Origin of the sequence: Streptomyces sp. NBC_00457 (genome assembly GCF_036014015.1) — a bacterium.
GTDB lineage: Bacteria > Actinomycetota > Actinomycetes > Streptomycetales > Streptomycetaceae > Streptomyces.
In genome coordinates this window covers 5385542-5442258 of record NZ_CP107905.1, presented here as the reverse complement: position 1 = coordinate 5442258, position 56717 = coordinate 5385542, and the positions used below count along the sequence as shown (strand labels likewise).

Annotated in this window: 50 protein-coding genes and 1 pseudogene (2 of these 51 running past the window's edge); 26 read left to right on the top strand and 25 right to left on the bottom strand. The window is 70.6% G+C overall.

Annotation, left to right across the window (positions count from 1 at the left end):
- The 3 genes from OG828_RS24705 to OG828_RS24695 form a co-directional block, all read right to left on the bottom strand.
- On the bottom strand, positions 1–517 hold the 5' end (the start) of the coding sequence (locus OG828_RS24705; RefSeq protein ID WP_328360820.1) for a M18 family aminopeptidase. 782 nt of this gene lie to the left of the window's left edge; only the first 517 of its 1299 coding nucleotides appear in the window; it begins with the start codon at positions 515–517; the stop codon falls past the left edge of the window.
- Between the two features lie 95 nt (positions 518–612).
- Complete coding sequence (locus OG828_RS24700) at positions 613–2439, bottom strand: acyl-CoA dehydrogenase (protein ID WP_328360817.1); 1827 nt, start codon at positions 2437–2439, stop codon at positions 613–615.
- Positions 2440–2568: 129 nt separating this feature from the next.
- Positions 2569–3420 (bottom strand): intradiol ring-cleavage dioxygenase, encoded by an 852-nt coding sequence (locus OG828_RS24695; protein WP_328502361.1) that lies wholly within the window; start codon positions 3418–3420, stop codon positions 2569–2571.
- 202 nt (positions 3421–3622) lie between these two features.
- Here OG828_RS24695 and OG828_RS24690 point away from each other — a divergent pair, with 202 nt between their 5' ends.
- The 4 genes from OG828_RS24690 (at position 3623) to OG828_RS24675 (ending at position 8459) form a co-directional block, all read left to right on the top strand.
- The gene (locus OG828_RS24690; protein ID WP_210573262.1) at positions 3623–4096 is read left to right on the top strand and encodes an SseB family protein; all 474 of its coding nucleotides are present in this window, start codon (positions 3623–3625) and stop codon (positions 4094–4096) included.
- Between the two features lie 189 nt (positions 4097–4285).
- Positions 4286–6232 carry an Ig-like domain repeat protein gene (locus OG828_RS24685; protein WP_328502360.1) on the top strand — a complete coding sequence of 649 codons (1947 nt, stop codon included), beginning with the start codon at positions 4286–4288 and terminating at the stop codon, positions 6230–6232.
- A 115-nt stretch (positions 6233–6347) separates the two neighbouring features.
- Entirely contained in the window at positions 6348–7325 is a 978-nt protein-coding gene (locus OG828_RS24680) for a pirin family protein (protein ID WP_328502359.1), read from the top strand.
- 87 nt (positions 7326–7412) lie between these two features.
- Complete coding sequence (locus OG828_RS24675) at positions 7413–8459, top strand: AI-2E family transporter (RefSeq protein WP_328360795.1); 1047 nt, start codon at positions 7413–7415, stop codon at positions 8457–8459.
- 9 nt (positions 8460–8468) lie between these two features.
- Here OG828_RS24675 and OG828_RS24670 read toward each other — a convergent pair whose 3' ends face one another.
- A complete protein-coding gene (locus tag OG828_RS24670; RefSeq protein ID WP_328360792.1) occupies positions 8469–10583 on the bottom strand; it encodes a SpoIIE family protein phosphatase in 2115 nt (704 codons plus the stop codon).
- Positions 10584–10747: 164 nt separating this feature from the next.
- On the opposite strand from OG828_RS24670, the gene aspS reads away from it, so the two are divergent.
- Together aspS and OG828_RS24660 are read left to right on the top strand one after the other, a co-directional pair.
- A complete protein-coding gene (aspS, locus tag OG828_RS24665; protein ID WP_328502358.1) occupies positions 10748–12511 on the top strand; it encodes an aspartate--tRNA ligase in 1764 nt (587 codons plus the stop codon).
- Positions 12512–12639: 128 nt separating this feature from the next.
- The gene (locus OG828_RS24660; protein ID WP_328502357.1) at positions 12640–13578 is read left to right on the top strand and encodes an intradiol ring-cleavage dioxygenase; all 939 of its coding nucleotides are present in this window, start codon (positions 12640–12642) and stop codon (positions 13576–13578) included.
- Positions 13579–13646: 68 nt separating this feature from the next.
- Here OG828_RS24660 and OG828_RS24655 read toward each other — a convergent pair whose 3' ends face one another.
- The 4 genes from OG828_RS24655 to metG (OG828_RS24640) all read right to left on the bottom strand — a co-directional run bounded on the left by OG828_RS24655 (position 13647) and on the right by metG (OG828_RS24640) (position 17904).
- On the bottom strand, positions 13647–15080 hold the full coding sequence (locus OG828_RS24655) for an FG-GAP-like repeat-containing protein (RefSeq protein ID WP_328502356.1): 1434 nt from the start codon (positions 15078–15080) through the stop codon (positions 13647–13649).
- A 74-nt stretch (positions 15081–15154) separates the two neighbouring features.
- Positions 15155–15520 (bottom strand): PH domain-containing protein, encoded by a 366-nt coding sequence (locus tag OG828_RS24650; protein ID WP_328360780.1) that lies wholly within the window; start codon positions 15518–15520, stop codon positions 15155–15157.
- An 81-nt stretch (positions 15521–15601) separates the two neighbouring features.
- A complete protein-coding gene (locus OG828_RS24645) occupies positions 15602–16066 on the bottom strand; it encodes a hypothetical protein (RefSeq protein ID WP_210573239.1) in 465 nt (154 codons plus the stop codon).
- A 113-nt stretch (positions 16067–16179) separates the two neighbouring features.
- Positions 16180–17904 carry a methionine--tRNA ligase gene (gene metG, locus OG828_RS24640; RefSeq protein ID WP_328360772.1) on the bottom strand — a complete coding sequence of 575 codons (1725 nt, stop codon included), beginning with the start codon at positions 17902–17904 and terminating at the stop codon, positions 16180–16182.
- 139 nt (positions 17905–18043) lie between these two features.
- Between metG (OG828_RS24640) and OG828_RS24635 the strand changes: the two genes are divergently transcribed.
- Both OG828_RS24635 and OG828_RS24630 read left to right on the top strand, forming a co-directional pair.
- Positions 18044–18253 carry a type II toxin-antitoxin system VapB family antitoxin gene (locus tag OG828_RS24635; protein WP_210573236.1) on the top strand — a complete coding sequence of 70 codons (210 nt, stop codon included), beginning with the start codon at positions 18044–18046 and terminating at the stop codon, positions 18251–18253.
- The gene (locus tag OG828_RS24630; RefSeq protein WP_328502355.1) at positions 18250–18675 is read left to right on the top strand and encodes a PIN domain nuclease; all 426 of its coding nucleotides are present in this window, start codon (positions 18250–18252) and stop codon (positions 18673–18675) included. The genes OG828_RS24635 and OG828_RS24630 overlap by 4 nt, the downstream gene beginning before the upstream one ends.
- A gap of 39 nt (positions 18676–18714) precedes the next feature.
- Here OG828_RS24630 and metG (OG828_RS24625) read toward each other — a convergent pair whose 3' ends face one another.
- Both metG (OG828_RS24625) and OG828_RS24620 read right to left on the bottom strand, forming a co-directional pair.
- Entirely contained in the window at positions 18715–20322 is a 1608-nt protein-coding gene (gene metG, locus OG828_RS24625) for a methionine--tRNA ligase (RefSeq protein ID WP_328360764.1), read from the bottom strand.
- Between the two features lie 131 nt (positions 20323–20453).
- Complete coding sequence (locus OG828_RS24620) at positions 20454–22061, bottom strand: VWA domain-containing protein (RefSeq protein WP_328502354.1); 1608 nt, start codon at positions 22059–22061, stop codon at positions 20454–20456.
- Positions 22062–22332: 271 nt separating this feature from the next.
- Here OG828_RS24620 and OG828_RS24615 point away from each other — a divergent pair, with 271 nt between their 5' ends.
- A complete protein-coding gene (locus OG828_RS24615; RefSeq protein ID WP_328360759.1) occupies positions 22333–24402 on the top strand; it encodes a PhoX family protein in 2070 nt (689 codons plus the stop codon).
- An 83-nt stretch (positions 24403–24485) separates the two neighbouring features.
- Here OG828_RS24615 and OG828_RS24610 read toward each other — a convergent pair whose 3' ends face one another.
- The 3 genes from OG828_RS24610 to OG828_RS24600 all read right to left on the bottom strand — a co-directional run bounded on the left by OG828_RS24610 (position 24486) and on the right by OG828_RS24600 (position 27809).
- The gene (locus tag OG828_RS24610) at positions 24486–24704 is read right to left on the bottom strand and encodes a hypothetical protein (RefSeq protein WP_210573217.1); all 219 of its coding nucleotides are present in this window, start codon (positions 24702–24704) and stop codon (positions 24486–24488) included.
- Positions 24705–24844: 140 nt separating this feature from the next.
- Positions 24845–26782 (bottom strand): FUSC family protein, encoded by a 1938-nt coding sequence (locus OG828_RS24605; RefSeq protein WP_328502353.1) that lies wholly within the window; start codon positions 26780–26782, stop codon positions 24845–24847.
- 28 nt (positions 26783–26810) lie between these two features.
- On the bottom strand, positions 26811–27809 hold the full coding sequence (locus OG828_RS24600; RefSeq protein ID WP_328502352.1) for an endonuclease/exonuclease/phosphatase family protein: 999 nt from the start codon (positions 27807–27809) through the stop codon (positions 26811–26813).
- A 151-nt stretch (positions 27810–27960) separates the two neighbouring features.
- Between OG828_RS24600 and OG828_RS24595 the strand changes: the two genes are divergently transcribed.
- On the top strand, positions 27961–28158 hold the full coding sequence (locus OG828_RS24595; RefSeq protein WP_328360748.1) for a hypothetical protein: 198 nt from the start codon (positions 27961–27963) through the stop codon (positions 28156–28158).
- A gap of 13 nt (positions 28159–28171) precedes the next feature.
- Here the strand turns inward: OG828_RS24595 and OG828_RS24590 are convergent, their stop codons facing one another.
- Positions 28172–28963: an alpha/beta fold hydrolase gene (locus OG828_RS24590; protein WP_328502351.1), complete on the bottom strand. Its 792-nt coding sequence runs from the start codon at positions 28961–28963 to the stop codon at positions 28172–28174.
- A gap of 77 nt (positions 28964–29040) precedes the next feature.
- On the opposite strand from OG828_RS24590, the gene OG828_RS24585 reads away from it, so the two are divergent.
- Positions 29041–30363: an aminotransferase-like domain-containing protein gene (locus OG828_RS24585; RefSeq protein ID WP_328502350.1), complete on the top strand. Its 1323-nt coding sequence runs from the start codon at positions 29041–29043 to the stop codon at positions 30361–30363.
- On the opposite strand, the pseudogene OG828_RS24580 reads toward OG828_RS24585, so the two are convergent.
- A pseudogene (locus OG828_RS24580) lies at positions 30278–30655 on the bottom strand (hypothetical protein); the annotation flags it as partial. The gene OG828_RS24585 and the pseudogene OG828_RS24580 overlap by 86 nt on opposite strands.
- A gap of 197 nt (positions 30656–30852) precedes the next feature.
- Here OG828_RS24580 and OG828_RS24575 point away from each other — a divergent pair.
- Entirely contained in the window at positions 30853–31179 is a 327-nt protein-coding gene (locus OG828_RS24575) for an SH3 domain-containing protein (RefSeq protein WP_328360737.1), read from the top strand.
- Between the two features lie 73 nt (positions 31180–31252).
- Here OG828_RS24575 and OG828_RS24570 read toward each other — a convergent pair whose 3' ends face one another.
- The gene (locus tag OG828_RS24570) at positions 31253–31699 is read right to left on the bottom strand and encodes a hypothetical protein (RefSeq protein WP_328502348.1); all 447 of its coding nucleotides are present in this window, start codon (positions 31697–31699) and stop codon (positions 31253–31255) included.
- A 190-nt stretch (positions 31700–31889) separates the two neighbouring features.
- On the opposite strand from OG828_RS24570, the gene OG828_RS24565 reads away from it, so the two are divergent.
- The 5 genes from OG828_RS24565 (at position 31890) to OG828_RS24545 (ending at position 38717) form a co-directional block, all read left to right on the top strand.
- Entirely contained in the window at positions 31890–33200 is a 1311-nt protein-coding gene (locus tag OG828_RS24565) for a PP2C family protein-serine/threonine phosphatase (protein ID WP_443062430.1), read from the top strand.
- Between the two features lie 84 nt (positions 33201–33284).
- A complete protein-coding gene (locus OG828_RS24560) occupies positions 33285–34406 on the top strand; it encodes a hypothetical protein (protein WP_328360731.1) in 1122 nt (373 codons plus the stop codon).
- 84 nt (positions 34407–34490) lie between these two features.
- A complete protein-coding gene (locus tag OG828_RS24555) occupies positions 34491–34859 on the top strand; it encodes a hypothetical protein (RefSeq protein WP_328360728.1) in 369 nt (122 codons plus the stop codon).
- Between the two features lie 4 nt (positions 34860–34863).
- Entirely contained in the window at positions 34864–37365 is a 2502-nt protein-coding gene (locus OG828_RS24550) for a vWA domain-containing protein (RefSeq protein WP_328502347.1), read from the top strand.
- The gene (locus OG828_RS24545) at positions 37362–38717 is read left to right on the top strand and encodes an extracellular solute-binding protein (protein WP_328502346.1); all 1356 of its coding nucleotides are present in this window, start codon (positions 37362–37364) and stop codon (positions 38715–38717) included. The genes OG828_RS24550 and OG828_RS24545 overlap by 4 nt, the downstream gene beginning before the upstream one ends.
- Here the strand turns inward: OG828_RS24545 and OG828_RS24540 are convergent, their stop codons facing one another.
- A complete protein-coding gene (locus tag OG828_RS24540) occupies positions 38718–39962 on the bottom strand; it encodes an amidohydrolase (RefSeq protein WP_328502345.1) in 1245 nt (414 codons plus the stop codon).
- A gap of 273 nt (positions 39963–40235) precedes the next feature.
- Positions 40236–40529 carry a hypothetical protein gene (locus OG828_RS24535; RefSeq protein ID WP_328502344.1) on the bottom strand — a complete coding sequence of 98 codons (294 nt, stop codon included), beginning with the start codon at positions 40527–40529 and terminating at the stop codon, positions 40236–40238.
- A gap of 85 nt (positions 40530–40614) precedes the next feature.
- Between OG828_RS24535 and OG828_RS24530 the strand changes: the two genes are divergently transcribed.
- From OG828_RS24530 to OG828_RS24520, 3 genes are all read left to right on the top strand, one after another.
- On the top strand, positions 40615–41463 hold the full coding sequence (locus OG828_RS24530; protein WP_328502343.1) for a helix-turn-helix domain-containing protein: 849 nt from the start codon (positions 40615–40617) through the stop codon (positions 41461–41463).
- Positions 41423–41626, top strand: a complete 204-nt coding sequence (locus tag OG828_RS24525) for a DUF397 domain-containing protein (RefSeq protein WP_328360713.1) — start codon at positions 41423–41425, stop codon at positions 41624–41626. Before OG828_RS24530 ends, OG828_RS24525 begins: the two co-directional genes overlap by 41 nt.
- Before the next feature lie 122 nt (positions 41627–41748).
- The gene (locus OG828_RS24520) at positions 41749–42345 is read left to right on the top strand and encodes a Uma2 family endonuclease (protein WP_328360710.1); all 597 of its coding nucleotides are present in this window, start codon (positions 41749–41751) and stop codon (positions 42343–42345) included.
- Here OG828_RS24520 and OG828_RS24515 read toward each other — a convergent pair.
- Complete coding sequence (locus OG828_RS24515; RefSeq protein ID WP_328442653.1) at positions 42342–42533, bottom strand: hypothetical protein; 192 nt, start codon at positions 42531–42533, stop codon at positions 42342–42344. The two genes, OG828_RS24520 and OG828_RS24515, sit on opposite strands and share 4 nt — an antisense overlap.
- A 90-nt stretch (positions 42534–42623) precedes the next feature.
- Here OG828_RS24515 and OG828_RS24510 point away from each other — a divergent pair, with 90 nt between their 5' ends.
- The 4 genes from OG828_RS24510 to OG828_RS24495 all read left to right on the top strand — a co-directional run bounded on the left by OG828_RS24510 (position 42624) and on the right by OG828_RS24495 (position 46692).
- Complete coding sequence (locus OG828_RS24510) at positions 42624–43967, top strand: helix-turn-helix domain-containing protein (RefSeq protein WP_328360707.1); 1344 nt, start codon at positions 42624–42626, stop codon at positions 43965–43967.
- A gap of 71 nt (positions 43968–44038) precedes the next feature.
- Complete coding sequence (locus OG828_RS24505) at positions 44039–45049, top strand: permease (protein WP_328439595.1); 1011 nt, start codon at positions 44039–44041, stop codon at positions 45047–45049.
- Positions 45046–45792 (top strand): TIGR03943 family putative permease subunit, encoded by a 747-nt coding sequence (locus tag OG828_RS24500; protein WP_328504936.1) that lies wholly within the window; start codon positions 45046–45048, stop codon positions 45790–45792. The genes OG828_RS24505 and OG828_RS24500 overlap by 4 nt, the downstream gene beginning before the upstream one ends.
- A 111-nt stretch (positions 45793–45903) precedes the next feature.
- The gene (locus OG828_RS24495) at positions 45904–46692 is read left to right on the top strand and encodes a GAF and ANTAR domain-containing protein (RefSeq protein ID WP_328504935.1); all 789 of its coding nucleotides are present in this window, start codon (positions 45904–45906) and stop codon (positions 46690–46692) included.
- A 513-nt stretch (positions 46693–47205) separates the two neighbouring features.
- Here the strand turns inward: OG828_RS24495 and OG828_RS24490 are convergent.
- A complete protein-coding gene (locus OG828_RS24490) occupies positions 47206–47979 on the bottom strand; it encodes a hypothetical protein (RefSeq protein ID WP_328502342.1) in 774 nt (257 codons plus the stop codon).
- A gap of 278 nt (positions 47980–48257) precedes the next feature.
- On the opposite strand from OG828_RS24490, the gene OG828_RS24485 reads away from it, so the two are divergent.
- Entirely contained in the window at positions 48258–49217 is a 960-nt protein-coding gene (locus OG828_RS24485; RefSeq protein ID WP_328439593.1) for a nucleoside hydrolase, read from the top strand.
- Between the two features lie 71 nt (positions 49218–49288).
- Here the strand turns inward: OG828_RS24485 and OG828_RS24480 are convergent, their stop codons facing one another.
- Entirely contained in the window at positions 49289–50215 is a 927-nt protein-coding gene (locus tag OG828_RS24480; RefSeq protein ID WP_328502341.1) for an LPXTG cell wall anchor domain-containing protein, read from the bottom strand.
- 355 nt (positions 50216–50570) lie between these two features.
- Between OG828_RS24480 and OG828_RS24475 the strand changes: the two genes are divergently transcribed.
- On the top strand, positions 50571–52214 hold the full coding sequence (locus OG828_RS24475) for a glycoside hydrolase family 13 protein (RefSeq protein ID WP_328502340.1): 1644 nt from the start codon (positions 50571–50573) through the stop codon (positions 52212–52214).
- A 161-nt stretch (positions 52215–52375) separates the two neighbouring features.
- Here OG828_RS24475 and OG828_RS24470 read toward each other — a convergent pair whose 3' ends face one another.
- From OG828_RS24470 to OG828_RS24455, 4 genes are all read right to left on the bottom strand, one after another.
- Positions 52376–52741, bottom strand: a complete 366-nt coding sequence (locus OG828_RS24470; protein WP_210573154.1) for a DUF6479 family protein — start codon at positions 52739–52741, stop codon at positions 52376–52378.
- A 35-nt stretch (positions 52742–52776) separates the two neighbouring features.
- Complete coding sequence (locus OG828_RS24465; RefSeq protein WP_328502339.1) at positions 52777–55305, bottom strand: immunoglobulin domain-containing protein; 2529 nt, start codon at positions 55303–55305, stop codon at positions 52777–52779.
- Positions 55306–55421: 116 nt separating this feature from the next.
- Complete coding sequence (locus OG828_RS24460; protein WP_328360684.1) at positions 55422–55946, bottom strand: hypothetical protein; 525 nt, start codon at positions 55944–55946, stop codon at positions 55422–55424.
- 77 nt (positions 55947–56023) lie between these two features.
- Positions 56024–56717, bottom strand: the 3' portion of a protein-coding gene (locus OG828_RS24455; RefSeq protein WP_328502338.1) for an HtaA domain-containing protein. 242 nt of this gene lie beyond the right edge of the window; 694 of the gene's 936 nt are visible here — the last part of the coding sequence; its start codon lies beyond the right edge, outside the window — the gene reads right to left on this strand; it ends in the stop codon at positions 56024–56026.

Sequence of the window (56717 nt, the reverse complement as noted above, 5' to 3'; positions counted from 1 at the left end):
GCTGCTTGTCGAGCTTGAGGCCCTCGGAGGAGACCGAGCGGTCCAGGTGAATGGCAAGCTGGGGGACGCGCAGGAGCGGGCGGTCGACGTTCACCAGGCGCGTCGAGCCGTCCCTGAGCGTCAGCCGGCCCGCCAGCCCCAGGTCGCGGTCCAGCCAGGAGTTCATCAGCGGGCCGCCGTAGATCTCGACCGCCACCTGCCGCCAGCCGTGCGCCCCGGCGTCCGGCAGCGGCTTGACCCGCAGGTTCGGCGAGTCGGTGTGCGCGCCGACGATCCGGTACGGCGTGTGCGCCGCGGCGCTCTCGGGGACGTACCAGGCGATGATCGCGCCACCGCGCAGCACGTACTTGCCGCCGCTCGACCCGTCCCAGGCGTCCGTCTCCGCGACCTGCTTGAAGCCGGCCTTCTCCAGCCGCTCGGCGGTGTTTGCCACGGCGTGGTACGGCGTGGGGCTCGCCGCCAGGAAGGTCATGAGGTCGTCGGTGTGGCCGCGGTCGAAGCGGTGGGGTTCGCTCATGGGTTCACCTTAACGACGTACGAGGCTTCCTTGACGACGTACGAGGGCCCGCTCCCCATGACCGGGAACGGGCCCTCGTAAAGGGAGCCGAAGGGCTAGAAAGCGGCCTCGTCCAGCTCCATCAGGTCCAGGTCGACGCCCTCGGCGAGCTTGCGCGCGCCGGTGACGCCGGGCAGGACGGTGGCCGCGAAGAACTTCGCCGCCGCAATCTTGCCGGTGTAGAACGCCTTGTCCTTGGCGGACGCGTTCGGCAGCTTCTCGGCGGCGATCGCGGCGCCCTTGAGGAGCAGGTAGCCGACGACGACGTCACCGGAGGCCATCAGCAGGCGGGTGGTGTTCAGGCCCACCTTGTAGATGTTCTTGACGTCCTTCTCGGTGGCCGCGAGGTCGGTGAGCATGAGGCCGACGATGGCCTCCAGCTCGACGGCGGCCTTGGCCAGGTGCTCGCGGGCGCCCGCCAGCTCCTCGCCGCCGGTGCCGACGGCCAGGAACTTCTTGATGTCCTCGGCGAGGGAGTTCAGCGCGGCGCCCTGGTTGCGGACGATCTTCCGGAAGAAGAAGTCCTGACCCTGGATCGCGGTCGTGCCCTCGTACAGGGTGTCGATCTTGGCGTCCCGGATGTACTGCTCGATCGGGTACTCCTGCAGGAAGCCGGAGCCGCCGAAGGTCTGCAGCGACTGGGCGAGCTGCTCGTAGCCCTTCTCGGAGCCGTAGCCCTTGACGATCGGCAGGAGCAGGTCGTTCAGCGCGTGCTCGGTCTTGGCGTCCTCGCCGGCGGCCTCCTTGACGGCGATCGCGTCCTGGATCGAGGCCGTGTAGAGGACGAGGGCGCGCATGCCCTCCGCGTACGCCTTCTGCGTCATCAGCGAGCGGCGCACGTCGGGGTGGTGGGTGATGGTGACCTTGGGCGCCGTCTTGTCCATGAAGTTCGCGAGGTCAGGACCCTGGACGCGCTCCTTGGCGTACTCGAGGGCGTTGAGGTAGCCCGTCGACAGCGTGGAGATCGCCTTCGTACCGACCATCATCCGCGCGAACTCGATGATCCGGAACATCTGGCGGATGCCGTCGTGCTTGTCGCCGATCAGCCAGCCCTTGGCGGGGTGCTGGTCGCCGAAGGTCATCTCGCAGGTGTTGGAGGCCTTCAGCCCCATCTTGTGCTCGACGTTCGTCGCGTACACGCCGTTGCGCTCGCCCAGCTCGCCGGTCTCGAAGTCGAAGAGGTACTTCGGGACGAGGAAGAGGGACAGGCCCTTGGTGCCGGGCCCGGCACCCTCGGGACGCGCCAGCACGTAGTGAAGGATGTTCTCCTCCATGTCGTGCTCACCGGAGGTGATGAAGCGCTTCACGCCCTCGATGTGCCAGGAGCCGTCCTCCTGCTGGATCGCCTTGGTACGCCCGGCGCCGACGTCCGAACCCGCGTCGGGCTCGGTCAGCACCATGGTGGAGCCCCAGGTCCGCTCGACCGCGATCTGAGCGATCTTCTTCTGGACCTCGTTGCCCTCGTCGAAGAGGATCCCGGCGAAGGCCGGACCGGAGGAGTACATCCACACGGCCGGGTTGGCGCCCAGGATCAGCTCCGCGTACGACCAGATCAGCGACGGGGGAGCAGTGGTGCCACCGATCTCCTCCGGCAGGCCGAGCCGCCAGTACTCGGAGTCCATGAACGCCTTGTAGCTCTTCTTGAAGGACGCGGGGACCGGCGCGGTGTGGGTCTCGGGGTCGTAGACCGGCGGGTTGCGGTCGGCGTCCGTGAAGGACTCCGCCAGGTCGTTCTCCGCGAGGCGGGTCATCTCGTCGAGGATGGACTTCGCCGTCTCGGCGTCCATCTCCTCGAACGGGCCCGTGCCGTACAGCTTGTCGCGCCCGAGTACTTCGAAGAGGTTGAACTCGATGTCGCGCAGATTCGACTTGTAGTGCCCCATGGCGACTGGCTCCGTTGAGAGATCGGCGAGGCACTGGATCCTCGCGCCCGTTCACATACCAACACGTGGCTACGATGATGCTACCCGTCGGTAATAAGACGCAACCCCGATCCGGTCATCTGTGACAGGTCACACCGGAACCGTCAGAGTCGCCGTGTACCCCTTGCCCACGCTGCCCTCGACCGCCGCCAGCTGCTGGTCGTAGCCGTCGCTGAAGATGTTGTCCGTCTCCAGGGAGAGTCGGCTGAGCTCCTGCACACTCTGGCTGTAACCGTCCGTCGCGTACACCGTGTCGCAGACGTCCTTCGGGAACGCGAGCTGCGAGGTGTTCGTGATGGAGGTGGCGGCCGTGGCGTCCTCCAGGCTGCCGTAGACCTCGAAGTGGATGTGCGGCCAGCGGCCCGTGTAGCAGGCCGGGAAGATGCTCTTGAACGTGACCTGCCCCTTGTCGTCGGTCTCCTGGACGCCGCGCAGATAGTTCTCCTCGGTGACGCCCTCCGAGTACAGGGAGTACCTGCCCTCCCGGTCGCAGTGCCACAGGTAGACGGCGGCGCCCTCCTTCGGCGTCCCGCAGCCGGAGGCCGCGTCCACCACCGTGAGCGTGATCGTCAGGGGCACGCCCTCGGCGGTGCCGCCCGCCGAGTCGCCGAAGCTCTTGGTGATGTCGCTGCGGACGACGCCGCTCTCCTTGAGGACGTTCACGCCGTTGGAGCCGTCGCCGGGGTAGGGACCGGCCGTCTCGTTCGGGATGGTCGCGCACTCGGACGCCTCGCCGGTGGAGCCGGAAGCAGCGGACGAGGAGGAGGACGAGGGGGACGACGAGGAGGCCGCGGAGGTGTCGTCCTCGGCGGAGCACCCCACCAGCGGTATCAGGCTCGCCCCCGCCATCAGCCGGATCATGCGGCGGCGGGCGAGGACGGGAAGGTCGTAGGAGAGCCCTCTGTCGTGCTCGTGGACCTCGTCGTCGTGGTGTCGGTGCATGGCTGTCCCCTCGCTGGTGTCGTGCCGTTTCCGGTGCTCCCCACGGCACTACCGACGCTATGAGCGCAGGCTGTCGGAAACCAATGCGGTGGCTGTCAAGTCGCTGTCGCTTTGCCGGGGACGGTGGCTGTCAAGTCGCTGTCGGTCTGCCAGGGCACCCGTACCGGCCCCGCGCCCCGCCGCTCTCGGTACGCTTGCGCTCATGTATGGATACGGCCAGCCCATGGATGGGGGAGCTGCCCAGCAGGGCTACGTCCCGCCGCAGCAGCCCATGCCCGGCGGGTACGGCCAGCAGCCGCCGCTGTACCCCGAGCCGTCCCCGCCGTCGCTCGCGGACGCGGTGCGTGCCTTCACCACCGGGCAGCTGTCCGCGGAGGACTTCCAGCAGGTCTTCGCGACGTCGAAGGTCTACTGCCCGCGCGGTGACAACCCCGGCTTCCTCGCCCTGCACAACACCCAGCAGCCGGTGATCCCGATGTTCACCTCGCTGAAGGAACTGCGCCGGTACGCGGGCAAGGAGTCCAAGTACTTCGTGATCACCGGCGCCGAGGTGATCGACCTGCTGCCGACCGGCTACGGCTTCGTCCTGGACATGGAGGGCGAGCACCGGATGGTGTTCGACGCGAAGGCGGTCGAGCAGATGGTGGAGTTCGCGATGCGGCGGATGTACGGCTAGACAGTGCCCGTCGGGGGAAACCCCGCCTCGCAAAATCTCCACTCGATTGTCACAGCCATGCCATAGAGTGATCCCCGGCAGCCGCGCCCCGCACGTCACCGCTTCCGGCGGTCAGCGTCCGGGTGCCGCGCGGCGCTCTCAGCTCCCGGCGACCCCGGGATTCCTTGTGGGGGTTTCATTCCTGTGCGCATGCGCAGCACCTCGGCCGCGACGGCGTTCGCGGTCCTCTTCAGTTCGGTGGCGCTGAGCGTCGCCGCGGCCGGTACCGCGTCGGCCGAGTCCGCCGACGTGGTCAGCCCCGGCGGCTTCGTCGTCAACCACACCCTTCAGCGTGTCTACGTCAGCGACCAGGCCAACGGACGGATCCTCGCCGCCGACTACAACGGCACGCTCGTCGGCCTGAACGTCGGCTTCGGCGACGTCAGCGACCTGGTCCTGTCCGACGACGGCGCCACTCTCTACGCGGCCCTGCCCAGCAGCCACGAGATCGTGGCCCTCGACCCGGCCACCCTCAAGGTCAGGACCCGCTACACCGTCGCCACCGACACCGGCCCGCGCCACCTGGCCTTCACGTCCGGCAAGGTCTGGTTCTCCTACGGCGACCAGTGGGACGGCGACCTCGGCTCCGTCGACCCGGCGGTGGACCCGGCGAGCGGCACCGACCCGGTGGCGCTCGCCCAGCTCCCGACCGAGGGAACGGGCGTCGGACTGTGGGGGCAGGTCCTGCTGGACACCGACCCGCTGCGGCCGGGCCTGCTGGCCGTCGGTGAGACCGGGGACTCCACCGGCACCGAGGCCGTCCTCGACGTGTCGAGCGGCACGCCCAAGGTCACTGCCTGGCACGACAGCTCGTACGACCTGAACGACGGCGTCGGGGACATCGACCTCGTCGCGGGCAGCGATCGGGTGCTCGTCAACGGCACCGACCGGCACGCCTACGCGAACGGCACCTTCACCAAGGCCGGTGCCTACCCGGCCGGGCAGCGGGCCGACGTCGGCAGGAGCGGCCTGATCGCCCAGATCTCGGGCACCAAGGTGGCGATCTACCGTCCGTCCGCCGCCCAGCCGGTGCGCACGTACAGCACCGGCACGCAGCCCGCAGCCGACGTGGTCTGGGCGCCGGACTCCTCCCGCGTCTTCGCCCTGGTCGCGAGCGGCAACAGCTACACGGTCAAGCCGCTGACCCAGCCGACGCTCAACGTCCCCACCCTCACAGTCAACGCCCCGGCCACCGCCACCCGCACCAAGCAGCTCACCGTCACCGGCAAGCTCTCGGCGACGATTCCGCTGCCGTCCGGCGCCAAGCTCGCGGTCACCCGCACCGACCTGGAGAGCCCGAACGGCAAGTCGCTGCCGACCGCCACGGTCAAGGCGGACGGCACGTACTCCTTCACCAACTCGCCCCCGGTCGGCGGCAAGGTCACATACAAGGTCTCCTACGCGGGCGACGCCACGCACACCGCGGTCAGCGCCTCCGACAAGGTCGACGTCTCCCGCGCCTCGACCGCGCTGAAGCTGAACAACAACGGCAAGCTGTACAACCACGGCGCCGACGTCAAGTTCACCGCGCACCTCGGTGCGACGTACAAGAACCGCTCGGTCCAGATCTACGCGGACCCCTTCGGCGGCGACAAGCCGAAGAAGCTGATCAAGTCCGGCAAGGTCAACTCCGCCGGCGACATCAGCGCGTGGGTGGACATGACCCGCGACACCGCCGTGACCGCGGTCTTCTCGGGCGACGCCCGCTACAAGCCGAAGACGGTCAAGGTCACGGCGTACGCCAGGGTCAAGATCTCCACCGCCGTCTCCAAGCACTACAAGACGGCGAAGATCGGCTCGACGTCGTACTCCTGGTTCCACAAGAACACCGACCCGCTGCTCACCACGACGATGAGCTACTACCCGGGCCGTCAGCAGCGCTTCGACCTCCAGGTCTACTACCAGGGCTCGTGGTACTCGGCGGAGTCGCAGTACTTCCCGATCGGTACGAACGGGAAGTCGGCCATCACCCTCGAGGCACCCGGTGAGTCGGGCATCCGGGCGCGGATGCGGTCGGTGTACGTCAACGGCTCGTCCGGCGACACCGTGAACTCGACGACGTACGGGTCCTGGAAGTACCTGTACTTCAGCAACTGACGCGGGCTGCGGCCCGTACGGCGGAGCCCGGAGGGAATGTCCTCCGGGCTTTCGTCGTTCCGGGTAGCAGGAAGTTCAATGCTCAACTAAACTGGCCGCACAAGGAGGTACCGACATGCCTGCAGTGACCGTCGAGAACCCGCTGACCCTGCCCCGCGTGGCCGCCCCGGCCGACGCCGTGGCACGTCCCGTACTCGCCGTCACGACCGCGCCGAGCGGTTTCGAGGGCGAGGGCTTCCCGGTGCGCCGGGCGTTCGCCGGGATCAACTACCGCCACCTCGACCCGTTCATCATGATGGATCAGATGGGTGAGGTGGACTACGCGCCGGGAGAGCCCAAGGGCACTCCCTGGCATCCGCACCGCGGCTTCGAGACCGTCACCTACATCATCGACGGGATCTTCGACCACCAGGACTCCAACGGCGGTGGCGGCACCATCACCAACGGCGACACCCAGTGGATGACGGCGGGCGCGGGCCTGCTGCACATCGAGGCCCCGCCGGAGCACCTGGTGATGTCCGGCGGTCTCTTCCACGGCCTCCAGCTGTGGGTGAACCTCCCGGCCAAGGACAAGATGATGCCCCCGCGCTACCAGGACATCCGCGGCGGCAACGTCCAGCTGCTCAGCACGCCCGACGGCGGCGCGCTGCTGCGCGTCATCGCCGGTGAGCTGGACGGCCACGCCGGTCCCGGCGTCACGCACACGCCGATCACGATGATCCACGCGACCCTGGCGCCGGGCGCGGAGATCACCCTGCCCTGGCGCGAGGACTTCAACGGGCTGGCGTACGTGCTGGCGGGCAAGGGCTCGGTCGGTGCCGAGCGCCGCCCGGTCCAGCTGGGCCAGACGGCGGTCTTCGGCGCCGGCGGTTCGCTGACCGTCCGTGCGGACGAGCAGCAGGACTCGCACACGCCGGACTTGGAGGTCGTCCTCCTGGGCGGACAGCCGATCCGTGAGCCCATGGCCCACTACGGCCCGTTCGTCATGAACACCCGCGAAGAACTCCAGCAGGCCTTCGAGGACTTCCAGAAGGGCCGGCTCGGGACCATCCCGGCCGTGCACGGCATGACCGAAAAGGGCCCTGACGCCTGACCGAACAGGTCACGGCGCCTGACGCTCCGTCACCCGGGCGGGCTGTCCGCGCAGGACAGCCCGGCTCGTGCGTGGTCCGCTGGACGTGTGCAGTTGCTTCCCGACCCCGTGCGCCGGTTCGCGGCGTGGTGTGCCGTGGTGCTGTTGGTTGCCGGGGTGGTCTATGTCGGGATCCGGCTGGTCGTGGAGGTCCGTACGGCCGTCGTGCCGGTGCTGCTGGCGCTGCTCGGGACCGCGCTGCTCGGGCCGATGCACCGGCGGCTGGTGAAGGCGCGGGTCAACCGGTCTGTGGCCGCCGCGGTGACCTGCGTGGCGGTCGTGGCCGTCGTCGGCGGGGCCGTGTACATCGTGGTCGCCGCGCTCATCGACACCGGGGACCAGATCGTCGCCTCGCTGAGGCAGGCGGCCGAGTCGCTCGCCGAGCACTTCGGGGCGGCCGGGACCTCGCTGGACGACCTCGCGTCCAACGCGAGGGAACTGCTCACCAAGTTCGGCGGGACCGCCGCGTCCGGGGTGATCAGCGGGGTCAGTGTGGTGGGCGAGGCGATCGCCATGGCCGTACTGGCGCTGCTGCTCGTCTTCTTCTTTCTGCGGGACTCCGACAAGGCCGCCGGCACGCTGCGTGCCGTCGTGCCGGGCGAGGCCGGCGACACCGTCGAGGCCATGGCGCGGCGGGCCTTCGAGGCGGTCGAGGGGTTCATGCGCGGGACGACCTTCATCGCGCTGATCGACGCCGTGTGCATCACGGTCGGACTGCTGGTCCTGGACGTGCCGGGGGCGGTGGGGCTGGGTGCGCTCGTCTTCGTCGGCGCCTACATCCCCTACCTGGGCGCCTTTCTCTCCGGTGCCGTCGCCGTGCTGGTCGCGATGGCCGACCGCGGGTTCGTGATCGCGTTGTGGGTGCTGGGTGTGGTCCTCGCCGTGCAGGTGCTGGAGGGGCATGTCCTCCAGCCGGTGATCCAGAGCCGGACCGTGCAGATGCATCCGGCGCTGGTGATGGTGACGATCACCGCGGGGGCGTCCGTGGCCGGTGTCCTCGGCATGCTGCTGGCGGTGCCGCTGACCGCGGCGGCCTTCGGGGTCGTCCAGGAACTGCGGACGCGGTACGGGAGTGCCGAGCCGTCGGATGCGTAGGGGCCGGCGTTACTGCGCCGCGCCCTGCTCCTCGTACAGCTCGAACCAGATGCTCTTGCCCTCGCCGCGCGGGTCGACGCCCCACGCGTTCGCCAGCAGCTCGATGAGCATCAACCCGCGTCCGGAGGAGGCCAGTTCGCCGGGGCGGCGTTTGTGGGGGAGGTCGTCGCTGGTGTCGGTGACCTCGACGTGGAGGCGGCGGATGCCGGCCTCGCCGGTGATCTCGGCGAGGAGGAGGGCGTCGGCGTCGGTGTGGACGAGGACGTTGGTGAGCATCTCGGACAGCAGCAGAACGGCCGAGTCGACCTGGTCGGGGGAGGCCCAGTCGTGGAGGAGCTCGCGGAGTTGCTGGCGGGCGGTGGCGACCCGCTCGGGCTCGGCCTGGGCCACCGAGAGCATCGTGCGCCGAACGGTGGGACGCTTGACGACCGCCGTGTCCTCGCAGCCGCAGCCCTCCCCCTGCCGGCACAGCAGCAGCAGCGCGATGTCGTCCTCGCGGCGGTCGGCCAGCGGGCCGGTGGTGTAGTGGGAGGAGGGGCCGTGCACCGCCTGGACCAGGGAGTCGGCGAGTTCCTCCAGGTCGCCCTTGTGCTCTTCCAGGATGGCGCGGATCCGCAGCCAGCCGGTCTCCAGGTCGTGCCCGCCGGTCTCGATCAGGCCGTCCGTGCAGATCATCATGGTCTCGCCGGGTTCCAGGGTGAACCGGGTCGTCGGGTAGTCGGCGTCCGGGTCGATGCCGAGCGGCAGGCCGCCCTCCGTGGGCCGCGCCATGACCGTGCCGTCCGCCATCCGGATCGCCGGGTCGGGGTGCCCGGCGCGGGCGATGTCCAGGGTCCCGGTCACGGGATCGGCCTCGGCGTACAGGCAGGTCGCGAAGCGCAGGTCGTCGCCGTCGGAGGTGATGCCGTGCAGAAAGCGGGAGGCGCGGGAGAGCACCGCGTCGGGGCGGTGGCCCTCGGAGGCGTACGCCCTGAGCGCTATCCGGAGCTGCCCCATCAGGCCGGCCGCCCGCACGTCATGGCCCTGGACGTCGCCGATGACGAACGCGAACCGGCCGGAGGGCAGCGGGATCATGTCGTACCAGTCGCCGCCCACCTGGAGGCCGCCGCCGGTCGGCACATAGCGTGCGGCGACGCTCATGCCCGGTATCTCGGGGCCGAGCGTCGGCAGCATCGAGCGCTGGAGGCCGTCCGTCAGCTCCCGCTCCGACTCGGCGAGCCCGGCCCGGGACAGGGCCTGCGCGAGCATGCGGGCCACCGTCGTCAGCACGGACCGCTCGTCCGGTGTGAACGCGACGGGGTAGGCGAAGGCCGCCATCCAGGCGCCCATCGTCCGTCCGGCCACGGTCAGCGGCAGGAACGCCCACGACTGACGGCCGAAGTTCTGGGCCAGCGGCCAGGTGACCGGGTAGCGGGTCTTGTACTCCTCGGGCGTGGACAGATAGACGGCGCGGCCGGTGCGGACCACCTCGGCCGCCGGGTAGTCGGTGTCCAGCGCCATGTGCGAGAAGGGGCTCTCGTCGCCCTGCTGGTGACCGTGGTGGCCGATGATCGTCAGCCGGTCCCCCTCCACGCCGAACACGGCGAGACCGTCCGGTGAGAACCCCGGCATCGACAGCCCGGCCGCGACCCGCAGCACCTCCGCCGTCGACCGCGCCTCGGCCAGCGCCCGGCCCGCGTCCAGCAGGAACGCCTCCCGGGAGCGCCGCCAGTCCCCGGTCACCGCACGCCCCGCGGTGGTGCCCGGCGAGGGGTCGGTGACCTCCTGGAGGGAGCCGGTCACCTCGTACGAACGCTTCTCGCGGTCGAAGGACGCGTGGAAGCGGCTGCGGCCGACCCGGATGATCTGGCCCCGCTCGTCCATGATCCGCACCCGCACCTCGCCGAGCGTGCCCTCGGCGACGGCGAGCTGGATCACGCCGCTGATCTCGTTCCAGTCCACGGGGTGCAGGCGGGCGCGCACCTGGGCCTGGCTGAGGGTGCACCGCTCTGCGGGCAGCCCGAGCAGCCGTGCCGTCTCCGCGTCGACTGTGACCAGCCGTGTGGCGGTGTTCCAGTGCCACAGTCCCGTCGCGAGGGCGGCGAGAACCTCCCCCACGGCGGGCAGGGGCTCACCAGTGCGCATTGCCCCACTGTAGGGAGAGGTGATCGGTGACTGCCACCGAAGCTGTTCATCGTTGAATGGGTGGGAGGCGATTAATGGGTGGGAGGCGATCTTGGGGTGCCCGGTAGGCTTGGTGGAGTTTCACGTGAAACAGCCCCCGATCCGCGAAGACTGGATGAACGACGATGCATCGGTACAGGTCCCACACCTGCGGCGAGCTCCGCGCCTCTGACGTCGGCACCGACGTCCGGCTGAGCGGCTGGCTGCACAATCGGCGCGACCTGGGCGGCATCCTCTTCATCGATCTGCGGGATCACTACGGCATCACCCAGCTGGTCGCCCGGCCGGGCACGCCCGCGTACGAGGCCCTGGACAAGCTCTCCAAGGAGTCCACCGTCCGGGTCGACGGCCAGGTCGTCTCCCGCGGCACCGAGAACATCAACCCCGATCTGCCGACCGGCGAGATCGAGGTCGAGGTCTCCGAGGTCGAGCTGCTCGGCGCGGCCGCCCCGCTGCCCTTCACGATCAACACGGAGGACGGGGTCAACGAGGAGCGGCGCCTGGAGTACCGCTTCCTGGACCTGCGCCGCGAACGCATGCACCGCAACATCCTGCTGCGTACGGCGGTCATCTCGGCGATCCGGCACAAGATGACGGCGCTGGGCTTCAACGAGATGGCGACGCCGATCCTGTCGGCCACCTCCCCCGAGGGCGCCCGCGACTTCGTCGTGCCGTCCCGTCTGCACCCGGGCAAGTTCTACGCCCTCCCCCAGGCGCCGCAGCAGTTCAAGCAGCTGCTGATGATCTCCGGCTTCGACCGCTACTTCCAGATCGCGCCCTGTTTCCGCGACGAGGACGCGCGTGCGGACCGCTCGCCGGGCGAGTTCTACCAGCTCGACGTCGAGATGTCCTTCGTCGAGCAGGAGGACGTCTTCCAGCCCGTCGAGAAGCTGATGACGGAGCTGTTCGAGGAGTTCGGCAACGGCCGCCACGTCACCTCGCCGTTCCCGCGGATCCCGTTCCGCGAGGCGATGCTGAAGTACGGCTCCGACAAGCCGGATCTGCGCGCCCAGCTGGAGCTCGTCGACATCACCGACATCTTCGAGGGCTCGGAGTTCAAGGCCTTCGCGGGCAAGCACGTACGGGCCCTGCCGGTGCCGGACGTCTCCGCGCAGCCCCGGAAGTTCTTCGACCAGCTCGGTGACTTCGCGGTCTCGCAGGGCGCGAAGGGCCTGGCGTGGGTGCGGGTCGCCGAGGACGGTTCGCTGTCCGGCCCGATCGCCAAGTTCCTGACGGAGGAGAACGTCGCGGAGCTGACGAAGCGCCTGTCGCTGTCGGCCGGCCACGCGGTGTTCTTCGGCGCGGGCGAGTTCGACGAGGTCTCGAAGATCATGGGCGCGGTGCGGGTGGAAGCCGCTCGTCGCGCCGGGCACTTCGAGGAGAACGTCTTCCGCTTCTGCTGGATCGTCGACTTCCCGATGTACGAGAAGGACGAGGAGACCGGCGCGATCGACTTCTCGCACAACCCGTTCTCCATGCCGCAGGGCGGTCTGGAGGCCCTGGAGACCCAGGACCCGCTGGACATCCTGGGCTGGCAGTACGACATCGTCTGCAACGGCGTCGAGCTGTCCTCCGGCGCGATCCGGAACCACGAGCCCGAGATCATGCTGAAGGCCTTCGAGATCGCGGGCTACGACCGCGAGACCGTCGAGGAGAAGTTCGCCGGCATGCTGCGCGCCTTCCGCTTCGGCGCCCCGCCGCACGGCGGCATCGCACCGGGCGTCGACCGCATCGTGATGCTGCTGGCCGACGAGCCGAACATCCGCGAGACCATTGCCTTCCCGCTCAACGGCAACGCCCAGGACCTGATGATGGGCGCGCCGACGGAGCTGGAGGAGGCGCGGCTGAAGGAACTGCACCTGTCGGTGCGGAAGCCGCAGCCGAAGTAGGCGAAGAAGTAGGCGTCTGCCCTGAAGGGGCCCGGAACCGGTGACCGGTTCCGGGCCCCTTCAGCTTTCACAGGCAGACACAGCCCGCTCCCATGCCCCTTACAGTCGTCTTACCTAGCGTGCTGGGCATGACGGGAAACGACATCAACACACCAGCCCACAAACGTGACTTGACCCGGCGCAAGGTCGTCGTCGCAGGTGGAGCGGCCGTGGCCGCGGTGGGCGTCGGCGGCACGCTGGCCGCGACCGCAAATGCCGGCCAGAGCGGAAAGGGCGCCGGGGCGAGCGCCTCCGCGAGCTCCACCTCGGCGGAGACCTGCTACACGCTCACCTCCGAAACCACCGAGGGCCCCTACTACATCGACGCGGACAAGCTCCGTACGGACATCACCGAGGACAAGGAGGGCATCCCGCTGGCCCTCCGCATCAAGGTGATCGACGCGGAGAGCTGCAAGCCGCTGAAGAACGTGGCCGTCGACATCTGGCACTGCGACGCGCTGGGCATCTACTCCGGCTACGAGGCGTCGTCCACGGGCGGTGGCGGCACCGCCCCCACCGACGCGCCCTCGGGCACGCCCACGGGCGAGCCGCCGTCCGGTGCTCCGTCCGGTGCTCCGTCGGGCGGCACCGGCGGTGGTGGTGTGCATGAGGAGCCGACCGACGACGAGCGCTATCTGCGCGGCACCTGGAGGACCGACCGGCAGGGCTTCGTCACCTTCCGGACGATCTTCCCGGGCTGGTACCGGGGCCGCTGCGTCCACATCCACACCAAGGTCCACGTGGACGGCGAGTGGACCGACGCCGGTTACGAGGGCGGCACCACCTGCCACACCGGCCAGTTCTTCTTCGACGAGGAGTCCGTCCTCGCCTCCGCCGAGGTCGAGCCGTACTCCACGTCCACGACCGAACGCACCACGCTCACCGAGGACACCATCTACGACCAGTCCGGCACCACCGGCGGTCTCCTCAAGCTCAAGTACGACAAGAAGAACATCGCCAAGGGCGTCCAGGCGTCCATCACGGTCGGCGTCGACCCGGAGGCGACGAACGAAGGCACGTCGCTGTAGTTCCGCACGCGCGGACACGAAAGCGCCCGGGACGTGAAGTCCCGGGCGCTCCCGTCGCCGTGCTGCTCTCAGATCACCCAGAGCAGCCCGTCGCCGCCCAGCAGCGTGCCGTGCTGCTGGTTGAGACCCACTGCGGGCCCTGTGATCACGCGGCTGCCGGTGCCCGTCGGGTGGGTGGAGCCGCCGGGGAGCATGAAGACCGCGCCGGTGGAGTCGTTCTCGCCCGAGGCACCGACGAACAGCTCCGGCCGGCCGTCCTTGTTCACATCGCCCGCCGAGACCGTGGTCCCGAAGAAGTCGTCGGTCTCGGAGGCGCTGGGCACGCCGGAGGTGTCCTGGGTGAAGGAGTACGAGCCACTGCCCAGGGCGCCCGAGGCGCGGCCCGGGATCACCGTGACGCGGCCGGCCCGCTTCTTGCCGCCGGTGCTCTCGTACGGTGTGCCGACCACGATGTCGGCCAGTCCGTCCCGGTTGAGGTCCGCCACGGCCACCGCGCCGCCGAACGCGTCGTACTTCTCGCTCGTGTCCGGCACGCCGGCGGTGTTCTGCGTGAGGTGAACGGGCGTGGCGTCGGGCGCGATGCCGGTGGCCGATCCGTACCAGACGGAGACGCGTCCGCCCGACGCACCGTCCGCGCCCGCGACTTCGGGCTCGTCCGGGTCGCCGACCACGAGGTCCGCGTAGCCGTCGCCGTTGAGGTCGCCGGTGGCGGAGATGAGGCCGTTGCCCCGCTGGAGGGGCTGCCCGGACCTGCTGGGGTTCAGGTAGATCTCGCCGCCGGTCAGTCCGCTCGTGCGGCTGCTGATGAGGACCCGGTCCGGGGTGGTGTCGCCGTTGAGGTCGCCGAGCGCGACGGACTCCAGAGACGGGGTGTCCTGGTTGAGGGTGGCGGACCCGAAGCTCCCGCTGCGGCTGAACGAACCCTTGAAAAGGACGGAACCGTCGTATCCGCCGGCCAACACCTGTGTCTTGCCGCCCGATCCGCCGCTGCGCGCGGCGAGGTCGAGTCCGAAGTACGTCGGATCACTCGATGGCGTCGGCAGATCGGTCCCGCCCGCCAGCCCGTTCCTGCTGCCCCACACCACGGTCACCGCACCCGCGTCGGTGCCCTTGCTGGTGTCCTCGTAGGGAGACGAGATGACCAGGTCGGCGTATCCGTCCCGGTTCAGGTCCTCCGTGGCGGTGGCGGCGCCGAACCTGTCGTACGCCTCGGCCGTCCCGGGAATCCCGGTCGTGTTCTGCGTGAGGGTCTTCCGCCGGGCGGTCGCAAGCCCCGACGACGAGCCGTACAGCACGACCACGGCACCGGCCGCCTCCTTGCCCGCCACGTTCGCGCCGGGCGCGGGCAGGACGGCGTCGCGGTAGCCGTCCCCATTGAAGTCACCCGGCACACCGCCATGCACGGCGGCCGCCGGACCGACGGGGAGCACCACGCTCCCGACAAGAGCCGCCGCGATCACGGCGGCGGCTCTCCAGCCCCCCTTGGACGCACTGTTTCCCATCCCAGCCCCTCCACCCCCGGGCGCACCGTCCGTGCACCCGCATTCCGCGGGAATTGTAAAGCTGACCGGTACGCCTACCGCGCCACGAAGTGGGTGAGGATCGCCTGGACTTCGTAGATGTCGACGCCCTTGGTGAAGGTCTTCTCGATCGGGGTCGGGGTGCCGGAGATCCAGATCTTCAGCTCGGCGTCGAGGTCGAAGGTGCCGGCGGTCTCCACGGAGAAGTGGGTGATGCTGCGGTACGGGACGGAGTGGTACTCCACCTTCTTACCGGTGATGCCCTGCTTGTCGACCAGGATCAGCCGCCGGTCCGTGAGCAGGATCGTGTCGCGGATCAGCATGTACGCGGCATGCACCTGCTCGTCCTGGCCCAGCAGACGGGCGTAGTCCTGCTGTGCCGTCGCCGGGTCTACGGTGTGCGCGTTGCCGAAAAGTGCCATGGCTGGACCCCCACTCGATTGGCTGTGTCGCCTGGTGGGTGGACGCACGGGGAGGAGCGGGGGGTTGCGCCGACAGCGCGCTCAGGTGTCGTACAGGCCGTCCCAGGGCGGGCCGAAGCCGAGGTGGTCCGGGTAGAGCTCGGCCCAGGGTTCGCCCTCGTCCTCTCCCGTCAGCAGGCCGAACAGGACGCCTTCCACGGTGAGTTGGAAGGGGCGGATCGCGATGTCCGTGTAGGTGCGTCGGGGCAGGGCCCTGAGCAGGGTCGCCAGGTGGGCCCGGGCCCGGGGCAGGACTGCCGGGGTGCGTTGCTGCTCGGCCCAGGTGCCCGCGCACAGGATCTGCGAGTCGCGGTAGATGCCCTTGGCGTCGAACGTGTGCAGTGCCGCGTAGAGCCGCTTGTGCTCTTCCCAGCCCGCGTCAAGGCGGAAGCCCTTGGGGAAGGCCCAGGTGACCGACCCCAGGAACTGTCCGTCCGCGTAGCGACCGATGGCCTCTGTACGGCCGTGTGGCTCGTAGGCGATCGGGATGACCTCAGGTACTGCCATGGCGCAGACCATACGGTCGTGACGTGTGCGCCGTGCGGGCAGGGCACACACTGGATCGACCGCTCGGGCAACTTTCTCGTTTCGTCCGCGAGTTGATCACCCCTTTCTCACCCCTACTCGCCGCCGAAGCGCTCCTTGTACGTCTCCAGGTCGTCGTCCGTGAGCTTGGCGAAGAGGACCGGGGGGACGGTGAAGGGGGTGCCGGCGGGGACCGAGTTCAGCGCCTTCGCCTCGTCGGTGCTCACCCAGGTCGCCGTGTCGTCCGTCAGGGAGAACGCCTGGCGCATGGCGGCCGAGGTCGTCGGGATGAAGGGCTCCGAGACCACCGCGTAGAGGTGGATCAGGTTCATCGCCGTGCGGAGGGTGAGCGCCGCCCCCTCCTTGTCGGTCTTGATCTCCAGCCAGGGGGCCTTTTCCTCGAGGTACGAGTTGCCGGCCGACCACAGGGCGCGGAGGGCGGCCGCCGCCTTGCGGAACTGGATGGCCTCCATCTGCTCCTCGTACTCGGTGAGCAGGCGGGCGATCTCCGCGCCGAGCTTCGCCTCCGCCTCGCCGGGCTCCGTGCCCGCCGGGACCTCGTCGCCGAAGCGCTTCTTCGAGAACGAGAGGACGCGGTTGACGAAGTTGCCGAGGGTGTCCGCCAGGTCCTTGTTCACCGTGGCCGTGAAGTGCTCCCAGGTGAAGGACGAGTCGTCCGACTCCGGGGCGTTGGCCATCATGAAGTAGCGCCAGTAGTCGGCGGGGAGGATCTCCAGGGCGTCGTGGGTGAAGACGCCTCGCCGCTGCGACGTGGAGAACTTGCCGCCGTAGTAGTTCAGCCAGTTGAAGGCCTTGATCACGTCGACCTTCTTCCACGGCGCGCGGGTGCCCAGCAGGGTCGCCGGGAACATCACGCTGTGGAAGGGGACGTTGTCCTTGCCCATGAACTGCGTGTACCGGACGTCCGCGTCCGACTTCCACCACCAGGAGCGCCAGTCGCGGTTGCCGGTCGGGTCTGTGTCTCGCGCGGCGTCTGCCCACTCCTTCGTCGCGCCGATGTACTCGATCGGGGCGTCGAACCAGACGTAGAAGACCTTGCCGTCGGCGGCGAGGTCGGGCCAGGTGTCCGCCGGGACCGGGACGCCCCAGTCGAGGTCGCGGGTGATCGCGCGGTCGTGCAGGCCCTCCGTGAGCCACTTGCGGGCGATGGAGGACGCCAGGATCGGCCAGTTGTCGGCGCGCTCGTCGACCCATGCCTCGACCTCGCCGGCCAGGGCCGACTGGAGGAGGAACAGGTGCTTGGTCTCGCGGATCTCCAGGTCGCTGCTGCCACTGATCGCGGAGCGCGGGTCGATCAGGTCGGTGGGGTCCAGGACGCGCGTGCAGTTCTCGCACTGGTCGCCGCGGGCCTTGTCGTAGCCGCAGTGCGGGCAGGTGCCGATGATGTAGCGGTCCGGCAGGAAGCGGCCGTCCGTGTTCGAGTACACCTGGCGGATGGCCCGTTCCTCGATGAAGCCGTTCGCCTTCAGCTCGCGGGCGATCTCCTGGGTGATCTCGCGGTTCTGCGGGGAGGAACTGCGGCCGAAGTAGTCGAAGGCCAGGTTGAAGCCGTCGTAGATCGCCTTCTGCTGGTCGTGCGCCCGCGCGCAGAACTCGTCGACCGGGAGGCCCTCCTCCTTCGCGGCCAGCTCGGCGGGCGTGCCGTGTTCGTCCGTCGCGCAGATGTAGAGGACGTCGTGACCGCGCTGGCGCAGGTACCGGGAGTAGACGTCCGCCGGGAGCATGGACCCCACCATGTTGCCCAGGTGCTTGATCCCGTTGATGTACGGAAGGGCGCTGGTGATGAGGTGTCGAGCCATTGCGGGCTGCTCCAGACTTGCTGCGTGGGGTGAGGGTCCTACGAACCTTGAAATCGTAGTCGACCGGGACGATCGCGATGCCTTGAATATATACTGTCCTTGCGTATCGTATAGAACGCCTGAACGGGAGGGGTGCGTCATGTCGAAGTTGCTCATCGAGGTCGACGACGAAGCTCTGGCGGAAGCCCAGGAGCTGCTGGGCACGAAGACCAAGAAGGACACCGTCAACACCGCGCTGTTGGAAGTCGCCAAGCGGCGCAGCCGGGCCATAGCGCTGGCCAAGCTCCGTGAGAGGGGGGCGCGTGGTGACTTCGACATCCTTCTGGACAAGAGGAACTACCGCCGGTGAGTGATCTCTCGTATCTGATCGACACCTCGGCCGCCGTGCGTCTGCTCAGCAGCGATGCGTACGACGCAGACTGGGAGCAAGTGCTCGACAACGGGCTGGTCGCGCTGTGCGATCTGACCGAGTTGGAGATCCTCTTCTCCGCTCGCGGGCGAGCGGATCGCGAGGGCATTCAGGAGGAGCTGCGGCAGCTGTTCAGCTGGACTCTGATGCCCGACGGCATTTATCAGCGCGCTCGCGAGGTTCAGCAGCTTCTCACCGACAACGGTGAGCACCGCTCGGCCGGACCGGTGGACCTGCTCATCGCCGCCACAGCCGAGTTGTCGGGCCTGACCCTGCTCCACCACGACTGGGACTTCGAGACCGTCGCTCGCCGTACGGGCCAGTCGACCGTCTGGCTGGCCGAGCCCGTGCCCGAGTCCTGAGGACCCCGTCATGTGCTCGTAGTACGTACACAGTACGTACTACGAGCTCGGCTTCTCCTCCAGGCGTGGGAAGAGCACCGCGCCCTTGGTGATCGTCGCGCCCGCCGGGAGCCGGCCCCAGACGGCGGCGTCGGCGAGCGTCTGGTCGGGGAGCGCGCCGAGGACGGCGTCCGCGCCGAGGGAGTCCCAGAGCCTCTGAGAGGTGTCCGGCATGACCGGGTTGAGCAGGACCGCCACCGCGCGGAGCGACTCCGCGGCCGTGTAGAGGATCGTCGCCAGGCGGGCCTGGCCGTCTTCAGACTGGTCCTTGGCCACCTTCCACGGTTCCTGCTCCGTGATGTAGCCGTTGACCTGCTTCACGAAGTCGAAGATCGCCAGGATGCCGCCCTGGAAGTCCAGGTCGTCGCCGATACGGCGGTCCGCCTCGGCCACCGCCTTGGCCAGTCCGCCCTGAACGGCCTTCTCGGCCTCGCCCACGGCCGTCGCCTCCGGCAGCGCGCCGCCGAAGTACTTGCCGACCATCGCGGCCACGCGTGAGGCGAGATTGCCGTAGTCGTTCGCCAGCTCGCTCGTGTAGCGGGCGGAGAAGTCCTCCCAGGAGAACGAGCCGTCCTGGCCGAACGCGATAGCGCGCAGGAAGTACCAGCGGTACGCGTCCACGCCGAAGTGGGACGTCAGGTCCTGTGGCTTGATGCCCGTCAGGTTCGACTTCGACATCTTCTCGCCGCCGACCATCAGCCAGCCGTTGGCCACGATCCTGCCGGGCAGTGGCAGACCCTGCGCCATCAGCATCGCGGGCCAGATGATCGCGTGGAAGCGGAGGATGTCCTTGCCGACCAGGTGTACGTCGGCGGGGAAGGTGTTCTCGAACTTCTCCGGGTTCTCGTTGTAGCCGACCGCCGTCGCGTAGTTCAGCAGCGCGTCGATCCACACGTAGATCACGTGCTTGTCGTCCCACGGGACCGGGACGCCCCAGTCGAAGGTGGAACGGGAGATGGAGAGGTCCTGGAGGCCCTGGCGGACGAAGTTCACGACCTCGTTGCGGGCCGACTCGGGCTGGATGAAGCCGGGGTTGGCCTCGTAGTGGGCGAGGAGCTTCTCGCCGTACTCGCTGAGCTTGAAGAAGTAGTTCTCCTCCTTGAGGATCTCCACCGGCTTCTTGTGGATGGCACACAGCTTCGTGCCGTCCTCGGCCTCTATGAGGTCGCCGGGGAGCTTGTACTCCTCACAGCCCACGCAGTACGGGCCCTCGTAGCCGCCCTTGTAGATCTCGCCCTTGTCGTGGAGATCCTGGACGAACTCCTGGACGCGGTCCGTGTGACGCTTCTCCGTCGTACGGATGAAGTCGTCGTTCGCGATCTCCAGATGCTCCCAGAGGGGCTTCCAGGCTTCGGTGACGAGCTTGTCGGCCCACTCCTGCGGGCTGACGCCGTTCGCCTCCGCGGTGCGCATGATCTTCTGACCGTGCTCGTCCGTGCCGGTGAGGTACCACACCTTCTCACCGCGCTGACGATGCCAGCGCGAGAGCACGTCGCCTGCGACGGTCGTATAGGCGTGGCCCAGGTGAGGAGCGTCGTTGACGTAATAAATGGGGGTGGAGACGTAGTACGCCTTCCCGCCCTGCTTCTCGGATCCAGTGGCCGCCATGGTCGAAATCGTACTGGCCCTGGGGAGATCGACTCACATCGATTACGAGTGGGGGATTACGGGATTACGGGGACAGGGCCCGGGGTGAGCCGGGCCCTGTCGGTCGTCGTGCGGGAGATTCTACGAGGGGGCTACGGGCGCCAGTTCGCCAGTACGCCTTCGTAGAGCTCCTGGTCGGTCAGCTCGCGTGGGGTTTCGCCGGCCAGGAAGTGGGCCGTGTTGTCCGTTTTGAGCTTGCGGAGGTAGTCGAAGGCCTTGTTCTCCGGATCGCCGAAGGCGACGAAGGAGAAGAAGACGGCGGGGTGTTTCTTCGCCGCGTCCGTGAGGGACTGGGTGGCGGGGGTCCTGGCGTCCGGGGCACCGTCCGTCTGGAAGATCACGAGTGCGGGGTCCGTGGTGGCGGACTTCTCGTAGTGGCTGATGACCTCTTCGACGGCCGTGTGGTAGCTGGTACGGCCCATGCGGCCGAGCCCTGCGTGCAGGTCGTCGATCTTGTTCTCGTGGTCGGTGAGGGTGAGTTCGCCGGTGCCGTCGAGTTCCGTGGAGAAGAAGACGACGTGGACCTTGGCCTCGGGGTCGAGGTGGGCGGCGAGGGCGAGGGCCTGCTCGCCGAGGGCCTGGGCGGAGCCGTCCTTGTAGTACGGGCGCATGGAGGCGGAGCGGTCGAGGACGAGGTAGACCTTGGCAGTCGTGCCGGTGAGGTTGCGGGTGGTGAGGGTTTCGCGGGCGGCGTTGTAGGCGGTGAGGAGGGTGGCGGGCATGGCCTCGGCTTCGCCTTGGGCCTTGTCGTTCCCACCCGCACGGGTTGCCTGCGGCAGCGGGGCGTCGTCTACGGCCTCGGCTTCGCCTTCGGCCTCGTCGTTCCCACCCGCACCACCCGTGGCGGGTTCGTGGGCGGGTGCGGGTGGCCCCTGTGGGGCCTGATCGCCGTCGGCGGCCGCGGGCTTGTCCGCCTGGGCGGCGACGGGGGTCGGCTCGGCGTCGGGAGCCACCTCGGTGGCAGCGGCAGGCTCGGACTCCGGGCCGGCGTCTGCGACGACCGCCTTCGGCTCCTCGGCGACCGGCTCGTCCACGGTCGGCTCGGGGGCCTTCTCCTCGGCGGCCGGCTCTTCGACCACTGCCACTTCGGCCACCGGCTCGTCAGCTACGGGCTCCGGCTCCACCGTCGGCTCATCAGCGACCGCCACCGGTTCCTCGGCCACCGGCTCGTCAGCCACGGGCTCGTCGACGACCGGCGGCTGCTCCACCACCGGTTCCTCGGCGGCCGGGGTCTCGGATACCGGATCCTCGATCACGGGCTCGTCGACAGCCGGCGTCTCGGCCACCGCTTCCTCGGCCGCCGGGGCCTCTGTCCCCGGCTCCTCGATCACCGGCTCGTCGACAACCGGCGTCTCAGCCACCGGTGCCTCGACAACCGGCTCGTCGGCCGTCGGTGTCTCGGCCCTCGGCTCATCCAGCCCCGTCTCCCCCGTGTCCCCCGTCTCCCCCTTCTCTCCCGCCGGCCCCGGCACCGTCACCTTGTCGAAGGCGGCTGAGACCAAGTCGTGCTCGGAGTCGTCCGGTGTGGAAGGGCGGGGTTCCGGGATGGAAGCCGTGGGGGGTGGGGTGGGGGTCGGTTCGGGGGAGGGGGAGGGGACCGTCGGTTCCGGTGTCTGCGAAGGTGTCGCACCCTCTGCTTCGGCCGTGCGGGCCTTTCGGCTGCGGCCGAACGCGTTCCGCAGGAGAGTGAGAATGCCCATGTACGCAACCCTTCGCGTGAGTTGATGCCCGCTAATCCCTGGCCAGGACGGACACGTAAGGTTAGCCGCCCCGGATGGTGATCTTCGGGAGGGGCAGGGTCGGCGGGATGTCCTGAGTCAAGGGCCGGACCGGTCGAATATCCGCCACGAACGTAACGAACGTACAGGCACCTCCAGTTCACCTTTAGTTCACCGTGTCGCCCCGCTCCCGCACAAACATGCGCCTACCGTCCGTCACGCTGGTTACAAGGGGAAGCAAGGGGAAAACAAAGTGCGCATTCCGCTCCCGCTCGTCAGAACGCCGTCCGATTCGCATCCCGGTGGCCGGTCGGCCATGACCTGTTTGTACCGGTGTGGGAACGCCTGCTTCCACGAGGTGCCCAACACCACCACCAACGAATACGTCGGCGACGTCATCCAGGGCGCCCTCAGCCGCCGTTCGGTGATGCAGGCCGCCGCCGTCGTCACGGTGGCCGCCGCCGCGGGCACCGCCGTGACCGCCGCCGCGGCCCCGGAGGCCGCCGCCGCCACTCAGACGACGTCCACCTTCGGCTCCTCCAAGGGCGCGCGCGGGCTTCGTTTCACCGCTGTCGCCCCCAACACCAACGACGTGGTGACCGTTCCCGACGGCTACGCCCAGAACGTCGTCATCCGCTGGGGCGAGCCCATCCTGCGCGGCGCCCCGGCCTTCGACCCGGACAACCAGACCGCCAAGGCGCAGGCGGGCCAGTTCGGGTACAACAACGACTTCCTCGCGCTGCTGCCCCTCCCGGGTGAGTGGAACCGGCAGATCCTCGTCGCCAACCATGAGTACACCGACGAGGTGCTCATGTTCCGTGGCTACGACGCCGCCAACCCGACCAGGGAGCAGGTCGAGATCGCGTGGGCCGCCCACGGTCTGTCCGCCGTCGTCGTCGAGGGCGACCGGAAGACCGGCAAGCTCAAGCCCGTGCCCCGGCACCCGCTCAACCGTCGCGTCACCGCGACGACCGAGTTCAAGATCACTGGCCCCGCCGCCGGTTCGGACCTGCTGAAGACCTCCGCCGACCCGACCGGCACCAAGGCGCTCGGCACCCTCAACAACTGCGCCGGCGGCACCACCCCGTGGGGCACCACGCTGCACGGCGAGGAGAACTTCAACCAGTACTTCGCCAACAGCAGCCGGGCGACGGACAAGCGGTACGGCATCGGCACCACCGCCACCGAGCGCAAGTGGGAGCTCTTCGACAAGCGCTTCGACGTCGCGCAGGAGCCCAACGAGGTGCACCGCTTCGGCTACGTCGTCGAGCTCGACCCGTACGACCCCACCTCCAAGCCGCGCAAGCACACCGCGCTGGGCCGCTTCAAGCACGAGGGCGCGACCGTGCGGCTCACGGACGACGGCCGTCCCGTCGTCTACTCCGGTGACGACGAGCGCTTCGACTACTTCTACAAGTTCGTCGGCAGCAAGCGGATGAAGAAGGGGTCGAGCAGGGCGGTGCGCGAGCACAACCTCTCGCTGCTCGACGAGGGCACGCTGTACGTCGCCAAGCTCAGCGGCGACTCGCCCGCCATCGAGATCGACGGCACCGGCAAGCTCCCCAGCGACGGCGAGTTCGACGGCAGCGGTACGTGGATCCCGCTGGCCACCGCCACGGCGAAGGGTGCCGTCTCGCACGTCGAGGGCATGACCGCCGACGAGGTCTTCGTCTTCACGCGCCTCGCCGGTGACAAGGTCGGCGCCACCAAGATGGACCGGCCCGAGGACATCGAGCCCAACCCGCACACCGGCAAGGTGTACGTCGCCCTCACCAACAACACCAACCGCGGTACCGGCACGAACGCCAAGGCGGACGAGGCCAACCCGCGCAACGCCAACAAGCACGGGCACGTCCTGGAGCTGACCGAGCGCTGGAACCGCGCCGACAGCACCAAGTTCGCCTGGTCGCTGTTCCTGGTCGCGGGCGACCCGAACGACCCGGCCACCTACTTCGCCGGGTTCCCGAAGAACAAGGTCAGCCCGATCTCCTGCCCGGACAACGTCGCCTTCGACCGGTACGGCAACCTGTGGATCTCCACCGACGGCGCCCAGCTCGGCTACCACGACGGTCTGTTCGGCGTAGCTACGCGCGGTGACCGGCGCGGTGAGCTGAAGCAGTTCGCGACGATGCCGATCGGCGCGGAGACCTGCGGCCCGGTCATCCAGGACCGGCGCGTTCTGGTCGCCGTACAGCACCCGGGCGAGAAGGACGGCGCCACCGTGGAGAAGCCGGCCAGCACCTGGCCCGACGGACCCGGCAAGTACGTCCGCCCGGCGGTCGTGGCGGTGTGGCGCAAGGACGGCTGCGACATCGGCGTCTGATCGCACCCGTACGCAACCCGTACGCATACGGATGCGGGCCGCTCCCCTCAGGGGAGCGGCCCGCATCCGTTTGTTCGTGCAGATCAGGGAGCCGTCACGCAGTTCACGGCCGGGAGTTCGGCCGGGGCCGCGAGGGCGGTGGGGTCGAGCAGGGCGGCCGGGTCGACGAGTCCGGTGACGGTGCCCGGAGCCTCGGTGAGGCAGGTGACGGCGGCCGACGGGTCCGGCACGGCGGTGGCGGCCGGGGCGGCGGCGCCGGCGAGGGCCAGGGTGCCGAGGAGGACGGAGGCGGTGCGACGCATGGAAAATCCCCTTATCGGGAGGGCGGTTGAACAGGATTGATCATTACCTGTACGCCCTCCCGAACTCGCCCTGCGTCACTCGCACGAGAACGACGTAACGATTCACCGCCTGCGTGGAGTTGACCAGGCCGCCGTCGCGGTCAGTGCGGGGACGCGATCGCTCTGGCTGCCGCCACCTCCTGGCGGAGTGGTTCCAGGACGCTTTCCGACGGGCCGGTCAGGTCGGTGCGGACCTCGTACAGGACGTCGGCCTCTCGCAGGCCTTCGGCCAACTCCTGGAGTTGCAAGGTCACTTGAGCGACCTCCGCGGCCGAGGGAGGGTTCGCGCCGTGCTTCACCCGCACCCGTGCCGCCGTCGTCACGTCGACGATTCGTTCCACGGCGACGACCAGGGGCCACCAGGCGGCGGCGCGGCGGCCGGTGGGTGGGGGTTCGGTCAGCGCGCGCTGGAACTCCGTGCGGATGACGGAGAGGTCGCGGTAGAGGCGGCGGCGCATGCGGGCGCGGGCGGCGGGGTCCTCGCCCTTCCCGAAGGCCGCCTCCACATACGCCGCCGTGTCCGACACCGCGTCCGCGAGGCGGTCGCCCACGCGTACGTGCCAGCTCTCCGGCCAGAGCAGGTAGCCCGCGACCAGCGCGATCGCGCAGCCCATGAGGGAGTCGACGAGGCGGGGCAGCAGCAGGCCCGTTCCCTGGCGGTTGAGGACGTCGGAGAGGAGGAGGATCACCGGGGTGATGGCGGCGGTCTGATAGCCGTAGCCGCGCGGGGTGAGGGCGGGGATCAGCGGGGCGAGCAGCAGCATCACCGGTACGTCCCACCAGCCTCGCGGCACCTGGGAGAGCACCGCCGCCGCGACGACGAGTCCGGCGACCGTGCCGAGGGCCCGCAGCAGCGCGCGTGAGAAGACCGATCCGAAGTCGGGCTTGAGGACGAAGGTGATGGTCAGTGCCACCCAGTAGGAGCGCGGGACCGTGATGATCGACACGAGGACCTGGGCCAGGCCGATGCACAGGGCCAGGCGCAGGCCGTAGCGCCAGGAGGTGGCGGACAGGATCACGTTCCGTCCGGCCTGGGCGGCGCGGATGCGGAGGGCGGCCGGGCGGCCGAGGCGGTCGTCGATGCCGTGGGGGTCGATGTCCGGGGCGGCGACGACGGAGGCCGCGTGGCGCACGGCGTGGTCCATGGCGCGGTTCGTCTCGCTCACGGCCGCCGGCAGGTCGAGCCCTATCGGGCCGGTGTAACCGGTGTCGATGGCCTCCGCGACGTGCCGGACCGCTGACGGAATCTCGGGCGGGAGCGGCTCTCCGGTCAGGTGGGCCGCGGGGGCGGCCTCCACGACGGGCGTGATGGCGTTCAACTGGGCGAGCAGCCGGGTGAGTTCGGGGCTGCGGCCGTGGTGGCGGGTGCGCCGGGCGAGGACGAGGTCGTACGACTGGTTCAGCGACTGCGTGACGGAGTGGCGGGCGGTGTCGTACGCGTCGGGATCACCGGTCGCCGCCAGCAGTTCGGCCACCGTCCGGTAGGTGTCCGCGACCGCCGTCCGCTCCGGCACCCCGCCCCGCAGCGGCCAGGCCAGCAGCGCGAGCAGCAGCACGAGGAGCCCGCCACCGGACATCAGCGCCGGCGCGAGCCACCACTCGCCCGGCATCGGCAGGCCCGCCCCCACCACGGAGTTGAGGAGCAGCAGCAGTCCCGATACGGAGGCGACCGCGCCGATCGTCGAGATCATCCCGGAGACGAGCGCGACGCCGGTGACGGCGGCGACCGCGAGCCAGCCGTGGCCGAAGACCAGCGAGCCGAGGGTGATACCGACGGCGCCGAAGAGCTGCGGGACGGCGATGTTGAGGATCCGCATCCGGTAGGCGTCGGCGGTGTCGCCGATGACTCCCGACAGCGCGCCCATGGAGGCGAGGGCGCCGTAGGCGGGCCGGTCGACGGCGAGGCCGATGGCGAGGGGCAGGGCCATGGCGAGGGCGGCGCGGGCGACGGCGGACCGGTTGACGGGCGCCGGTACGGACCGGAGGTTCCGGACCAGCCAGTCGGGGGGCGTCAGGCCGATGGGGAACTCTCGGGACATGGCCCCATTATGTTCGCCCCTGACAACCTCATCCCCGCTGGTGGAGCGTGACGTCGACCAGCAGCGACCGGTGGTCGGTGTCGGCGAGGTCCAGGAAGCGGGCCGTGCGCGCGGAGAAGTCCGGGGACAGCAGCACATGGTCGATCTGGGTGCCGAACGTCGGTGTCGTCCGGGTCGGCCAGCTCGGCGTGCGGTCGTCGCCGGTGAGCCGGGCCGCGTCGCGCAGACCGGCGTCCAGGATGCGGCGGAAGGCGGCGTGGTCCTGGGAGGCGTTGAAGTCACCGGCCAGGATGGTGGGGGTCTGCTCGTCGGCGCTCACGTAGTCGCGCAGGGCGCCCAGCTCCCGGCGCCATACGTCCGTCTGCCCGGGCAACGGCGGCATGGGGTGCGCGAGCTGGAGCCGTACGTCGTGCCCGCGCACGTCGGCGACGGCGCCGGGCATCGCCAGCGTGCCGGGGATGCCGTCCGTGCCCTGGAGCGGGAAGCGGCTGAGGATGACCGACCCCTCGGAGCCACCGGCGATCACGGCCTCACGGTGCGGATAGTCGGCGGCCAGGTCGCGCTTGAGCACCGTGTCGCAGGCGACGTCGCACTCCTCCACGAACACGATGTCCGGCTTGTCGCGTCGTACGGTCTCGACGAGGGCGTCGGTGGCCTGCCCGAACTCGACGTTCGAGGTGAGCACACGGAACGAGGCGAGGACGGGTCCGGTCGGCTGGGCGCTCTTGCCGTACGGCTCGATGAACCACGCCAGCAGACCCAGCAGGACGACGCCCCACACCGCCCCGACCCACCACCGCGCGAGCACGGTGAGCAGCAGCCCGAGACCCGTGGGCACGAGCAGCCAGGGCAGGAAGGCGAGGACCTGCGGGACGGGCGTGATGGCGTCGGTGTCGGCGAGCCGGCAGCCCACGACGACACTGACTCCGGCGAACAGCAGCACGGCGAACCCGACGCCGGGACGCCGCGAGGTCCGTCGCTCGCGCCCGTCACCGGAAGCGGTCCACTCGGCAACCTCGGTGTCCAATTCCCGGCCTTTCGTTCGCGGGTGGGGTGGCCGAATCCTCCCTCACAAAAGACGGGAGCGGTGCGGGGGAGGTTGCACCGAGTGGGAGGGGTCCCGAGGGCGCGCGCGCATGATGTGGCGCCGGTCATCGAGTGGGAGAGGGAGATCCGAGATGACACCCGTACAGGTCGACTGGTTGACCCTGCTGCTTGCGCCTTTCGCCCTGGTCGGGCTGGTGGTCGCCTTTCCGGCCATACGCTCGGCGATCAAAAGGGGTGAGCCGGCGCCCGGCTGGGCGAAGGGCGTCCAGGGGGTGGCGGTCACCTGCGCGCTGCTCATCGCCCTGCTGAACGTGGCGAGGACCTACTGACACCCGGGAGGCGTCAGGAGGTCGCGCAGTCGTCCACCGACACCAGGAACTGCCCCAGCACCTCGTTGAATTCAGCCGGGCGTTCCAGGTTCGGCATGTGGGCCGCCCCCTCGACGACCCTGAGCGTCGAGTCGGGCAGTGCCGCGTGCATCGCCTCCGCGTCCGTGACCGGTGTGTATGTGTCGTCGGCGCCGACGACGACCAGCGTCGGGACGGTGACGTGGGTCAGCAGGGTGCGGTAGTCGGGGCGTTCGGCGCGGCCGCGCAGGGCTGCCGCCGCGCCTTCCGGGGGCGTCGCCGTCATCATGCGGTGGACGTGGGCCTTGACCTGCGGTGAGGCGTACGGCGCGACCATCTTCTCCAGCACCTCGTCGGCGTATCCGCGCATGCCTTCGGCCAGCAGCCGGTCCGCCATCTCGTTGCGGATCACCTTGCCCTCCGCCGTCTCCGCCGCCGGGAAGGTGTCCGCGAGGACCAGGCCCCGGATGCGCTCGCCGAAGAGGCGGTAGCACTCCATCGCGATCTGGCCGCCCATCGAGAGGCCGGCCAGGACGAACTCCCGCACCTTCAGCTCGTCCAGCAGCGCCTCGATGTCGCGGGCGAAGTCGGAGAGGGGGGTGACGCCGGGGACCACCGGGGAGGCGCCGTAACCGCGCAGGTCGGGGGCGATGACCCGGCGGGAGGCGGAGAACGCCTCGGTCTGCGGGGTCCACATCGTGCGGTCGAAGGGGTGGCCGTGGATGAGGACGAGGGGGAGCAGGGAGGTATCCGCTCCTTTGTCCTCGTATGTGAGGAAGGGTGCCATGTGGATGACCCTAGATCCGGTCAACTCCTCGGTGCAATAAGATCTTTGTCCTCGGTGCAATCCTGGGAGGGAGTTGAGTGGACGACTACCGGCGTCTCGCCGACCGCATCGCCGACGACATCACCGCCGGCCGGCTCGGCCCCGGCGAACGGCTGCCTCCGCAGCGCCTGTTCGCGCGCCGCCGCGGGATCGCCGGGTCCACGGCCGGGCGGGTGTACGGCGAACTCGTACGCCGGGGCCTGGTCGTGGGGGAGGTCGGCCGGGGTACGTTCGTCCGGGCGACGCCTGTCATGTCGTACGGCCGTCAGCTCGTGGAAGCGGCGACTGCCGCGCCCGTGAATCTGGAGCTCAACTACCCCTCCGCGCAGGGCCAGTCGGAGCTGCTCGCCCCCGCTCTCGCCCCGCTCCTGCGCCCCGATGTTCTGACGGAGGCCCTGCGTCCGGCGGCGGCCACCGGTACGGCTCCGGCACGGGAGGCGGCGGTCGGCCTGCTCGCCACCCCGGGTTGGCGGCCTGCCCCTGCCCAACTGCTCTTCACGGGCAACGCCCGTCAGGCCATCGCCGCCGCTCTTGCCTCCCTGGTCCGGCCCGGTGGTCGGGTCGGTGTCGAGCCGTTGACGTATCCGCTGGTCAAGGAGATCGCGGGGCGGCTCGGCGTCACCTTGGTGCCGCTCGCCGCCGACGAACGCGGCCCGCTCCCCCAGTCGATCGCCGCCGCCCATCGCACGGCCCGCCTGTCCGCGCTCTATCTGCAGCCGACGCTGCACAATCCGACGTCGGTGACGGTGGATGAGGCGCGGAGGCGCGAACTCGCGGGTGTCGTGGGTGACTTGGGGATTCCTGTCGTGGAGGACCGCATCTGGTCCTTCCTCAGTGATGCCGAGCCGTTCGCCGTGCACGCCCCCGAGCTGACCCACGTCGTCGACGGGCTGTCCAAGCGCGTCGCGCCCGGGCTCACCGTGGGTTTTCTCGTCGTACCGCGGGATCGGGTGGAGGCTGTGGCCGCCGCGATCCGGTCCGGGGGGTGGAGTGCGGGGCGGTTCGCGCTGGAGGCGGCCGTGCGGTGGTGCGGGGACGGGACGGTGGCGCGGCTGGTCGAGGGGAAGCGGGAGGATGCCGCGCGTCGGCAGCGGCTCGTCGCCCGGCACCTCGACGGGTTCGGCATACGGTCCGATCCTCGCGCCTATTACGCCTGGTGGGAGTTGCCCGCGCCCTGGCGTGCGGACACGTTCACGGCCGCGGCGGCCGAGCACGGGATCGCGGTGACACCCGGGCCCGCGTTCGCCGTGGACCCGGCGCGGACGCCGGACGCGGTCAGGCTCGGGCTCGCGTCCGTTCCTGAGCCGGATCTGGAGCGGGCGTTGCGGACGCTCGCCGACGTCGTACGAGGTGGCATGTGAGGGCCACGGTGAGGCCCAGGGCGACCAGGAGCCAGGAGACCGTGCGCAGGGTGGTGGTGAGGGCGTCGTAGACGGTGCTCGTGGCTGGGTGGTGGGCGTCCTTGGGCAGGCCGGCGAGGGTTAGGCGGCGGCCGATCTCGACGGTCAGGGCGAGGAGCGCGCCGCCGAGTGCGGTGCCGAGGGCGGTGGCGGTGAGTGCGCGGCGGCGGTAGGCGGCGACTGCGATGCCGGTGATGGCGGACACGGTGGCCGCCAGGGGGAGCCAGAAGGCTGCGACTTGGAGCACGTGGAACACCTCGTCTGCGGGTTCGTGGTGGCTGGTCGCGCAGTTCCCCGCGCCCCTTTGGGGCGCGCTGCCGCGGGCGCACATCTTTAGGCAACGGCCTCCTGGCCCGGTGCGCCACCTCGGTGGCTGCATACGAGGGCGCTCTCCGGTGGAGGGTTCACCCGATCGGGTGTCTCATGGTTCTGGGGAGAAGGAGGCCGATCATGCGCACCACTCCGGCCCTGCGGACCCTGGCCGTGGCCCTGCTGACCGGCGGAAGTCTCGCCGTCTCGACGGTGGGCGGCACGGCACACGCCGGCAGCGGAGGATCCTCCGGTCCGATCTGGGGCACTGTCGTCTCCGCGACGAAGCTTGACGTGAGGCAGTCGCCGACCGTCCACTCGCACGTCGTCGCACGGCTGGCACCGGGCAGTCAGGTCCGTATCGACTGCCGGGTCGTCGGACAGAGTGTCAACGGAAACCCGTACTGGTACCGGCTCGTCGGCGTCCAGGCATGGGCGAGCGCCGCCTTCGTCCACACCAACTGGTGACCGGGGGAAGGGAAACAGGGGAGCGCGTGGGCTCCGGCAGGCTGTGCCGGGGCCCACGCGTGCGCAGTTCGGGTCAGCGGGGGAGGGGGTTTCCCTCGGCGTCCTCGTGTGTGTAGTAGCGGTAGAAGAACACCGTGAAGATGGCGGCCGTGATGAGCAGGCTCATCACCGTCGAGCGCAGCACGCTCGCCCCCGTCTGGCTGTAGAGGAACCCGAATGCCCCGCCGGCGAAGGCGGACTTCGTCAGTGAGTGCAGTTCCCGCTTCAGTCGCGGGGCCAGGATCGCCACAGCGATGCAGAGCACGATGAACGCGAGCGCGGTGGCGAAGCCGAACAGGATGTTCCAGCCGGTGATCTCGCCGCCGGAGCGCCGGTTGGCCGCGGCCCAGTAGCCGTAGACGAGCCCGAGGACCACGGGAATCGCATACCTCGCGATCCTGTGGGTGCGCTCGCTGAAGACGTCGGGTGTGGGGAGCCGCGTGGCCGGTCGTCCCCTGGGGCTGGGTGCCGCATGAGCCATGGGAGGACTCCTTTCCTGTCGCCCCTGTTCTCCTGTCGCTCTTGTCATCCAGAGCACACCTGGGCGGGGTCTCTGGCAAGTCGGTGGGAGACCCGATCGGCTCGGTGGGACACCCGGGTCGGCTCGGTGAGGAACCCGGACGGCCCCGGTCCGGATGCGGTCCGCGTGCGGCCGTGCTTCGCTGGGCGTCATGAGCGGGCGCGGACTGAGGCCGGTGGGCGGTCGGCGCCCGCTCGTACGACTGCCCGACGCCGTGCCCCGGGATGTGCTGCAACACCACCAGATGCTGCGGGTCCGGGACCGGAGCGTCGCCTGGGTGCCGCCGCTGCTGGTGCTCGTCGGCATCCTGATCGTCGACTGGAACACCACCCGGGACTTCCGGATCATCACCTGGATCGTGCTGGTGCCGAGTATCGCCGCCGCGATCTGCGGGGTGTGGGGCACGGCCGCCTACGCGGTGCTCGCGACCGTCGCCTATCCCATCGCGGACGGCGCCTGGCCGAACGAGTACCAGGCCGGACCTGCCGACTTCTTCCTCGTCGCCGTCGGCAGTGTGCTGGCCGTGCTGGCCTGTGCGGTCAGGGTGCGCGGCGAGCGCCGCATGCTGCACATGCGGGACGTCACCGAGACCATCCGCCGTACGGTGCTGCGTCCGCTGCCGCCCGGCTGGGGCGGCCTGGAGCACGCGGCGGTGTATCTGACCGCCGATGTCGAGGCCCGCGTCGGCGGCGACTTCTACGACATCCAGCCCGGCCCGCACGGCACGCGCGTCCTGATCGGCGATGTGCAGGGCAAGGGCCTGGGCGCGGTCGAGGCGGCGGCCGCGCTGCTGGGCACGTTCCGCGAGGCCGGCTACCACGAACCGGATCTGGCGACGGTCGCCGACCGCCTCGAGGTGCGGATGCTGCGGCACGGCGGGCATGTCACGGCGCTCGGCCGCGACGACGGGGACCGCTTCGCCACGGCGGTGCTTGTGGGGTTCCCCGAGGGGAGCGCCGGGCGGTTCGGCCGCGGGTCCGTCGTGGCTGGTCGCGCCCACGCGGCGGAGCCGCATATGTCACAGCCCCGCGCCCCTTTGGGGCGCGTTTCGGAGCCCGGCGTTGTCGAGGTCGTTGTTTTTGCTCACGAGCCGCCGCTCCTCGTCGGCACCGACGGCGTACGGTCCCTGCCGTCCGGCGGCGACACCCTCCCCCTCGGCCTGAGCACCCTCGCCCCCGCCCAGGACCCGCCGCCCGTCCAGCAGGTGACCCTCGCGCCCGGCGAGACGCTGCTGATGACCACGGACGGCGTCACCGAGGCCCGGGACACCGACGGCGTCTTCTACCCGCTCGCCACGGAGGTCGCCCGCGCCGTCGCCGCCGACCCGCGCACCGTCGAACCCCGCCGCCTCGTCGCCTTCGTACGGGAGGGTGTGCTGCGGCACTGCGGGGGACGGCTGGCCGACGACACGACGGTGTTCGCCGTACGGCGGCTCAGGCCCGTGGAGGCGCGGGACGGTTGACGGTTTGCGGTCCTGACACCCACCTTTGCAGGCGCAGCGGTTACGGTGCTGCCGTAAGTGATCGACGGGGGATTGGGAGGGACGATGCCCGGAACCGTGCTGCTGCTGGCGGCCTCGCCGCTCGGCAAGGGGCGATTGGTGGACGCCGCGTCCGTGCTTCCCGTCCTCGCGGCCGTCCCGCCCGCCGTCCTGTCCGGCACGGACACCGCGAACGTCGTCGAACTCGCCGACCCCCTCGAGCCGCAGGCCGTCCTCACCCGGCTGCGCGCCGCCGCGGGCGCCCCCGGCCCGCTCACCGTCTTCATCACCGGCCAGCTGCAGATCGACCGCCGGCAGTTCCTGCCGCACCTGGCGCTGGCCCGGACGACGCCGTCGACGGTGCGGTACACGGCGTTCCCGTGGCACTGGGTGCGGGAGGAGCTGCGGCTGCGGGCGGCGGGGACCACGAGCCTCCTCCTCGATCTGCACGCCGACGCGGAGACTTGGGACCATCTGCGCACCCGGCCCTTCGACTCGGGCGGCAACAGCGCCGTCTACGGCCGTATCGCGCCGCCGCCTCCCCGGCGGACCGTGGCGGTGCCGTCGTACATGAAGGCCGTGGCGACGATCCTGCGCAGCGGGCACCGGCCGCCGCTGGAGCAGTTGCATCAGCTGGCGCTGAGCCGGATCGCCAACGAGGGGTCGTACGGTGACCTGGTGCTGACGCCGTCGGCGGTGCCGATGCCCGTTCACGTGCCGCGCCCGCAGCATCCGCCTCAGGTCGCCGATCCGCACTCCGCGATCAGCGCCGCCGTGCAGGCGGAGCGGCACGACGACGCCGACGCGCTGGCCGCACATCAGGAGCAGACCGCGGTGCGGGCGTACGGTCCCGGTTCCGAACAGGCCCTGCACTGGGCCGAAGTCCGCGCGGATCTGGCCATGTTCGCCGGGGACCCCGTCCGCAGCTGCGGTACCTGGCTGGGCGTCGCGTCCGCGCGGCTGGCGGCCGGGCAGGCGCCGTCCGACCCGGCCGTCGAGGCCGCCGTCGACCGGGCGCACCACCAGTGGGGCCGGATCGCTGACCCGGCGCGGGCCCGCGAACTGGCGCCCACCCTGGCCGAGTTGAGGGCGCGGGTGCCGGGGCGTCGGGAGGGCGCGCTGGATCACATCCAGCGGCATCTGAACCAGCTCCAGACACAGAGTCGGTCCGCGCAAACAGCGCACTGAGTTCCGCTTGTGCCGCAAACGCACTTCAGTGCCCCGGTGACGAACCCTTCAGTGCCCGCAACCTCCCTGCCATGATGGTGAGTTATGGCTGAGGGGGATGGAGTGGCCGACCGGGACGAGCGAGCGATCCGCGTCCGGCTGGACGAGACCGCGGGCGAGGGCGACATCGACGCGCTGCGGAACTGGCTCGAGCGGGAACAGCCGCTCGACGAGATGGTGCGCAAAGGCGAGCTGCGGATCCACGAACGGGCCCGCACGGACGAGACCGGTGCCCCGATGGGCGTCGGCATGGAGATCGTCATCCAGCTGATCGGGGCCGCCGGGGGCGCCGTATTCCTTCAGCTGCTCAACCAGGTCGGACGGTCCGTCGACGCCTGGCGTGCCAACCGCCGCCAGGTGGAGGACGGCGAGCCGCCCGCAGGAACCGTCGACCCGTTGGACGGCGACGGGTAGTCCGGTGAGCCCCAGCAAGAACCGGGCGCTGCTGGTCGGAGTGTCCACGTACGAGGACAAGAAGCCGCCGACCGGGGTGCCCGGGGACCTTCCAGCCGTCGACCACAATCTGACGATGCTCAGACGGGCGCTGCTGCGGGGCGGTGTGTTCGACGAGGACTCGATCACCGTCTGCCGGTCGCCCTCGCAGGACGAGTTCAACGAGGCGCTGCACTCCGCCGCCGCGGAGACCGACGGGCTGCTCCTGCTGTACTTCGCCGGGCACGGCGCGACGCCCAGCTCCGGCGTCCCGCTGTTCCTGCAGATGCGCAACGCGCGCGTGATCAGGGGCGGACACACCGTCTTCCACGGCGCGGTGAAGTACGACGACGTGCAGACCGTGCTGCTCAGCAGCCCGGCCGAGCGGATCGTGGTCGTCCTCGACTGCTGCTACGCCGGCAACGCGGGCGTCGCCTGGGAGCGGGAGCACGAGTACCGCGACAAGCGGCGGGTGCTGCTGCTGATGAGCGTGCAGGCCAACCACCGCATCGACGCGGGCGACCCCGCCACACCGACGCCGTTCACGGCCAAGCTCGTCCAACTCCTCGAGGAACCGGGCGAATGGTCGTTCCGCTGGCTCTCCGGCCGGATGCGTGAGGTGATGGCCGGGCAGAAGACGATGCGCGGTGAGCCATGGGTGCCGCAGAGCCGGGCCGAGCCCGGGGAGGACGTACTGCTGTCCGCGCGGACGGAGAGCGGTGCCGTGCCGCCGCCGCGGACCGAACCGGCCCCCCTGTCGTCCAGACCTTCGCGCCTCCTGAAGCACCTGCGCCACCTGCGCCACCGCGCCGCCCTCGGCACCCTCGTCCTCACCCTCACCGCCTTCGCCTTCGGCACCTACGGCCTGGTGGCCCTCGTCGGCTCCTCCCCCGCCTGCGCGCCGCCCCTCGAACTGCGCGTCCTGACCGACCCCGACCTGAAGCCGATGGTCACCTCGGCGGCGAACACCTATCTGACGTCGGAGGAGAACACGGACGGGGACGGATGCCGGGTCAGTGGGATCACCGTGTACAGCGCCCGTTCCGCCGACGTGGTGACCGCGCTGCGCGAGGAGTCCGAGCCCTGGCAGGAACCCCGGGCGGAGGAGACCAACCCGCAGCGGGACATCGGGCCGCAGGCCGACATCTGGATCCCGGGTTCGCCCGCCGCCGCCCAACGGGCCGAACACGAGCGGGACACCAATCCCAAGGCCTGGCTGGAGGTGGAGCGGCAGCCCCTCGCGTACTCCCCGGTCGTCCTCGCCGTACCGACCACCCTTCCCGTCGCCGACCAGCGCACCGGCCGCAAGCTCAGCGAGCTGATCGCCGATCTGCGTGGCCGCGCGGACCAGGCCGAAGTGCGCCGCAGCGACCCGGAGTTCGCCGACTCGGCGCTGTTCGCCACGATCGGCCTGTACGACGGGGCCGACCGTGCGCTCGACGTGGAGAAACAGCTCGACCAGCCGGGGCCGCCGTCCGACACGGCCGCGCAGTTGCTGTGCGAACTGCCCCGCGACGACGCGGTGGACGACCGCACGGCCGTCCTCGTCCCCGAATTCCTGCTGAAGTCCGGGGTCGGCTGCGACAGCCAGCGGCGCAGCGCGCGGACCGCCGAGTATCCGAGGAACGTGCCCGGGCTTGAGCCCACGTTCGTGCGGGTGCGCTGGCAGGACGGCGACCTGGACCGGGCCGCGCGGGACGCGGCCGTGGCGGACTTCCGCTCCTGGCTCACCGACGGGCAGGGGCGGGACGCGTTCGCGCGCGCCGGTTTCCGCGAGCCCACCGGCGACCGTCTCCTGCTGGACGGGAGCGGGCCCGCACCCGGGGTGCTGCCCGATCCCAGTCCGCTGACGGAGGCCGCCGGACGGAACGAGACGGAGACGGCGTTGCAGGCCTACCGCGCCGCCCACGGTCCCGGCCGGGTCCTCTTCCTGCTCGACAGCTCCGGCTCGATGGCCTCCCTGTGGGACGGGCCCAGCGGCGGCCCCGGTCTGCTGAAGCAGTCCCTCGGCGGGCTCGGCGGCCAGGACGAGTACGGCGTGCGGACGGTGGCGGACACCCCCGAAGGCGACCGGTACGAGACCCTGCTCCCCCTCACCACCCACGACCGCGAGGACGCCGTACACAGGATCGACCAGGCCGCGGTCCGGTCCGGCGCCGACTCCGATCCGCACGCCGCGCTGCTCGGCGCACTCGACGACATGGCGGACCAGGGCGCCGACGACCGCCCCCAGCTGATCGTCTACATCACCGACAGCGGGGACCACGACCGGATGACCGGCGGAAAACTCGACGAGGTGCTGACCCGGGCGGAGTCGGCGGGCGTGCCGGTGGCGATGGTGTCGCTGCGCGGCGGAGCCTGCGGAGCGGGCAAGCCGGACGCCCGGATCGCCGCGGCGAGCGGCGGCCGCTGCCTGGACGCCGACGACGACATCGGCAAGGGCCTGTCCGCCGAGGTCGAACGGACGGGACTCGGGGAGGACCAGTGATCCGACGGACGGCGGCCCTGCTCGCCCTGCTGCTGGTGGCCGCCTGCACCGGCGGCGGGGACGGCACGTCCGCCGCGCCCTCCGACGACGTGGTCGGCGACATCGTCATCGCCAGCGGCCTGGACGTCACCGGCAAGAGCGGCATCCGCCAGCAGCTCATCGACGCCTGGAACGACCGGCAGGCCAAGGCGGGCACCGGGTTCAAGGCCACCCTGGTCGAACTCACCGGCAGCGCCGACGAACAGCGCAGCCAGCTCCTCGGCGCCCTCCAGTCGGGCAGCGCCACCTACGACGTGGTCAACCTGGACGTCACCTGGGTACCGGAGTTCGCCGAGTCCGGTCTCGTACGAAAGTTGCCCGACGACCTGCTCGACGACGACGTCATCGACTCCGTCGCCGACACCGCCCGCTGGGACGGCAAGGTGTACGCGGCGCCGTTCAACAGCGACGTCGGGTTGCTCTACTACCGGCGCGACCACCTGAAGGCCGCAGGCCTGGAGCAGACCGAGCTGACGGGCGACCTCACCTGGAAGAAGCTGCTCGGGGTGATCGACTCCCTCGGCGGCAACGAGCCCGAGGGCTACGAGAAGGGCTGGACCACGCAGCTCGGCCCCTACGAGGGCCGCACCGTGGGCGCCGTCGAGGCGTTCGCGTCGGCGGTGCCGGACCTGGAGCTGACCGACGAGCGGGGCGAGTACACCGGCGACGCCGAGACGTTGGAGAGGGGAATCCGGGAACTGCGCGAGCGCACCCGGACGCCGTACATCCTCCGGGACGCCTACGACTCGAACGAGGCCGCGTCGATGGCGGACTTCGCCGCGGGCCGCACCACGTTCCTGCGGCACTGGCCGTACGCCTACGGCACCCTGCACCAGACCCTCGACGAGAATCAGCTCGGCGTGGTCCCGCTGCCCGGCAAGGCGGTCCTCGGCGGGCAGAACCTGGCGGTGACGCAGGCCTCGCCGCGCGCGGGGAAGGCCATGGAGCTGATCGAGTTCCTCACCGGCGAGGAGAGCGAACGCTGCCTGCTGGACGCGGGGTTCGCGGCGACCCGGGAGTCGGCGTACACCGACGACACGGTCGACTGCACGGCGGCGGCCACGCCCGCGCCGTCCACGACGGGCGAGCGCCCCGACGACATGCCCCGCGAGGAAGGCCGCCCGGCCTACGCCCGCGCCACGCTCCTCCCCGCACTGCAGCAGGCCGTCCAACGCCCGCGCACCGCCCTGTACGGCGCCTTCACCCAGACCGTGATCGCCCAGCTGGACCCCCTGTTCACCGATGACCCGCCGCCGGAGGAGGAGCTGGCCAAGAAACTGCATACGGCCCTGAAGAAGGCCTTGCCCGGCTGATCAGCTCACCAAGTACGCCAACGCCCCCGCCACCAGCGTCCGCACCCCCGGCGCGACCACCGCGAGATCGGGCGCGAAGAGCGGGCTGTGGTTGCTGGGGACCGCGTCGATTCTCGCCATGAGGTCCTCGCCCTCCGCCGCGTCCCACACCTCGTCCGGCGTGCTGGTCACGAACCAGAAGCAGTACGGCAGCCCGCCCTCGCCCTCGGCGAGCTGCGCGAAGTCCTCGCTGCCCATCGCCGGGCCCGGGTCGAAGACGGCGGCGGAACCGAACACCTCGCGGTGCACCCCGGCGATACGGTCATGGGTCGCGAGGTCGTTCACCGTCGCCGGGAAGGCGTCGCCCAGCGTCACCTCCGGCTCGCGCGGACAGCCGGCGGCCAGGCACTCGCCCTGCGCGATACGCCTGATCGCCTCGACCATGCGGTCCCGCACCGCCGCCGACTGCGTCCGCAGGTTGAGGGAGATCCGGGCGGTGGCGGGGATGATGTTCGCCGCCGTGCCCGCCTCGATACGGCCGACGGTCAGGACGGCCGACTCGCGCGGGGCGACCTCGCGGCTGACGACGGTCTGCAACCGGGTCACCAGATACGCCGCCGTCACCACCGGGTCCACGGTCGTCTCCGGACGCGAACCGTGCCCACCGCGCCCGTGCACCACGATGTCGACGTCCGTCGTGGCGGAGAGGATCAGCCCGGCACGGTGCCCGAACAGGCCCACGGGACCCGGCGCCACATGCTGGCCGAGCAGGACGTCCGGGCGCGGCACACGGTCGTAGAGCCCGTCCGCGACCATCGCGGCCGCTCCCTGCCCGGACTCCTCGGCGGGCTGGCCGACCACGATCAGCGTCCCGGACCAGGCGTCCCGTCCGGCGGCCAGCGCCTGCGCCGCGCCCGTCAGCCACGTCACGTGCATGTCATGCCCGCACGCGTGCATCACCCCGGGCGCCTGCGACGCGTACGGCAGCCCCGTCCGCTCCTCGACCGGCAGCGCGTCCATGTCGGCGCGCAGCAGCACGGTCGGGCCGTCGCCGTTGCGCAGCAGGCCCGTGACGCCGGTGCCGCCGATGCCCTCGGCCGTGTCGAATCCGGCCGCGGTGAGGCTCTTGGCGAGCCCGGCCGCCGTCCGGTGCTCGCGGAAGGCCAGCTCCGGGTGCCGGTGCAGATCGCGGTAGAGGTCCTCGAGGGCGGGGAGGGGGAGGTCGGCAGTGAGGTCCAGCGCGGTGCGTGCGGCAGCAGACGTCATGGCGTCAGGGTAGGGCGATCACCTGTCGGGCCCGCGTATGCGGAAGGCCGCCGGCGGGACGAGGGGGCGTGTCCCGTCGGCGGCGGTTCAGGGGAGGTCGGTGCGTCAGAACGCGGGGACCTCGGCGGGCCGGGCCTTGTTGATGTTGCTCTGGAGGTTGCTGTTCTGATCAGGGTGATCAATCGGCCTTGGCGTCGCACTCGAACCACACGGTCTTGCCGGGCCGCTCGGCCAACGGCACCCACCCCCACCGATCCGTGACGGCCTCGACGATCACGACCCCGCGCCCGCCCTCGGCGAGCGCATCCACAGCTGTGGACAACGGCGGGCAAGGACTCGTGTCGGTGACCTCGACGCGTACTCCCGCTCCTGCGGCAGCCGCAGGATCAGCACCGTGGCACGCCGGCCGGGACAGTGGCGTACGACATTGGCGATCAACTCGGTGAGCGCGAGGGACGCCGAGTCGTACAGGTCGTCCATCCCCCACGCGGCGAGATACAGGCGGAGGATGCGGCGCAGGTGCCGGGCGCCAAGTCCTTCCTCGTGAGAGGCAGTTACGCGATTCATGTCACCAGCATGGAGTCATGTGATTACTCTCGGCTACAGACCGAACTGAACGCCGTGCCGCGTTCCGACCTGGGGGTGACCGCCCATGCCCAACGTCCGCAAACTCGACCCCACCGCCTCGCCGCTGGACTACTTCGGCTCCGAACTCCGCCGGTACCGGGAGTCGGCCGGGATGTCCCAGCAGGAGCTGGGCGAGTGCATCTTCTGCACCGGCTCCCTGGTGGGCCAGATCGAGACCGCCCACAAGGTGCCGACAAGGGAGTTCGCGGAACGGGCGGATGCGGCGCTGCTGACGGACGGGTGTTTCTCGCGGTTGGTGGGGCTGGTTCTGCGGAGCCAACTGCCGACGTGGTTTCAGCCGTACGCGGAGATGGAGGCGAAGGCGACGTACATCTCCACGTATCAGTCGCAGGTGGTGTACGGCCTTCTGCAGACGGAGGAGTACGCACGGGCGGTGCTGGGCGCACCTCAACCGGAGAACCTGGACGAACTGGTCGCGGCCCGCATGGAACGGCAGCGCGTCCTGCGGAAGGTGAAGCCGCCGCTGGTGTGGGTGGTGCTGGACGAGGCGGTGCTGTACCGGCCCATGGGCGGCCGGGAGGTGATGCGAAACCAACTCGCGCACCTGTTGAGCTTCCGGGACCAACGGCGCCTGAAGATCCAGGTGCTGCCGTTCTCGGCGGGGGAACACCCGGGCCTGACGGGCACCTTCAACCTCCTGCGCTTCGACGACGATCCGGACGTCGTCTACACCGAGGACTTCATCCAGGGCCACATGACGGCCAATCCGGACAGTGTCAGCGAGGGCTGGCTCCATTACGATCAACTGCGAGCTGCCGCGCTCTCGGTACGGGACTCGGCAGAATTGATCGCCCACGTGATGGAGGAGCGCTATGGAGACCAGCCAGCAGCTGAGGAGCGCGACGTGGCGTAAGTCCAGCTACAGCGGGAGCAGCGGCGGCGACTGCGTCGAGGTCGCCGATCTCACCCCGCGCATCGCCGTCCGCGACTCCAAGAACCCCGAGGCCGGCACCCTCACGCTCTCCCCGGAGGCGTACGCCGCCTTCGTGGGGCACGTCGGGCGCGTCGGCGCGTAGCCCGCGCCTCAGCCCCTGTATTTGCCGAGGGCGATCAGCAGGCAGTACGGACGAACGCCTTCGGGTCGCGCAGGTGGACCCGGACCCACTGGCCCGGTGTCGTAACTGAGTGGGTGGTTCGAATGCGTGACCCTGACGGCGGCAGTGACGCGGACAGCGGCGTGCCCGACTACGAGGGCGCGAGCGTGGGGCAGGTCTTCGAGTTCTTCAGTGCGACGGCCCCCAAGGGGTGGCGCGTGGAGCTGATCGAAGGGGAGATCTGCGTGACGTCGCTGGGGGACGGGGGGCACGCCACGGTCCTGTCGGAACTCACCGGGCAGGTCATCGACCGCTGCAATGACCCCTCCCTGCGCAACTACACCGGCATCGGCTTGAACGTTCCCGGCGACCCCGAGACCGGCCACGTCATCCCTGACCTGGTCATCGCCCCCAAAGGCAGCTTCCGCAACGAGGAGGAATGGCACGACCCCTCCGCCGTCCTCCTCGTCGCCGAGGTCACCTCCGACAGCACCGCCGTCCGGGACCGCGAGAAGAAGATCCGCGGCTATGCCCGCGCGGGCATCCCCGTCTACCTGCTGATCGACCGGCAGGAGGCAGAGGTGACGGTCTACTCCGAGCCCTCGGGCGACGAGTACGCCCAGGGCCCCAAGCACAAGCTCGGCCTCGCTGTCCCGCTCCCCGAGCCCCTCGGGTTCGAGCTGGACACCGGGGAGTTCTAGGACTCCCGCTGAACCAGCTGCTGCTGCACCGGTTCCGGTTCCGCCGCCCGCGCCGGGCCCGCGTTCGCGGCCAGCAGTAGGGTCGCTACCGCGATGACGGCGGCGGCGATGCCTCGGGTGTAACGCTGGGTGGGGCTGGTGCGATCGAGCACGGCGACCTCACAGCGGCGGGGGGTTGAGGAGTGCATTAAGCGGGTCTCCTACGCACGTTTAATCCGCCGTTTAACCTAGAGGCTGTGCTTGCCGAACGGCAAGAGGGGCAAGGGGAGTTGGGCGGAATGCCGGAGCGGGACGACCCGGAGATCATCGGGCGCCGGGTGCAGCGGCTGCGGGTCGAGCGGGGGTTGACGCAGCGGCAGTTGGCCGAGCCCGCGTACACGCCCGCCTATGTGTCGACCCTCGAGTCCGGGCGGGTGCGGCCCTCCGACGAGGCGCTGCGGCATCTCGCCGAGCGGCTCGGCGTCGGCTTCGACGAGCTGGCCAAGGGGCGGTCCGCCCGGCTCGTCACCGAGCTTCGGCTCCAGCTCACCGGCGCCCAGCGCACCCTCGCCACCGGTGAGACCGAGGCCGCCGCCCACGCGTTCAGGGCGGTGCTGGACGAGGCCGAGCCGCACGGGCTGGCGGAGGAACAGGCCGCCGCGCTGCTGGGGTTGGGGGAATGCGGGACGCAGACCGGCGAGCTGGTCGAGGCGCGCAAGTGCTTCGAGCGGGCCGAGGAGACCCTGGCCGACGCACCGCTGCCCGCCCGTGTCCCGGCGATCCGCGGCCGGGCCGTCGCGCACTACCTCGCCGGTGAACTGCGGTACGCCGTCTACCTGTTGGAGTCCACCCTCGACGAGCTGAACCGGGGCGGCCTGCACGACCCGGACGCCCTGCTGCTGCTCTACGCCTCCGCCATCGGGCCGTACATGGACATGGGCGCCCACGCCCGCGCCGCCCAGGCCGCCGAGTTCGCTCTCGCGCTCGCCCCGCGCGCGGGCGACCCGGCGCTGGTGGCCCGTATGCACCGGTCGGTCGCCCGCACCCTGCTCGCCGAAGGGCGGCTCGCCGAGGCCGACGCATCGCTCGCCAAGGCGGCCGAACTGTACCGGCAGCTGCAGATCCGCACCGAACTCGCCAACTGCCATTGGATGCGCGGGTACGTGTGCGCGCAGAACGGCGAACTGGAGCGTGCCGAGGACGAGTTGAGGGAAGCCCTCGACATGCTCTCCGCCAAGCGCGCCGCCCTCTACAGCAGCCAGGTCGCCGTCGAGCTGGCCGACGTACTCCACCGGAGGGGCAAGTCCGAGGAGGCGGCGGCCCTCCTGAACGGGGTCCTCGGTGATCTGTCCTCCGAGCGCGGCGCCGTCCACGCCGCCGCCGCGCACCGGCTGCTCGGGATCATCGCCGAGGACACCGGGGACACGGACGACGCCGAGGAGCACTACGTACGCGCGCTCAGCCTGCTGGAGCGCGCCGGGGCCGCCGGTGACCTCGCCGACCTGTGCCGGCTGCTCGGCGATCTGCTGCGCCGGACCGGGCGCGTGGAGGCGGCCCTGGACGCGTACCGGACGGGGCTGGGACACCGTACGGCCCCCGGCACCACCACCCTCGGACCCGCACCCGCACAGCCCCCTCTTTGAGATGGCAGGGCCTGCCCACAGGGGTTGCGGTTAGCCTGCGCGGGGAAAGCGGGACGATCAGGGCGAGGCACGTGGAAAACCAACGGACGACTGTGGCCGACGGCCTGCGGCTCGCCGTACGCACCCTCGTGTACGCCGTGCTCGGCGGCGCCGCGCTCCTCGCCATCGCCACCGTCGTCTCCGTGCTGGGGCCGATGGTGGCCCTCGACCTCTACACACCGCCCGTCGCCGCCTGGTGGACCGTCTTCACCGCCGTCGCCGTCCAGGGCGTGCCCTTCCTGCTCCTCGGGACGGTGGTCTCGGCGGCGATCGGTGCCTTCGTACCGGAGAAGGTCTTCAGCCGGCTGCTGCCGAAGAACCAGGCGCTCGCCGTGCCGGTGGCCGGTGCGGCGGGCGTCGTGCTGCCGGGGTGCGAGTGCGCGTCCGTGCCGGTGGCGGGGAGTCTGATGAGGCGAGGGGTTGCCCCGGCCGCCGCGCTCGCCTTTCTCCTCTCCGCGCCCGCGATCAACCCCGTCGTCCTCGTCGCGACCTCCATCGCGTTTCCGGGGCAGCCGATGATGGTCCTCGGGCGGCTCGTCGCCTCCCTCGCGACCGCTGTCGTCATGGGCTGGCTGTGGGTGCGCTTCGGCAAGGACGAGTGGCTGCGGCTGCCCAAGGGCCGTACGACGCCGAACGCGACGACCGGGCTGCGCGGCTTCGCCTCCGGGCTCCAGCACGACTTCCTGCACGCGGGCGGCTTCCTCGTCCTCGGCGCGGCTGCCGCGGCGACCTTCAACGTCGCCGTCCCGCGTTCCGTCCTGGACGTCTTCACCGGGTCCGCCTGGCTGTCGGTGCTGCTGCTTGCCGTCCTCGCGGTCGTGCTGTGCGTGTGCAGCGAGGCCGACGCGTTCGTCGCGGCCTCGCTGACCGGGTTCTCGCCGACCGCGCGGCTGGCGTTCATGGTGGTGGGCCCGATGGTCGACCTGAAGCTGATGGCGTTGCAGGCGGGGACCTTCGGGCGGGGCTTCGCGCTGCGGTTCTCGTCCGTGACCTGGGTGGTGGCCGTGGTGAGCAGCGTGCTGGTGGGGTGGTGGCTGCTGTGAGGCGCTACGGCTCGGCGGTCCTGCTCCTCCTGACCGGCGCCGCGATCCTGCGGATCTCGCTGTTCAGCGAGCTGTACCTGCGGTATGTGCAGTCGGGGCTACGGCCGTACCTGGTCGTGTCCGGGGCGGTGCTGGTGCTGCTGGGGGCGGCGGCGGGGGTCGTACGGTGGCGGGGGCGGCACGCGGATGAAGGGGAAGAGCACGAGGAAGGTCATGGGGGAGGTCATGGGCATGCGCATCCCGGGCCCCGGCTGGCCTGGCTGCTCGCCCTTCCCGCCCTCGCCCTGCTCCTCTTCCCTCCCCCGGCGCTCGGGTCCTACAGCGCCGGGCGCGAGGCGGCGCAGCGGGCGGCTCAAGGGGTCGGGACCTTCCCCGCGCTGCCCTCCGGGGACCCGGTGCGGCTGACGCTCGCCGAGTTCAGCTCCCGGGCGATCTACGACAGCGGGCGGTCCCTGAAGGGCCGTACCGTCCGCATGACCGGCTTCGTCACCCAGGACGACGACGGCACCTGGTATGTCACTCGCCTCTACGTCACCTGCTGCGCCGCCGACGCCACCGCCAGCAAGGTAGAGATCCGGGGCACTGACTTGTCGGGGCATCCTCCTACCGACGCGTGGGTCACCGTCACCGGCACCTGGCGGCCGAAGGGCGAGCTGGGCAGCGACGCGGCCTGGCCGCCGGTGCTGGACGCCGGGTCGGTGGTGCGGGTGAATCAGCCTGCGGATCCGTACGAGAAGCGGTAGGCGGGCGTTTCGGGCCTGGTCCCTCGGGTAGTCGGGCGGCGTCCGGGACGGACGGTCCTGTGGGCCGCGCCCCGGACGCAGAGACCGTGCAGGCCGCACTGTATGGAGGAGATGGTGATCGTGCGGCCCAGGGACGAGCGGCACGGCGGTTCCGCCGGCGGTGAGGGTCCCCGGCAACGTGATCCCACCGCCCGTGTGATCGGCGAGGAAGTGCGGGGCGCCCGGCCCGCGGAGGTGCCGGGGCGGCTGTGCGCGGTCGCGGTCCGGCTGGTGGACGTGACCGGGGCGACCGTTTCGCTGCACGGGGGCGGGATGCCCGTACAACTGTGTGCGAGTGACGAGCTGGCGGAGCGGCTCACGGAGATCCAGGCGACGCTGGGCGAGGGGCCCTGCCTGTCCGCCGCGCAGGACGGGGCGGCGGTGTTCGCCGAGGAGCTGGCGAGCGAGGAGGGGGCGCGGCGCTGGCCGGTGTTCGCGATGGAGGCCACGGCGGTGGGGATACGGGCGGCGTACGCGGTGCCGCTGGGCGGTGAGGACGGCGGAGCCGGGCCGGAGGGGCAGGAGTGTCTGGGCACGCTGGACCTGTACCGCCGGGAGCCCGGCCCGCTCGGCGCGCGTGACCTGCGGACCGCGCGGCTCGTCGCCGGGGTCATGACGGTGGCGCTGATGGCCCTGCCACGCGAGGAGGAGGGTGTGCTCGACCCGGAGCGTTGGCTCAGCGGGCTCGCCACCGAGCACGACGAGATCTACCAGGCCACCGGGATGATCATGGCTCAGCTGGGGGTCGGGGCGGACGAGGCGATGGCGCGGTTGCGGGGGCGGGCGTTCGCGGAGGAGCGGACCGCGGTGGATGTGGCGCGGGATGTGGTGGCACAGCGGGCGAGGTTCGACTGGGACTGAGGCCGGGACTGGAGCCGGGACTGGAGCCGGGACTGGAGCTGGGACTGGAGCCGGGACTGAGGCCGGGGCTGAAGCTGGGACTGAGGCCGGGACTGAGGCTGGGACTGGAGCCGGGACTGGAGCTGGGACTGAGGCCGGGGCTGAAGCTGGGACTGAGGCCGGGACTGAGGCTGGGACTGGAGCCGGGACTGGAGCTGGGACTGAGGCCGGGGCTGAAGCTGGGACTGGAGCCGGGACTGAGGCCGGGGCTGAAGCTGGGACTGAGGCCGGGACTGAGGCTGGGACTGGAGCCGGGACTGGAGCCGGGACTGGAGCCGGGACTGAGGCCGGGGCTGAAGCTGGGACTGAGGCTGGGACTGAGGCTGGGACTGGAGCCGGGACTGGAGCTGGGACTGAGGCCGGGGCTGAAGCTGGGACTGGAGCCGGGGCTGAGGCCGGGACTGAGGCTGGGACTGGAGCCGGGGCTGAGGCCGGGACTGGAGCCGGGACTGGGGGGCTGCCGCCTTTTCGTTCTCACACCTCCGCGCGGCCCCGCTTGCGGACCTCGGCGAGGCGTGCGGCGCCCAGTTCCGCGACGCCCTGGGTGACCTCGGCCGATACCTCGCCGATGCCGCCGTTGGTGAGCGCGAGCGCGTCGGCGCCCACGCGGACGGCGGCGACGTCGAGGGTGAGCGTGAACTCGCCCTCCGCCGATTCGCCGGTGAGCGTGAGCCGGACCGCCTCGCGGGCGTCGCCGACGTCGGGCATTTCCAGTCCGCTGACCTGGCCTTCGCGTACGGCGCCCTGTGCGGTCGTCGCGGCGAACGTGGCGCACGTCCTCGGCAGCGACCTCAGCCAGGCGAGCGTGCTCTCCACCTCCGCCGGGCGCTGCGTGACGACCTGATAGCGCAACTGCGCCCCGTCCCAGGCGTCGTCAAGCGCGACGACGGCCCGCGTCCCCGTGGCCGTGCCGAAGAGTTCGTCCGTGTAGACGGTGTCCAGCAGCCGCTGACACTCCGCCGGCCGCGCTGCCGCCTTGAGCAGCCCGTCCCGCCAGGTGGCGGCCCCTTCCGTCGGCATCCAGGGGTCTCCGAGGTCGGTCTCGGTGATGAGTGCGGATTCTGTCTGGGCTCTGGTGAGGGAGGGGACGGCCGCGGGTGCCGACGACGGTGACGGAGACTGTGCGGAGGTGGGGGTGCTGGGCCGTTCGGCCACGGAGGGAGTTTCCGGCCAGTCGACCGAGCATGCGGTCGCCGCGGTCAGCAGGGCGGAGGCGAGGAGCAGGGGGTGGGCAGGAGTGCGGGGCATCTAGGGGGCTCCTGGGGGTGCCGGGGCGGGGGCGTGTCTCCTACGGCACCACCGGCGACGGGGGCTCACCAGCGCGCCGAGCCGTCCGGGTGAGTCGAGGGCACAGATAGATCCCCTGTCTATAAGCACCCTCGGCGCCCGTATCCGGGCGGCGCGGCTCGTGCCGTACCAGGCGGTGATCGGGGCGCGGGGCGCCGGACTCTGGGCCGCTGCGTAGGGTCGTGTCGACAGTGCTTTACGACAGTGACTCACCCGGACGTGGAACGAGGAGCGCCGACGTGACCGGTCAGCCCATACCCGTGATCATCGACTGCGACACCGGTGTCGACGACGCCCTGGCGTTGCTGTTCGCCGTACGCCACCCGGGGATCGACCTGCGGGCGATCACCTGTGTGGCCGGGAACACCGACGTCGACGGCGTCGTACGGAACACGCTCACCGTGCTGGAGCAGGCGGGCGCGCCCGAGATTCCCGTCGCGCGTGGTGCCGAGCGGCCGTTGATCGAGGCCGTGCGGACGGCACGGCATGTGCACGGGGAGGACGGGATGGCCGACCTCGGGCTGCCCGCGCCGAGCCGTACGGCGGTCGACGTGGATGCGGTGACGTTGCTGCGGCGGGAGATCCTTGCGTCGCCGCGGCGGGTGACGCTCGTTCCGACCGCGCCCCTCACGAATATCGCTCTGCTGTTGCGGACCCACCCGGAGGTGGTGCACAACATCGAGCGGATCGTGTTCATGGGCGGCGCGGTGGCGACGGGGAATGCCACGCCGGTCGCGGAGTTCAACGTGTGGCACGACCCGGAGGCGGCGGCGATCCTGCTCACCGCGGGGGTGCCGATCACCATGTACGGGCTGGATGTGTTCAAGCGCGTGCTGGTGCCGCCGGCGGATGTGCAGCGGTTGCGGGCGAGCGAGGAGGCGAGTCTTCGGATGGCCGGGGAGTTGCTGGCTCATCGTGATCCTGCCGCGTCCGGGGACCCGACCCCTACGGGGGGTCTTGGAGACGCGGGGGCGGTGTGTGCGGTGGTTGATCCGGCCGGTATCAGTACGGAGTTGCTGCCCGTCGAGGTGAACCTTGCGGCGGGGCCGGGGCGGGGGCAGACGGTTGTCGATCGGCGTCCGCGTCCCGGTGAGTCCGAGATTCATGAGGGTGTGCGTGAACAGCCGTTGGTGGAGGTGGCGTTGGACGTCGATGTCGAGAGGTACGTGAAGTTGTACCTCTCGACCGTCGAGCGTTAGTTCCTTCTATTTGTCTGCGGGTTCGTGGGGGCTGGTCGCGCAGTTCCCCGCGCCCCTAACGGGGCGCCCCGTCAGTTCGACGAGCGGCGGCGGCGTGTCAGTACCACCATTCCTGCGCCGCCTGCCAGCAGTACCGTCGCGCCGATCGCGATCGGCATGGTGGCGCTGCTGCCGCCCGTTTGGGCGAGGTCGTCGTCGCCGCCGTTCGGGGTGGGGGCGGGGGGTGTCGACGACTCCGAGGCGGGCGGGGTGGAGGGGGTCTCGGACGGCGGCTCGGTCGGCGGGGGCGTCGTCTCATCGGCCGGCGGGGTGGACTCGGCCGGAGGCGGCGTGGTCTCGGCCGGCGGGGTCTCGGCCGGGGGCTCGGAGGGGACCGTCGTGCAGTCCTTCGTGCCGCCGTTCCACGCGGCGATCAGCTTGTCCTTGATGACCGGGCGGTCCGGGCCCTTGGGCAGGTCACCGTGCTCGAAGCCGTCGCCGATGTCGGGGTCTTCGCCGTCGTACTTGACCTTGCCGCGGTACAGGTCGATCTGCGCGAAGCAGCCCGCGTCCGGTACCGCGATGTCGAGGGTGTCGGTCTGGCCGGGCTTGACGGTCACCGTGTCGAAGTCGACGAAGACCTGCTCGCCGGAGGTGGCGAAGGTGGGGCCGTGGGCGATGTAGGAGGCGAGGGAGGCGGTGCAGGTGGTGGCGTCGCCGGCGGTGCGGACGGAGATGTGCACCTTGCCGTCGTCGGTGGGCCGGAGGTTGACGTCGTCGACCTTGACCGAGTCGAAGAAGTTGGCGCCGTCGAGCGAGAACTGGCAGCGGTCGGTGCCGGTTTCCGTGCCCGCGCCGGTGCCGGGCTGGTAGGCGCCGCCGGACTTCCAGCCCTCGCCGCCGGGTGTGCCGGTGGCCCAGGCGCCGGAGGCGGAGGCGACGGTGGCGGCGCAGAGGGCGAGTGACGCGGCGCCCGTGGTCAGGAGGCGGCGCGCGGTGACACGTCTCGCTATGGACATGCGGATCCCCATCTTGGCGTGAGCAGAGAACCCGGGCACGGCGCCGTGGAGGGCAGCGCGATGCTGCCGGGCACGCCGAGCCGGGTGGAGTGGTCGTAGAGAACTGCGAATAGCGAAAAAACACCGGGCGCATCGGTCACATGCGCCACAGCGAGGACCATGCTCGTCGTGCCGTTGAAACCTGTCAACCTGCGGAGATGGAGAGGAAGTTCAGGCGCCATCACATTTTCGTCACACGGGGAATGCTTCAGTCCACGCCTGACGCAACCGCCCGGTGGTTCACTTTTCCGGCGATGTGGACAGGGTTTGTCTGTCGCACCACCGCACAGCGTGACCGCACCGCAGAGGAGACCGCGTGCCCGACCTCTCGTCCCGCGACCCCAACTGGTGGCGTCAGGCCGTCATCTACCAGGTCTATCCGCGCAGCTTCGCCGACGCAGACGGCGACGGGCTCGGGGACCTGAAGGGCATCATCCAGCGCCTGAACCACCTCGCCGCCCTGGGCGTCGACGCCCTGTGGCTGAGCCCCTTCTACCCCTCCGAACTCGCCGACGGCGGCTATGACGTCGCCGACTACCGCGACGTCGACCCACGCCTCGGCACCCTCGACGACTTCGACGCCATGGTCGAGGAGGCGCATCGCCTCGGCCTGAAGGTGATGGTCGACATTGTCCCGAACCACACCTCGCACCAGCACGTCTGGTTCCAGGAGGCCCTGCGCGCGGGGCCGGGATCAGCGGCCCGTGAACGGTATGTCTTCCGCGACGGCCGGGGCGAGAACGGCGAACTCCCGCCCACCGACTGGCAGTCCGTCTTCGGCGGCAGCGCGTGGCGGCGCCTTCCTGACGGGCAGTGGTATCTGCACCTGTTCGCCCCCGAGCAGCCCGACCTCAACTGGGACAACGAAGAGGTCCGCGCCGACTTCCGCACCACCCTGCGCTTCTGGTGCGACCGGGGCGTGGACGGTTTCCGCGTGGACGTCGCCCACGCTCTCGCCAAGGACCTCAGCGAGCCGTTGCGGGACCTCGGCGCCCCCGAACTCAGCGCCGAGGACGCCCTCACGGATTTCGCGCCGGGCACCCACCCCTTCTACGACCGCGACGAGGTCCACGAGATCTACCGCGACTGGCGCAAGATCCTCGACGCCTACATTCCGCCCCGTATGGCGGTCGCCGAGGCCTGGGTCCCGGGCGCCCGCCGCGCCCGGTACGCCCGCCCCGACGAACTCGGCCAGGCCTTCAACTTCGAGTATCTGCAGGCTGGTTGGGACGCCGGTGAGCTGAAACAGGTCATCAGCGACTCCCTCGCCACCGCCCGCGCCGCCGGCGCCTCCGCCACGTGGGTGCTGTCCAACCACGACGTCGTCCGCCACGCCTCCCGCCTGATGCTCCCGCCCGGCACCGACCCGGACGCCTGGCTCCTGTCCGACGGCACCGCCCCCGCCGTCGACGAGTCGGCGGGGCTGCGGCGCGCTCGGGCGGCCACGCTGCTGATGCTTGCGCTGCCCGGATCGTCGTACGTCTACCAGGGCGAGGAACTCGGTCTGCCCGAGGTCGCCGACCTGCCCGCCGAGGTGCTCCAGGACCCGATCTGGGAACAGACCGGCCACACCTCCAAAGGGCGCGACGGCTGCCGGGTGCCGCTGCCGTGGACGACGACCGGCCCTTCGTACGGCTTCGGGGCGGGGACCGCGTGGCTGCCGCAGCCGGCGACTTTCGCGTCGTACGCCGTCGAGGCCCAGGACGGTGTCGAGGGCTCGACGCTGGAGCTGTACCGCCGGGCGCTGCGGCTGCGGCGCAAGCTGCTCGAGGGGGAGGAGCTGACCTGGGCGGCCGACACCCCGCCCGGCGTGCTCGCCTTCGCCCGCGGCGCCGGCTGGCGGTGCGTCGCCAACCTGTCGGACACGGCGATCGCACTGCCGCCGGGAGAGGTGCGGCTGAGCAGCGCGCCCATTGACGACGGGCGGATCGGGCCGGATACGACGGTCTGGCTGGCGTAGCCCGGGGATGGGGGTGGCGGGGTTCACGGTTCCCCGCGCCCCTACGGGGCACTCCAGCACCGGGGGGTTCGGCAGTGCCGGGAAGGGGCGCGGGGAACTGCGCGACCAGCCCCCACAAACCCGCAGACAACCGCCAACCCATCACCGCACCACCGACGGAGTCACACGTGGCCGATGCCGCCGCTTCCGAAGCCGCCGCTGGAGCCGGGGAGCCAGCGTTTGCGGTGTTGGTCCTTTCCTCGCTTGGTGCTTGCGTGGTGGAGCTCGTACGGCATCAGCCGCTCCTGCTCCGAATGGGGGACCTCGTCCGGTTCCCGTACCTCCCGCATCTCGCGGACCGGGCCGGTGACGGGAAGGTGGGGCTGTTCCTCCGGGCTAGGCCGTGGGGGTTCCTGGTCCCTGACCCGCATGCCGAGCCGCACGGCCCAGATCAGTGCACCGGCGATGAACAGTCCTCCGGCGAAGGCGGCTATCACGTTCAGTACGTCACTCGCCGTGGCTGCTACCTCAAACGCTGCCGTACTCATACCCCCCATTATCGCCCCATTGGCCCGAATGGGAGCTAGTCGGCCGTGCGGCCCCGTCGGTACGCCATCCAGCCCGCGCCCAGCAGGCCGGCCGCGAGGGCGGCGACGGTCAGGACCGTGACGCCGGTGGAGGCGAGGCTGCCGCCGGAGGGGGAGGTGGCCGTGCCGCCGGTGGAGCCCGTTCCGCCGGTCGTGGTCGTGCCGCCGGATGCGGAGCCGGTGCCGCCCGTCGAGCCCGTGCCGCCCGTGTCGCCGTCGTCCGTGTCCACCGGGTCCTGGCCGACGAAGCTGACCGGGACCTTCACGTCCTGTGAGCGGTCGCCGGAGAGGGTGTGGTCGGCGCGGGTCGCGAGGACGCAGGTCGCCTTGAAGCAGTCGGTGTACTCGTCCTTCGCGTCGACCGTCAGCTCCACTTCGAAGGTGCCGCCGTCGTCGTACGGGATCGCCAGGTCCTCGCCGTAGTCCGGCGGGTTGGAGGAGATCCAGGCGGAGGAGTGCGAGGTGCCGGACATGTCGACGCCGCCGATGCAGGGGGTGGGGAGTTCGCCGGCGCCGTTGTCGACGCACAGGGCGACGTAGACGCCCTTGTCGGTGTCGTAGCCCGAGCCGGTGATCTTCAGGGTCTGGTCCTCGGTGGCGAGGTTGTTGACCGGGGTGACGGTGAGCTTCTGGCCCTCGGGGCCGGTGCCGGTCTTCGTGCCGGAGGGGTCCTGGTCCTCGCTGCCGTCGCCGCCGCCGTCATCGCCGTCCGACGGCTCCTTGACGGTGAGCGTCACCGGCGTCGTGCGGGTGGTGCCCGCCGCGTTGGTGAACTCCGCCCGGTACCGGTAGCCGTCCTGCGACGCCTTCGCGGTGAAGGTGTACGCGTTCCGCGTCGCGCCCTCGACCGCGGTCCAGGTCTGGCCGCCGTCGGGGCTGACCTGCCAGCGCACGGCCGGCTCGGGAGTGCCCTCGGCCGCCGCGACGAAGGTGACCTCGTCGCCGGGGTCCACGGTCTGGTCGGTCGGGGACTGGGTGACCTTCGGAGAGACGCGGACGTCAAACTTCAGGACCTTGCTCTCGGCCTGCGCGGTGACATAGACCGACGTGGCGCCCGGGGACACGGCCACTGCGGCGCCGGTGCCCGCCAGGCTGCCCGGGAGGGCGAGGGGTGCGGCGGCCTGCTTGAACGTGGTGCTGTCGTACGTCTCCAGGGAGCCGGTGCTGTCCGTGCCCTCCGCGGCGGTGTCCTCGCGCAGGACGAAGGCGCGGTGCGTGGTCTTGTCGAAGCCCGCCGCCTTCGCCCGGTCCTTGCCGGCCAGCGTGGTCAGGAGCTTCGCGTCCTTGTCGTAGACGAGAACGTCGTCCCCGACGCCGACCCAGACGTTGCCCGTGTCGGGATCCGGCTCGATGAACGTGAGGAAGCCTTCGGGGAGTTGGGCGGTCGCGGTCACGGTGAAGGAGCCGGTGTCGATGCGGCTGAGCTTGCCGTTGTCGTAGCCGGACCAGGCGGTGGCGTGTGCGGTGTCGACGCCGAGCTTGCTGCCGCCGTCGAGGGTGAGCGTGCGCTTTACGACCCCGGTGGCGTACTCGACCTCGGAGACGGTGGCGCCCTGCTGGACCAGGACCGTCGATGCCGTGGTGCCCGGGCCGGTGGCCGTGACCGAGGCGCCGGTCAGCCAGACGCCCCGGGCGACCGTGTCGCCGTCCTTGGCGGCGCCGAGACCGCGCAGCGGGTAGTGGAAGACGGCGCCGTCACCGGCGAGCGGGACGGTGATCTCCTTGACCACGCGGGGGGCCAGGGCGCCGGTGGAGCCGGGGGCCTGCGCGACATGGCTGAGCAGCTTGCCGTCGGCGGCGTCCAGCGCGTACAGGCCCTGCTCGGCGACGTCGGCGGTGTCCGGGATGTTCTCCGAACCGACGTACAGCTTCCCGGAGTCGGGGTGCAGGAGAAGGTCCACCGGGCGTCCGGCGGTGGTGAACTCGGCGGCCTTCACATAGCTGACGGTGCCGGCCGGTACGTCCACACCGTCGCCGCCGCCTCCGCCGGGGTCCTGGCCCTCGAAGGCGACCGGGATACGGACGTCCTGGGACCGGTCGCCGCTGCCCCGGTGGTCGACGCGGGTGATGACCGAGCAGGTGACCTGGGTGCAGTCGAGCCCGCCGTCCTTGGCCTTCACGGCGATCTCGACGTCGAAGGTGCCGCCCGCGCCCCATGTCACGGCGAGATCGCCGGCGTACTCGTCGCCCTCGGGCACGATCCACTTCGACGACTCGCCGCCGCCGGTCATGTCGGCGCCGCCGAGGCACGGGGTGGGGATGCGGTTGTCGCCGTTGTCCTTGCACAGGGCGACGTAGATGGCCTTGGTCGCGTCGTAGCCCTCGCCGGTGACGCGGAGGGTCTCGCCGTCGGGGTCGAGGTTCGCCGAGGCGGAGACGGTGAGCTTCTGGCCGTTCTTGCCGAGGCCCGTCTTCGGGGTGTCGGCGGCTTGCGCGGTGGAGCCGACGCCGACCATGACCGAGGCGGCCACGAGCGCGACGGCGCCGAGCAGCGCCGCCGGGCGTCTGCGGCGCGGGCGTGGCATGTCAACTGCCGTGGAAAACATGGGCTTCCTCATCGGTGGGTCGGCTCGGCGCGGCGGAGGGGGGCGGGGTGGTGCGGGCCGGTGTGACGGGAGGCCGGCCCGCACCACGTACGGGGTTACTGGAAGGCGATCGGGACGTGCACGTCGTACTTGCGGTCGTTCGTGTCGAAGTGGTCGGCGCGGGTGACCACCGCGCAGGTCACGTCCTCGCCGCAGACGCTGCCGTCGTCGAGGGTGGCCTTGACGAAGATGCTCACGCTGAAGGTGCCGCCGGTGCCGAACTTGGAGCTGTTGGCGAACATGCCGCCGAAGGTGTTGTTCACCCAGTGCGAGGCGCCGGTCGAGCCGGACTCGTCCTGGCCGCCGAGGCACGGGGTCGGCTTGTTGACGCCCGCCGCGCCGTCGACCACGCACAGGCCGACGTAGATGCCCTGGCCGGTGTTGTAGCCGGAGCCGGAGACGGTGATGACCTGGCCCGCGGCGGCGGCCGTGTTCGGCGCGGTCAGGGACAGGTTGTACGTGGTCGAGCCGTCGACGACCGTGCGGGTCGAGGTGGCGGCGGACGCGGAGGTGGCCAGACCGAGGGTGAGGGCACCGGCGGCGGCTGCGGCGAGTACGACACGTGCGGAGTTACGTCTCATGGGGTACCGAGCACCTTTCTGGGTGAGTCGAGCGAGCGCTCAACTTAGGTTAGGCAAACCTAAGTATTGCTTCGGCTTTACGCAACACCGAACTGTGCGGATGCGCTCGTCCGTTGGCCCGTCGGCATGTACAACTCCACGGTGTGGGCGCCCGATTCGGCGGTGTCGTACACCGGGAAGGACCGCTCGACCCGGCCTTCGTCGTCGGCCACCGCCTGATAGCGGGTGTCCCCGTCGATCGCGACGAGCACCACCGCGCCGGGCTCGAACCCCGTTCCCGTGACGGTCTGTTCGCCGCCCGCGGTCAGGGTCGGGTGGGTGACGGATGCGGTCGGTGAACTCGCCGTCTGCGCCTGGGGTTTCGGTAGTTCCGGCGTCGACGCCGGGGTGCTCGGCGCCGGTTCAGGAGTCTCGGCGGGCGTCTCGCTCCCCGTCCCCACCGTCACATCCAGCACGCCCAGCCCGTCCCCCGCCGCGAACTGCGCGCCGCTCCACGCGGACAGCAGCGCCGCTCCCTCGTCGGTCAGGGTCGCGCGCAGGCCGGTCCAGGTCACCCCGCCCGCCCGTACGGCGATGGCGGCGTCGTCCGTCGCCACCTCGGCCAGCGCGAGGTCACGGGCCCGTCCGTCGACGGCCGTACGGGTGTGCAGGGCGCCGTCGTTGCCGTCTAGGGCCAGTCGCAGGGAACCCAGGACCAGCGGCTGCGGCTGTGGCTGTCCGGCGGAGCCGTCGAGGCGGAGTGTGCCGCCCAGGTCGATGTCCGCGGCGCCG

Coding starts and splice junctions, on each gene's coding strand:
- OG828_RS24700 (WP_328360817.1), bottom strand. CDS start 2,439: ATGGGGCACTACAAGTCGAATCTGCGCGACATCGAGTTCAACCTCTTC.
- OG828_RS24695 (WP_328502361.1), bottom strand. CDS start 3,420: ATGCACCGACACCACGACGACGAGGTCCACGAGCACGACAGAGGGCTC.
- OG828_RS24690 (WP_210573262.1), top strand. CDS start 3,623: ATGTATGGATACGGCCAGCCCATGGATGGGGGAGCTGCCCAGCAGGGC.
- OG828_RS24685 (WP_328502360.1), top strand. CDS start 4,286: ATGCGCAGCACCTCGGCCGCGACGGCGTTCGCGGTCCTCTTCAGTTCG.
- OG828_RS24680 (WP_328502359.1), top strand. CDS start 6,348: ATGCCTGCAGTGACCGTCGAGAACCCGCTGACCCTGCCCCGCGTGGCC.
- OG828_RS24670 (WP_328360792.1), bottom strand. CDS start 10,583: ATGCGCACTGGTGAGCCCCTGCCCGCCGTGGGGGAGGTTCTCGCCGCC.
- aspS (WP_328502358.1), top strand. CDS start 10,748: ATGCATCGGTACAGGTCCCACACCTGCGGCGAGCTCCGCGCCTCTGAC.
- OG828_RS24660 (WP_328502357.1), top strand. CDS start 12,640: ATGACGGGAAACGACATCAACACACCAGCCCACAAACGTGACTTGACC.
- OG828_RS24655 (WP_328502356.1), bottom strand. CDS start 15,080: ATGGGAAACAGTGCGTCCAAGGGGGGCTGGAGAGCCGCCGCCGTGATC.
- OG828_RS24650 (WP_328360780.1), bottom strand. CDS start 15,520: ATGGCACTTTTCGGCAACGCGCACACCGTAGACCCGGCGACGGCACAG.
- OG828_RS24645 (WP_210573239.1), bottom strand. CDS start 16,066: ATGGCAGTACCTGAGGTCATCCCGATCGCCTACGAGCCACACGGCCGT.
- metG (WP_328360772.1), bottom strand. CDS start 17,904: ATGGCTCGACACCTCATCACCAGCGCCCTTCCGTACATCAACGGGATC.
- OG828_RS24635 (WP_210573236.1), top strand. CDS start 18,044: ATGTCGAAGTTGCTCATCGAGGTCGACGACGAAGCTCTGGCGGAAGCC.
- metG (WP_328360764.1), bottom strand. CDS start 20,322: ATGGCGGCCACTGGATCCGAGAAGCAGGGCGGGAAGGCGTACTACGTC.
- OG828_RS24620 (WP_328502354.1), bottom strand. CDS start 22,061: ATGGGCATTCTCACTCTCCTGCGGAACGCGTTCGGCCGCAGCCGAAAG.
- OG828_RS24610 (WP_210573217.1), bottom strand. CDS start 24,704: ATGCGTCGCACCGCCTCCGTCCTCCTCGGCACCCTGGCCCTCGCCGGC.
- OG828_RS24605 (WP_328502353.1), bottom strand. CDS start 26,782: ATGTCCCGAGAGTTCCCCATCGGCCTGACGCCCCCCGACTGGCTGGTC.
- OG828_RS24595 (WP_328360748.1), top strand. CDS start 27,961: ATGACACCCGTACAGGTCGACTGGTTGACCCTGCTGCTTGCGCCTTTC.
- OG828_RS24590 (WP_328502351.1), bottom strand. CDS start 28,963: ATGGCACCCTTCCTCACATACGAGGACAAAGGAGCGGATACCTCCCTG.
- OG828_RS24575 (WP_328360737.1), top strand. CDS start 30,853: ATGCGCACCACTCCGGCCCTGCGGACCCTGGCCGTGGCCCTGCTGACC.
- OG828_RS24570 (WP_328502348.1), bottom strand. CDS start 31,699: ATGGCTCATGCGGCACCCAGCCCCAGGGGACGACCGGCCACGCGGCTC.
- OG828_RS24565 (WP_443062430.1), top strand. CDS start 31,890: ATGAGCGGGCGCGGACTGAGGCCGGTGGGCGGTCGGCGCCCGCTCGTA.
- OG828_RS24560 (WP_328360731.1), top strand. CDS start 33,285: ATGCCCGGAACCGTGCTGCTGCTGGCGGCCTCGCCGCTCGGCAAGGGG.
- OG828_RS24555 (WP_328360728.1), top strand. CDS start 34,491: ATGGCTGAGGGGGATGGAGTGGCCGACCGGGACGAGCGAGCGATCCGC.
- OG828_RS24540 (WP_328502345.1), bottom strand. CDS start 39,962: ATGACGTCTGCTGCCGCACGCACCGCGCTGGACCTCACTGCCGACCTC.
- OG828_RS24535 (WP_328502344.1), bottom strand. CDS start 40,529: ATGAATCGCGTAACTGCCTCTCACGAGGAAGGACTTGGCGCCCGGCAC.
- OG828_RS24530 (WP_328502343.1), top strand. CDS start 40,615: ATGCCCAACGTCCGCAAACTCGACCCCACCGCCTCGCCGCTGGACTAC.
- OG828_RS24525 (WP_328360713.1), top strand. CDS start 41,423: ATGGAGACCAGCCAGCAGCTGAGGAGCGCGACGTGGCGTAAGTCCAGC.
- OG828_RS24520 (WP_328360710.1), top strand. CDS start 41,749: ATGCGTGACCCTGACGGCGGCAGTGACGCGGACAGCGGCGTGCCCGAC.
- OG828_RS24515 (WP_328442653.1), bottom strand. CDS start 42,533: ATGCACTCCTCAACCCCCCGCCGCTGTGAGGTCGCCGTGCTCGATCGC.
- OG828_RS24510 (WP_328360707.1), top strand. CDS start 42,624: ATGCCGGAGCGGGACGACCCGGAGATCATCGGGCGCCGGGTGCAGCGG.
- OG828_RS24495 (WP_328504935.1), top strand. CDS start 45,904: ATGGTGATCGTGCGGCCCAGGGACGAGCGGCACGGCGGTTCCGCCGGC.
- OG828_RS24490 (WP_328502342.1), bottom strand. CDS start 47,979: ATGCCCCGCACTCCTGCCCACCCCCTGCTCCTCGCCTCCGCCCTGCTG.
- OG828_RS24480 (WP_328502341.1), bottom strand. CDS start 50,215: ATGTCCATAGCGAGACGTGTCACCGCGCGCCGCCTCCTGACCACGGGC.
- OG828_RS24470 (WP_210573154.1), bottom strand. CDS start 52,741: ATGAGTACGGCAGCGTTTGAGGTAGCAGCCACGGCGAGTGACGTACTG.
- OG828_RS24465 (WP_328502339.1), bottom strand. CDS start 55,305: ATGCCACGCCCGCGCCGCAGACGCCCGGCGGCGCTGCTCGGCGCCGTC.
- OG828_RS24460 (WP_328360684.1), bottom strand. CDS start 55,946: ATGAGACGTAACTCCGCACGTGTCGTACTCGCCGCAGCCGCCGCCGGT.